General features: G+C 58.7%; 54 protein-coding genes (2 of these 54 running past the window's edge). 33 read left to right on the plus strand and 21 right to left on the minus strand.

The genetic code is table 11. The features are described from left to right. Window positions 1-797: the 5' portion of a KpsF/GutQ family sugar-phosphate isomerase gene (locus AB4O01_RS24880; protein ID WP_007912405.1), read on the minus strand. It extends 178 nt beyond the left edge of the window; 797 of the gene's 975 nt are visible here — the first part of the coding sequence; it begins with the start codon at window positions 795-797; its stop codon lies beyond the left edge, outside the window. Window positions 798-1072: 275 nt separating this feature from the next. Between AB4O01_RS24880 and AB4O01_RS24885 the strand changes: the two genes are divergently transcribed. From AB4O01_RS24885 to hisC, 10 genes are all read left to right on the plus strand, one after another. Next, window positions 1073-1882: an ATP-binding cassette domain-containing protein gene (locus AB4O01_RS24885; RefSeq protein WP_007912403.1), complete on the plus strand. Its 810-nt coding sequence runs from the start codon at window positions 1073-1075 to the stop codon at window positions 1880-1882. Continuing rightward, complete coding sequence (gene mlaE, locus AB4O01_RS24890) at window positions 1882-2679, plus strand: lipid asymmetry maintenance ABC transporter permease subunit MlaE (protein WP_003221704.1); 798 nt, start codon at window positions 1882-1884, stop codon at window positions 2677-2679. The genes AB4O01_RS24885 and mlaE overlap by 1 nt, the downstream gene beginning before the upstream one ends. Beyond that, the gene (gene mlaD / locus AB4O01_RS24895) at window positions 2679-3146 is read left to right on the plus strand and encodes an outer membrane lipid asymmetry maintenance protein MlaD (RefSeq protein WP_007912400.1); all 468 of its coding nucleotides are present in this window, start codon (window positions 2679-2681) and stop codon (window positions 3144-3146) included. Before mlaE ends, mlaD begins: the two co-directional genes overlap by 1 nt. A gap of 11 nt (window positions 3147-3157) precedes the next feature. After that, window positions 3158-3805 (plus strand): MlaC/ttg2D family ABC transporter substrate-binding protein, encoded by a 648-nt coding sequence (locus AB4O01_RS24900; protein WP_007912390.1) that lies wholly within the window; start codon window positions 3158-3160, stop codon window positions 3803-3805. After that, on the plus strand, window positions 3802-4107 hold the full coding sequence (locus AB4O01_RS24905; RefSeq protein ID WP_034154488.1) for an STAS domain-containing protein: 306 nt from the start codon (window positions 3802-3804) through the stop codon (window positions 4105-4107). The genes AB4O01_RS24900 and AB4O01_RS24905 overlap by 4 nt, the downstream gene beginning before the upstream one ends. A gap of 114 nt (window positions 4108-4221) precedes the next feature. Next, window positions 4222-4461 (plus strand): BolA family protein, encoded by a 240-nt coding sequence (locus AB4O01_RS24910; protein WP_460089882.1) that lies wholly within the window; start codon window positions 4222-4224, stop codon window positions 4459-4461. A gap of 22 nt (window positions 4462-4483) precedes the next feature. Beyond that, complete coding sequence (gene murA, locus AB4O01_RS24915; protein ID WP_007912385.1) at window positions 4484-5749, plus strand: UDP-N-acetylglucosamine 1-carboxyvinyltransferase; 1266 nt, start codon at window positions 4484-4486, stop codon at window positions 5747-5749. Window positions 5750-5873: 124 nt separating this feature from the next. Then, the gene (gene hisG / locus AB4O01_RS24920; RefSeq protein ID WP_007912384.1) at window positions 5874-6509 is read left to right on the plus strand and encodes an ATP phosphoribosyltransferase; all 636 of its coding nucleotides are present in this window, start codon (window positions 5874-5876) and stop codon (window positions 6507-6509) included. A gap of 125 nt (window positions 6510-6634) precedes the next feature. After that, on the plus strand, window positions 6635-7972 hold the full coding sequence (hisD, locus tag AB4O01_RS24925) for a histidinol dehydrogenase (protein ID WP_460089884.1): 1338 nt from the start codon (window positions 6635-6637) through the stop codon (window positions 7970-7972). A 3-nt stretch (window positions 7973-7975) separates the two neighbouring features. Then, entirely contained in the window at window positions 7976-9028 is a 1053-nt protein-coding gene (gene hisC, locus AB4O01_RS24930) for a histidinol-phosphate transaminase (RefSeq protein ID WP_460089885.1), read from the plus strand. Between the two features lie 339 nt (window positions 9029-9367). Here hisC and AB4O01_RS24935 read toward each other — a convergent pair whose 3' ends face one another. The 3 genes from AB4O01_RS24935 to algW form a co-directional block, all read right to left on the minus strand. After that, on the minus strand, window positions 9368-10087 hold the full coding sequence (locus AB4O01_RS24935) for a DUF4198 domain-containing protein (protein WP_460089887.1): 720 nt from the start codon (window positions 10085-10087) through the stop codon (window positions 9368-9370). Between the two features lie 12 nt (window positions 10088-10099). Beyond that, entirely contained in the window at window positions 10100-12205 is a 2106-nt protein-coding gene (locus tag AB4O01_RS24940; RefSeq protein WP_460089888.1) for a TonB-dependent siderophore receptor, read from the minus strand. An 88-nt stretch (window positions 12206-12293) separates the two neighbouring features. Further along, a complete protein-coding gene (gene algW / locus AB4O01_RS24945; RefSeq protein ID WP_093436001.1) occupies window positions 12294-13451 on the minus strand; it encodes a Do family serine endopeptidase AlgW in 1158 nt (385 codons plus the stop codon). A gap of 103 nt (window positions 13452-13554) precedes the next feature. On the opposite strand from algW, the gene AB4O01_RS24950 reads away from it, so the two are divergent. The 3 genes from AB4O01_RS24950 (at window position 13555) to cysN (ending at window position 17391) form a co-directional block, all read left to right on the plus strand. Beyond that, window positions 13555-14313, plus strand: coding sequence for a Nif3-like dinuclear metal center hexameric protein (locus AB4O01_RS24950; protein ID WP_460089890.1), 759 nt, complete (start codon window positions 13555-13557; stop codon window positions 14311-14313). A gap of 252 nt (window positions 14314-14565) precedes the next feature. Then, window positions 14566-15483, plus strand: a complete 918-nt coding sequence (gene cysD / locus AB4O01_RS24955; protein ID WP_007912374.1) for a sulfate adenylyltransferase subunit CysD — start codon at window positions 14566-14568, stop codon at window positions 15481-15483. A gap of 9 nt (window positions 15484-15492) precedes the next feature. Then, window positions 15493-17391 (plus strand): sulfate adenylyltransferase subunit CysN, encoded by a 1899-nt coding sequence (gene cysN, locus AB4O01_RS24960; RefSeq protein ID WP_460089892.1) that lies wholly within the window; start codon window positions 15493-15495, stop codon window positions 17389-17391. A 183-nt stretch (window positions 17392-17574) separates the two neighbouring features. On the opposite strand, the gene AB4O01_RS24965 is transcribed toward cysN, so the two are convergent. From AB4O01_RS24965 to AB4O01_RS24975, 3 genes are read right to left on the minus strand one after another with little or no spacing between them, the layout of a single operon-like run. Continuing rightward, window positions 17575-18477 carry an acyltransferase gene (locus tag AB4O01_RS24965; protein ID WP_460089893.1) on the minus strand — a complete coding sequence of 301 codons (903 nt, stop codon included), beginning with the start codon at window positions 18475-18477 and terminating at the stop codon, window positions 17575-17577. Then, the gene (gene pta, locus AB4O01_RS24970; protein WP_099758015.1) at window positions 18478-20577 is read right to left on the minus strand and encodes a phosphate acetyltransferase; all 2100 of its coding nucleotides are present in this window, start codon (window positions 20575-20577) and stop codon (window positions 18478-18480) included. 60 nt (window positions 20578-20637) lie between these two features. Further along, window positions 20638-20964 carry a DUF3565 domain-containing protein gene (locus AB4O01_RS24975; protein ID WP_093436299.1) on the minus strand — a complete coding sequence of 109 codons (327 nt, stop codon included), beginning with the start codon at window positions 20962-20964 and terminating at the stop codon, window positions 20638-20640. Between AB4O01_RS24975 and AB4O01_RS24980 the strand changes: the two genes are divergently transcribed. The 3 genes from AB4O01_RS24980 to AB4O01_RS24990 all read left to right on the plus strand — a co-directional run bounded on the left by AB4O01_RS24980 (window position 20933) and on the right by AB4O01_RS24990 (window position 23294). After that, window positions 20933-21418 (plus strand): FKBP-type peptidyl-prolyl cis-trans isomerase, encoded by a 486-nt coding sequence (locus tag AB4O01_RS24980; protein ID WP_008085027.1) that lies wholly within the window; start codon window positions 20933-20935, stop codon window positions 21416-21418. The genes AB4O01_RS24975 and AB4O01_RS24980 overlap by 32 nt on opposite strands. 123 nt (window positions 21419-21541) lie before the next feature. Continuing rightward, window positions 21542-22024, plus strand: a complete 483-nt coding sequence (locus AB4O01_RS24985) for a glutathione peroxidase (RefSeq protein WP_095049765.1) — start codon at window positions 21542-21544, stop codon at window positions 22022-22024. A 166-nt stretch (window positions 22025-22190) separates the two neighbouring features. Next, window positions 22191-23294 (plus strand): NADH:flavin oxidoreductase, encoded by a 1104-nt coding sequence (locus AB4O01_RS24990; RefSeq protein ID WP_460089894.1) that lies wholly within the window; start codon window positions 22191-22193, stop codon window positions 23292-23294. 136 nt (window positions 23295-23430) lie between these two features. On the opposite strand, the gene AB4O01_RS24995 is transcribed toward AB4O01_RS24990, so the two are convergent. Then, window positions 23431-24630, minus strand: a complete 1200-nt coding sequence (locus AB4O01_RS24995; RefSeq protein WP_460089895.1) for a glycosyltransferase family 4 protein — start codon at window positions 24628-24630, stop codon at window positions 23431-23433. A gap of 116 nt (window positions 24631-24746) precedes the next feature. Here AB4O01_RS24995 and AB4O01_RS25000 point away from each other — a divergent pair, with 116 nt between their 5' ends. Continuing rightward, complete coding sequence (locus AB4O01_RS25000) at window positions 24747-25322, plus strand: hypothetical protein (protein WP_095049768.1); 576 nt, start codon at window positions 24747-24749, stop codon at window positions 25320-25322. Window positions 25323-25349: 27 nt separating this feature from the next. Here AB4O01_RS25000 and cysZ read toward each other — a convergent pair whose 3' ends face one another. Then, window positions 25350-26105: a sulfate transporter CysZ gene (gene cysZ, locus AB4O01_RS25005; protein ID WP_460089896.1), complete on the minus strand. Its 756-nt coding sequence runs from the start codon at window positions 26103-26105 to the stop codon at window positions 25350-25352. A gap of 311 nt (window positions 26106-26416) precedes the next feature. Here cysZ and trxB point away from each other — a divergent pair, with 311 nt between their 5' ends. Further along, window positions 26417-27379 (plus strand): thioredoxin-disulfide reductase, encoded by a 963-nt coding sequence (gene trxB, locus AB4O01_RS25010; RefSeq protein ID WP_007912350.1) that lies wholly within the window; start codon window positions 26417-26419, stop codon window positions 27377-27379. Window positions 27380-27566: 187 nt separating this feature from the next. Here the strand turns inward: trxB and AB4O01_RS25015 are convergent, their stop codons facing one another. From AB4O01_RS25015 to AB4O01_RS25040, 6 genes are all read right to left on the minus strand, one after another. Next, a complete protein-coding gene (locus tag AB4O01_RS25015; RefSeq protein WP_093436028.1) occupies window positions 27567-27905 on the minus strand; it encodes a HopJ type III effector protein in 339 nt (112 codons plus the stop codon). After that, window positions 27898-28194, minus strand: a complete 297-nt coding sequence (locus AB4O01_RS25020; protein WP_093436032.1) for a DUF1244 domain-containing protein — start codon at window positions 28192-28194, stop codon at window positions 27898-27900. The genes AB4O01_RS25015 and AB4O01_RS25020 overlap by 8 nt, the downstream gene beginning before the upstream one ends. A gap of 96 nt (window positions 28195-28290) precedes the next feature. Then, window positions 28291-28662 carry a dihydroneopterin triphosphate 2'-epimerase gene (gene folX / locus AB4O01_RS25025; RefSeq protein ID WP_093436035.1) on the minus strand — a complete coding sequence of 124 codons (372 nt, stop codon included), beginning with the start codon at window positions 28660-28662 and terminating at the stop codon, window positions 28291-28293. Beyond that, entirely contained in the window at window positions 28663-29223 is a 561-nt protein-coding gene (gene folE / locus AB4O01_RS25030) for a GTP cyclohydrolase I FolE (protein ID WP_093436038.1), read from the minus strand. Window positions 29224-29244: 21 nt separating this feature from the next. After that, on the minus strand, window positions 29245-29955 hold the full coding sequence (gene folM / locus AB4O01_RS25035) for a dihydromonapterin reductase (protein ID WP_093436042.1): 711 nt from the start codon (window positions 29953-29955) through the stop codon (window positions 29245-29247). A 133-nt stretch (window positions 29956-30088) separates the two neighbouring features. Further along, a complete protein-coding gene (locus AB4O01_RS25040; RefSeq protein ID WP_460089898.1) occupies window positions 30089-30655 on the minus strand; it encodes an antibiotic biosynthesis monooxygenase in 567 nt (188 codons plus the stop codon). Window positions 30656-30869: 214 nt separating this feature from the next. On the opposite strand from AB4O01_RS25040, the gene AB4O01_RS25045 reads away from it, so the two are divergent. Continuing rightward, complete coding sequence (locus tag AB4O01_RS25045; RefSeq protein WP_186625401.1) at window positions 30870-31829, plus strand: MerR family transcriptional regulator; 960 nt, start codon at window positions 30870-30872, stop codon at window positions 31827-31829. 3 nt (window positions 31830-31832) lie between these two features. On the opposite strand, the gene AB4O01_RS25050 is transcribed toward AB4O01_RS25045, so the two are convergent. Together AB4O01_RS25050 and AB4O01_RS25055 are read right to left on the minus strand one after the other, a co-directional pair. Further along, window positions 31833-32438 (minus strand): hypothetical protein, encoded by a 606-nt coding sequence (locus AB4O01_RS25050; protein WP_016987019.1) that lies wholly within the window; start codon window positions 32436-32438, stop codon window positions 31833-31835. 54 nt (window positions 32439-32492) lie between these two features. After that, complete coding sequence (locus AB4O01_RS25055; protein WP_116254655.1) at window positions 32493-32969, minus strand: PAS domain-containing protein; 477 nt, start codon at window positions 32967-32969, stop codon at window positions 32493-32495. 153 nt (window positions 32970-33122) lie between these two features. Between AB4O01_RS25055 and AB4O01_RS25060 the strand changes: the two genes are divergently transcribed. Next, window positions 33123-33578 (plus strand): flavodoxin, encoded by a 456-nt coding sequence (locus AB4O01_RS25060; RefSeq protein ID WP_095049775.1) that lies wholly within the window; start codon window positions 33123-33125, stop codon window positions 33576-33578. Here the strand turns inward: AB4O01_RS25060 and AB4O01_RS25065 are convergent. Beyond that, window positions 33568-34455 (minus strand): LysR family transcriptional regulator, encoded by an 888-nt coding sequence (locus AB4O01_RS25065; protein ID WP_460089899.1) that lies wholly within the window; start codon window positions 34453-34455, stop codon window positions 33568-33570. The two genes, AB4O01_RS25060 and AB4O01_RS25065, sit on opposite strands and share 11 nt — an antisense overlap. Window positions 34456-34550: 95 nt before the next feature. On the opposite strand from AB4O01_RS25065, the gene AB4O01_RS25070 reads away from it, so the two are divergent. The 5 genes from AB4O01_RS25070 to AB4O01_RS25090 all read left to right on the plus strand — a co-directional run bounded on the left by AB4O01_RS25070 (window position 34551) and on the right by AB4O01_RS25090 (window position 38542). Next, window positions 34551-34937 carry a CidA/LrgA family protein gene (locus AB4O01_RS25070; protein WP_095049777.1) on the plus strand — a complete coding sequence of 129 codons (387 nt, stop codon included), beginning with the start codon at window positions 34551-34553 and terminating at the stop codon, window positions 34935-34937. Further along, on the plus strand, window positions 34927-35613 hold the full coding sequence (locus AB4O01_RS25075; protein WP_093436067.1) for an LrgB family protein: 687 nt from the start codon (window positions 34927-34929) through the stop codon (window positions 35611-35613). The genes AB4O01_RS25070 and AB4O01_RS25075 overlap by 11 nt, the downstream gene beginning before the upstream one ends. 131 nt (window positions 35614-35744) lie before the next feature. Continuing rightward, on the plus strand, window positions 35745-36527 hold the full coding sequence (locus tag AB4O01_RS25080; RefSeq protein WP_093436071.1) for a class II aldolase/adducin family protein: 783 nt from the start codon (window positions 35745-35747) through the stop codon (window positions 36525-36527). Next, on the plus strand, window positions 36527-37429 hold the full coding sequence (locus AB4O01_RS25085) for an alpha/beta fold hydrolase (RefSeq protein WP_257357021.1): 903 nt from the start codon (window positions 36527-36529) through the stop codon (window positions 37427-37429). Before AB4O01_RS25080 ends, AB4O01_RS25085 begins: the two co-directional genes overlap by 1 nt. A 201-nt stretch (window positions 37430-37630) precedes the next feature. After that, a complete protein-coding gene (locus AB4O01_RS25090; protein WP_093436080.1) occupies window positions 37631-38542 on the plus strand; it encodes an SDR family oxidoreductase in 912 nt (303 codons plus the stop codon). A gap of 48 nt (window positions 38543-38590) precedes the next feature. On the opposite strand, the gene AB4O01_RS25095 is transcribed toward AB4O01_RS25090, so the two are convergent. Then, window positions 38591-39214 carry a hypothetical protein gene (locus AB4O01_RS25095; RefSeq protein WP_225919964.1) on the minus strand — a complete coding sequence of 208 codons (624 nt, stop codon included), beginning with the start codon at window positions 39212-39214 and terminating at the stop codon, window positions 38591-38593. Between the two features lie 669 nt (window positions 39215-39883). On the opposite strand from AB4O01_RS25095, the gene AB4O01_RS25100 reads away from it, so the two are divergent. The 4 genes from AB4O01_RS25100 (at window position 39884) to AB4O01_RS25115 (ending at window position 49451) form a co-directional block, all read left to right on the plus strand. Further along, entirely contained in the window at window positions 39884-41677 is a 1794-nt protein-coding gene (locus AB4O01_RS25100) for a DUF1302 domain-containing protein (protein ID WP_460089900.1), read from the plus strand. A gap of 23 nt (window positions 41678-41700) precedes the next feature. Further along, window positions 41701-43068, plus strand: coding sequence for a DUF1329 domain-containing protein (locus tag AB4O01_RS25105; protein WP_093436089.1), 1368 nt, complete (start codon window positions 41701-41703; stop codon window positions 43066-43068). A gap of 139 nt (window positions 43069-43207) precedes the next feature. Further along, window positions 43208-45760: a LuxR C-terminal-related transcriptional regulator gene (locus AB4O01_RS25110; protein ID WP_460089901.1), complete on the plus strand. Its 2553-nt coding sequence runs from the start codon at window positions 43208-43210 to the stop codon at window positions 45758-45760. A 175-nt stretch (window positions 45761-45935) separates the two neighbouring features. Next, window positions 45936-49451 (plus strand): dermonecrotic toxin domain-containing protein, encoded by a 3516-nt coding sequence (locus AB4O01_RS25115; protein ID WP_460089902.1) that lies wholly within the window; start codon window positions 45936-45938, stop codon window positions 49449-49451. 52 nt (window positions 49452-49503) lie between these two features. Here AB4O01_RS25115 and AB4O01_RS25120 read toward each other — a convergent pair whose 3' ends face one another. Then, window positions 49504-50292: an IclR family transcriptional regulator gene (locus AB4O01_RS25120; RefSeq protein WP_095125413.1), complete on the minus strand. Its 789-nt coding sequence runs from the start codon at window positions 50290-50292 to the stop codon at window positions 49504-49506. Window positions 50293-50456: 164 nt separating this feature from the next. Here AB4O01_RS25120 and hmgA point away from each other — a divergent pair, with 164 nt between their 5' ends. The 4 genes from hmgA (at window position 50457) to AB4O01_RS25140 (ending at window position 55236) form a co-directional block, all read left to right on the plus strand. Beyond that, on the plus strand, window positions 50457-51761 hold the full coding sequence (gene hmgA / locus AB4O01_RS25125) for a homogentisate 1,2-dioxygenase (protein WP_460089904.1): 1305 nt from the start codon (window positions 50457-50459) through the stop codon (window positions 51759-51761). A gap of 3 nt (window positions 51762-51764) precedes the next feature. Next, entirely contained in the window at window positions 51765-53069 is a 1305-nt protein-coding gene (fahA, locus tag AB4O01_RS25130; protein WP_116254644.1) for a fumarylacetoacetase, read from the plus strand. A gap of 12 nt (window positions 53070-53081) precedes the next feature. Then, window positions 53082-53717: a maleylacetoacetate isomerase gene (gene maiA / locus AB4O01_RS25135; RefSeq protein ID WP_093436118.1), complete on the plus strand. Its 636-nt coding sequence runs from the start codon at window positions 53082-53084 to the stop codon at window positions 53715-53717. 148 nt (window positions 53718-53865) lie between these two features. Next, on the plus strand, window positions 53866-55236 hold the full coding sequence (locus AB4O01_RS25140; RefSeq protein ID WP_099758031.1) for an MFS transporter: 1371 nt from the start codon (window positions 53866-53868) through the stop codon (window positions 55234-55236). Between the two features lie 165 nt (window positions 55237-55401). On the opposite strand, the gene AB4O01_RS25145 is transcribed toward AB4O01_RS25140, so the two are convergent. Next, window positions 55402-55832, minus strand: partial view of a SirB1 family protein gene (locus AB4O01_RS25145; protein ID WP_460089905.1) — the 3' portion only. The gene runs 373 nt beyond the window's last position; only the last 431 of its 804 coding nucleotides appear in the window; the start codon falls outside the window, past its right edge; the stop codon is at window positions 55402-55404.

A 55832-nucleotide genomic window follows, 5' to 3' on the forward strand; every position in this document is an offset into this window, starting at 1 on the left:
GCGCTGCGGATGTCGATGCTGCGATCCAGCGTGCGGCGCAAGTCGCCGTCGGTGAAGATCCCGGCGAGTTTACCGTCGGTTTCAAGGATGACGGTCATGCCCAGACCTTTACGGGTCATTTCCATCAGTGCGTCCTTGAGCAGCGTGCCGCGTTGGACTTGCGGCAACTCTTGTCCGGCGTGCATGACGTTTTCCACTTTCAGCAGCAGGCGACGGCCGAGGGCGCCACCCGGGTGCGAGAAAGCGAAATCTTCGGCGGTGAAGCCGCGTGCTTCCAGCAGTGCCACGGCCAGCGCATCGCCCATGACCAGTGCTGCGGTCGTCGACGAGGTCGGTGCCAGGTTCAGCGGGCAGGCTTCATGCTCGACATGAACATTGAGATTGACCTCGGCAGCCTTGGCCAGCGGCGATTGCGGGTTGCCGGTGACGCTGATCAGCTGGATGCCCAGACGTTTGATCAACGGCAGCAGGGTTACGATTTCATTGGTCGAGCCGGAGTTCGACAGGGCCAGAATCACATCGTCACGAGTGATCATGCCCATGTCGCCATGACTGGCTTCGGCCGGGTGGACAAAAAAGGCCGGGGTGCCGGTGCTGGCCAGGGTGGCTGCAATCTTGTTGCCGATGTGCCCGGACTTGCCCATGCCAACCACGACTACACGGCCTTTACTGGCCAGAATCATCTCGCAAGCGCGTACGAAATCGGCGTCGATATGGGGCAACAAGCCTTGTACGGCTTCCACTTCGAGTTGGATGGTGCGTTGTGCCGATTGAATCAGGTCGCTGGATTGGCTCATGTCAGAAATCGTATAGCCCGATGAAAAGGCGGCGATTATAGCGGTTATGTTGCAAAGCCTCACGCAAGTTCGTCGTGCTTTGTCATTACTCGTTACCAAAACCCGGGAAAAGAGCCTGCGCACCTGTCATATCGCCGAACACAGGCTGGTACAAGCCTTGGGCGCGTAGCCTTTGCAGTGATATAGTTCGCCGCCAGTTCGGCCTGCCCGGGATGTACGTACTTTTTAAGTGAAGACAGGCGTCCGAGTGAGAGGCTGCATCGCAAGGAGTTTAGATGAGTGCCGATAACGCCTACGCGGTCGAGCTGAAGGGAGTCTCCTTCAAGCGCGGTGCGCGCAGCATTTTCAATAACGTCGATATTCGCATCCCGCGCGGCAAGGTCACCGGCATCATGGGACCTTCCGGGTGTGGCAAGACCACGCTGCTGCGATTGATGGGGGCACAACTGCGCCCTGCCAGCGGCGAAGTCTGGGTCAACGGCCAGAACCTGCCTGCGCTTTCGCGCAGCGATCTGTTCGATGCGCGAAAGCACATGGGTGTGCTGTTTCAAAGCGGCGCACTGTTCACCGATCTCGATGTTTTCGAGAACGTGGCTTTCCCCCTGCGTGTTCATACTGATTTGCCGGAAGAAATGATCCGCGACATCGTCCTGCTCAAATTGCAGGCGGTCGGTCTGCGCGGTGCCATCGAGCTGATGCCGGACGAACTGTCCGGTGGCATGAAGCGCCGCGTCGCACTGGCGCGAGCGATTGCGCTCGATCCGCAGATCCTCATGTACGACGAACCGTTCGTCGGGCAGGACCCGATCGCCATGGGCGTGCTGGTCCGCCTGATCCGCCTGCTCAACGATGCCCTGGGGATAACCAGTATCGTGGTGTCCCACGATCTGGCCGAAACCGCGAGCATTGCCGACTACATCTATGTCGTCGGTGATGGTCAGGTGCTGGGGCAGGGTACGCCGGACGAGTTGATGAACTCGGACGAGCCGCGTATCCGTCAGTTCATGACCGGCGATCCCGATGGCCCGGTGCCGTACCATTTTCCAGCGACGGATTACCGCGCAGATCTTCTGGGGAAGCGCTGATGCGCAGAATTTCATTAATAGAACGCGTACGCCGGTTCGGCGAGGCGGCGATCGATGCCGTCGCGGTGTTCGGTCGTGCGACGCTGTTTCTGTTTCACGCGTTGTTGGGTCGCGGTGGCATCAGTGGTGGCTTCGGCCTGCTGGTCAAGCAACTGCATTCGGTCGGCGTAATGTCGCTGGTGATCATTGTTGTTTCCGGGATCTTCATCGGCATGGTGCTGGCGCTGCAGGGTTTCAGCATTCTGTCGAGCTACGGTTCGGAGCAGGCGGTGGGGCAGATGGTTGCGCTGACCCTGCTGCGTGAACTCGGCCCGGTGGTGACGGCGCTGTTGTTCGCCGGTCGTGCCGGTTCGGCACTGACCGCCGAGATCGGCAACATGAAGTCCACCGAACAGCTGTCCAGCCTGGAAATGATCGGTGTCGATCCGCTCAAGTACATCATTGCTCCGCGCCTGTGGGCCGGCTTCATTTCTCTGCCGGTGCTGGCGATGATTTTCAGCGTGGTAGGCATCTGGGGCGGCTCGTGGGTGGCTGTCGACTGGCTGGGTGTGTATGAAGGCTCTTATTGGGCGAACATGCAGAACAGCGTGAATTTCACCAGTGATGTGCTCAATGGCGTGATCAAAAGTATTGTTTTCGCCTTTGTAGTGACCTGGATTGCCGTATTCCAAGGCTATGACTGTGAGCCCACTTCCGAGGGTATCAGTCGTGCTACCACCAAGACCGTGGTGTTTGCCTCGCTGGCAGTGCTCGGCCTGGACTTTATTCTGACCGCTTTGATGTTTGGAGATTTCTGATGCAAAACCGCACCCTGGAAATCGGTGTCGGCCTGTTCCTGCTGGCAGGGATCCTGGCCTTGTTGCTGCTTGCTTTGCGGGTCAGTGGTCTGTCTCCGACGTCGACCACCGACACCTATAAACTTTATGCCTACTTTGACAATATCGCCGGTTTGACGGTCAGAGCCAAAGTGACCATGGCCGGTGTGACCATCGGCAAGGTCACGGCGATCGATCTGGATCGCGACAGCTTCACCGGTCGGGTCACCCTGCAAGTGGATAAAAAGGTCGACAACCTGCCGACCGACTCCACAGCGTCTATCCTGACCGCTGGTCTGCTGGGCGAGAAGTACATCGGTATCAGCGTAGGCGGAGAAGACAAACCGCTGAAGGATGGTGGAACCATCCATGACACGCAGTCGTCACTGGTACTGGAAGACCTTATCGGTAAATTCCTGCTCAATACCGTTAGCAAAGACGCCAAATGAGGAGCTTTTGAATGATCTCTATCTTGCGACGCAGCCTGTTGGTGCTGTTGGCGGCCTTGCCGTTGATGGGTAACGCCGTGGCTGCTGCGACTTCGGCACATGATCTGGTGCAGGACACCACCACCCGGTTGCTGGCCGACCTGGCTGCCAACAAAGAGAAATACAAGCAGGACCCGACGGATTTCTACACGGCGCTCAACAACATCGTCGGGCCAGTGGTGGATGCCGAAGGCATTTCCAAGAGCATCATGACGGTCAAGTACTCGCGCAAGGCCACGCCGGCGCAGATGCAGACCTTCCAGGAAAACTTCAAGAAAGGCCTATTCCAGTTCTACGGCAACGCTCTGCTTGAGTACAACAACCAGGGCATCACCGTTGACCCTGCCAAGGACGAATCGGGCGATCGCACCAGCGTAAACATGACCGTCAAGGGCAGCAGCGGCGCAATCTATCCTGTGCAGTACACGCTGGAGAAGATCAACGGCGAGTGGAAACTGCGCAACGTGATCATCAACGGCATCAACATCGGCAAACTGTTCCGCGATCAGTTCGCCGACGCGATGCAGCGCAATGGCAACGATCTGGACAAGACCATCAATGGTTGGGCCGGGGAAGTGGCCAAGGCCAAAGAAGCCACCGAAAAGAACCCCGCGCAATGAATGAGGCCGCAGTTCGTATGAGTGATGTCGACGAGCTTCTGCTTAGCGGAGTGCTGGACTATCGCACCGGCGCTGACCTGCGCAAGCAAGGCCAGGCGCTGATCAAGTCCAGCAAGGCCTCTTCGCTGGTGATCGATTGCTCGGCGGTGAAGAAGTCCAGCAGCGTCGGTTTATCGTTGCTGCTGTGCTTCATGCGCGATGCGAATGCGGCCGGCAAGGCTGTCAGCATCCGTGCGATGCCCGAAGACATGCGCGAAATTGCTCAGGTCAGTGAACTGACCGAACTGTTGGCGCACCCCTGAACCCACATCTATAAAGAAGCCCCCGTCAGAGTCCTGCCATGCGGGGTTCGCAGGCGCGGGGCTTTTTTGTATGATGTCCGACCCGTGCGCACAGGGCGCCGATTGAGGTTGAGCATGCAGGCCGTAGAAGTGAAGAGCTTCCTTGAAGGAAAGCTGCCCGGAACGTTGGTAGAAGTTGAGGGCGAAGGCTGCAATTTCCTGCTGAACGTGATTAGCGATGAACTGGCGGCGTTGAGCCCGGTGAAGCGTCAGCAGCAGGTCTATGCCCATTTGAACCCATGGATCATCGATGGCAGCATCCATGCGGTCACTATGAAATTTTTCAGCAGCGCGGCCTGGGCCGAGCGCACCTGAGCCTAAGGGCGTCGAGATTCTTATGGATAAATTGATTATTACCGGTGGCGCTCGTCTTGATGGCGAGATCCGCATTTCCGGCGCAAAAAACTCCGCCCTGCCGATCCTGGCCGCCACCCTGCTGTGCGATGGCCCGGTGACCGTTGGCAACCTGCCGCACTTGCACGACATCACCACCATGATCGAGCTGTTCGGTCGCATGGGCATCGAGCCGGTGATCGACGAAAAACTCAGCGTCGAAATCGACCCGCGCACCATCAAGACCCTGATCGCGCCGTACGAACTGGTGAAAACCATGCGTGCGTCGATCCTGGTACTGGGCCCGATGGTTGCCCGTTTCGGTGAAGCCGAAGTGGCACTGCCTGGCGGTTGCGCTATCGGTTCGCGTCCGGTTGACCTGCACATCCGTGGCCTCGAAGCCATGGGCGCGGTGATCGACGTTGAAGGCGGCTACATCAAGGCCAAGGCGCCTGAAGGTGGCCTGCGCGGTGCGCACTTCTTCTTCGATACCGTCAGCGTGACCGGTACCGAGAACATCATGATGGCCGCTGCTCTGGCCAAGGGCCGCAGCGTGTTGCAGAACGCCGCCCGTGAACCAGAAGTGGTTGACCTGGCGAACTTCCTCAACGCCATGGGTGCCAAGGTGTCCGGCGCTGGTACTGACACCATCACTATTGATGGCGTCGAGCGTCTGGGTTCGGCTTTCTATAAGGTCATGCCTGACCGTATCGAAACCGGCACCTATCTGGTCGCCGCTGCCGTGACCGGCGGTCGCGTCAAGGTCAAGGACACTGATCCGACCATCCTCGAAGCCGTTCTGGAAAAACTCCGTGAAGCCGGCGCAGAAATCACCTGCGGTGAAGACTGGATCGAGCTGAACATGCACGGCAAGCGTCCGAAAGCCGTCAACGTGCGCACCGCGCCGTACCCGGCGTTCCCGACTGACATGCAAGCGCAGTTCATCTCGCTCAACGCCATTGCCGAAGGCACCGGTGCCGTGATCGAGACGATCTTCGAAAACCGTTTCATGCACGTGTACGAACTGCACCGCATGGGCGCAAAGATCCAGGTCGAAGGCAACACCGCCATCGTCACCGGTACTGAAGTTCTGAAAGGCGCGCCAGTGATGGCGACCGACCTGCGTGCTTCGGCCAGCCTGGTAATCTCGGCACTGGTTGCCGAAGGCGATACTTTGATCGACCGCATCTACCACATCGACCGTGGTTACGAGTGCATCGAAGAAAAACTGCAGATGCTGGGCGCCAAGATCCGTCGCGTTCCGGGCTGATTGCTGCATTGGGACACAGGGACGTGTCCACTGATTTTAAGAGTCGAGCCGGTTTCCGGCTCGATGTGTGTCCGGCGCCGATTGCGACCGGACATGAGTACCTTGATAAGGACTGACGTTTCCCATGTTGACCATCGCACTGTCCAAGGGCCGCATCCTTGACGACACCCTGCCGCTTCTTGCCGAAGCGGGCATCGTGCCGACCGAGAATCCGGACAAGAGCCGCAAGCTGATCATTCCCACGACCCAGGACGACGTTCGTCTGCTGATCGTGCGCGCCACCGATGTGCCGACCTATGTCGAGCATGGCGCGGCCGACCTTGGCGTTGCCGGCAAAGACGTGTTGATGGAATACACCGGCCAGGGCCTCTACGAGCCACTGGATCTGCAGATCGCCCAGTGCAAGCTGATGACCGCCGGCAAGATCGGCGCGCCGGAGCCAAAAGGCCGTCTGCGCGTGGCGACCAAATTCGTCAATGTGGCCAAGCGTTACTACGCCGAGCAGGGCCGTCAGGTCGACATCATCAAGCTGTACGGCTCGATGGAGCTGGCGCCACTGATCGGTCTCGCTGACAAGATCATCGACGTGGTCGACACCGGCAACACCCTGCGCGCCAACGGCCTGGAACCTCAGGAACTGATCGCCACGATCAGCTCGCGCCTGGTGGTCAACAAGGCTTCGATGAAAATGCAACACGCCCGAATCCAGGCGTTGATCGATACCCTGCGCAACGCAGTGGAATCGCGACACCGCGGCTGATTCACCTGCGCGACGTTAAGTCACGCCCGTCTATCCGCCTCATAGCCAGAATCTCAGGTGCCCAAGCGGAAACGACTGCTAAGTTAGGGCGCCTGAGTTTTTGCCATTCCTATGAGGCTCTCGCTATGACCGCACCGACTGCAATTCGCCGACTCAACGCTGCTGACCCGGATTTCGCGCATCATCTGGATCATCTGCTGAGCTGGGAAAGTGTGTCTGACGACTCGGTCAATCAGCGCGTGCTGGACATCATCAAGGCTGTGCGCGAACGCGGTGACGCGGCGCTGGTCGAGTTCACCCAGAAGTTTGATGGCCTTGAAGTCGCTTCGATGGCTGAGCTGATCCTGCCGCGTGAGCGTCTGGAACTGGCTTTGACCCGCATCACCGTGCCCCAGCGCGAAGCCCTGGAAAAAGCCGCGGCCCGTGTGCGCAGCTATCACGAAAAACAGAAGCAGGATTCCTGGAGCTACACCGAAGCCGACGGTACGGTGCTGGGCCAGAAGGTCACGCCGCTGGATCGCGCAGGCCTGTATGTGCCGGGTGGCAAGGCGTCGTACCCGTCGTCGGTGCTGATGAACGCGATTCCGGCCAAGGTCGCCGGCGTGACCGAAGTGGTCATGGTCGTACCGACCCCGCGCGGTGAAATCAACGAACTGGTGCTGGCGGCCGCATGCATCGCAGGCGTCGACCGGGTGTTCACCATCGGTGGCGCACAAGCGGTTGCTGCTTTGGCCTATGGCACCGAAAGCGTGCCGCAGGTCGACAAGGTTGTTGGCCCGGGCAACATCTATGTCGCCACTGCCAAGCGCCACGTGTTCGGTCAGGTCGGCATCGACATGATCGCCGGGCCTTCGGAAATCCTCGTGGTGTGCGATGGCCAGACCGATCCGGACTGGATCGCCATGGACCTGTTCTCGCAAGCCGAGCACGACGAAGACGCCCAGGCGATTCTGGTCAGCCCGGATGCCGAATTCCTCGACAAGGTCGCCGCCAGCATCGACAAGCTGCTGCCGACCATGGATCGCGCGACCATCATCGAAACCTCGATCAATGGCCGTGGTGCATTGATTCACGTGAAGGACATGGCCCAAGCCATCGAAGTCGCCAACCGCATCGCACCGGAGCACTTGGAGCTTTCGGTCGCTGACCCGCAAGCCTGGCTGCCGCAGATCCGCCACGCCGGTGCGATCTTCATGGGCCGTCACACCTCCGAAGCCCTGGGCGATTACTGCGCAGGCCCGAACCACGTGCTGCCAACCTCGGGCACCGCGCGGTTCTCCTCGCCGCTGGGCGTGTACGACTTCCAGAAACGTTCGTCGATCATCTTTTGCTCCGAGGCCGGTGCTTCCGAGCTGGGTAAAACAGCGTCGGTATTGGCCCGTGGCGAGTCGCTGAGCGCCCACGCGCGCAGTGCTGAATACCGCATCAAAGACGAAGACTTTCTACAAGGGCAGGGGAACTGAGCGATGAGCAAATTCTGGAGCCCGTTCGTCAAGGATCTGGTGCCGTACGTACCGGGCGAACAGCCGAAGCTGACCAAACTGGTCAAGCTCAACACCAACGAAAACCCGTACGGCCCGTCGCCAAAAGCCTTGGCAGCGATGCAGGTCGAACTGAATGACAACCTGCGCCTGTACCCGGACCCGAACAGCGACCTGCTGAAAACCGCCGTCGCCCAGTATTACGGTGTGCAGAGCAATCAGGTGTTCCTTGGCAACGGTTCGGACGAAGTGCTCGCGCACATTTTCCACGGTTTGCTGCAACACGATCAGCCGCTGTTGTTCCCGGACATCAGTTACAGCTTCTATCCGGTTTACTGCGGTTTGTACGGCATCGAGTTTGATGCGGTGCCGCTGGACGCGCAGTTCCAGATCGATCCGGCCGACTACGCCAAGCCGAATGGCGGGATCATCTTCCCTAACCCGAACGCGCCAACCGGCTGCCTGCTGGCGCTGGACGCGGTTGAGCAGATCCTCAAGGCCAGCCCGGATTCGGTAGTGGTTGTGGATGAGGCGTACATCGACTTCGGCGGCGAGACGGCGATCAGTCTGGTGGACCGTTATCCGAACCTGCTGGTGACACAGACCCTGTCCAAGTCGCGCTCTTTGGCGGGTTTGCGCGTTGGTCTGGCGGTCGGCCATCCCGATCTCATCGAGGCGCTGGAGCGGATCAAGAACAGCTTCAACTCCTATCCGCTGGATCGTCTGGCGATTGTCGGGGCGGCAGCGGCGTTTGAAGATCGTGAGCACTTCGACAAGACCTGCCGTCTGGTCATCGAGAGCCGTGAGTGGGTGATTGCACAGTTGCAGGCCAAGGGGTTTGAAGTGCTGCCGTCGGCGGCTAACTTCATTTTTGCCCGGCATCCGCAGCATGATGCGGCGGGGCTGGCGGCCAAGCTGCGTGAGCAGGGCGTGATTGTGCGGCACTTCAAGCAGGAGCGGATTGCGCAGTTCCTGCGGATTTCGATTGGCACGCCGGAGCAGAATCAGGCGTTGATCGACGGGCTTGGCGACCTATAAAAGCAAAAGCCCCTCACCCTAGCCCTCCCGAAACGTCGGACCGCCCAGAGGGAGAGGGGATTGATTGGGGGATATTGCAGAGTTTCGCCGACGTGAAAGTGCTGTACCGAATCCATAATCGACTCGGATTTTCAGGTCGATGTACTTCGCAAGACAACTCGGTCGGCCCCCTCTCCCAAAGGGAGAGGGGGCTGATTGGGGGATATTGCAGAGTTTCGCCGACGTGAAAGTGCTGTACCGAATCCATAATCGACTCGGTTTTTCAGGTCGATGTACTTCGCAAGACAACGCGGTCGGCTCCCTCTCCCTCCGGGAGAGGGCTGGGGTGAGGGTCTGCTCTTATTCGTGATGCGCTTCGCCAAGGAAGGTCAGTGAGCTAAACAAGCCGCGACTGTTCACATCCGCACTGTCCTTCACCGGCACTTCAACCTGCGCCGCAATCACATTCAACCCTTCATTCCTCACCAATACCTGCGCCCGACCATCCTTGTCAGTCTCGGTGCTCAACGTGTTCGGTGCACTGCGATAATCGCCAATCAACTTCACACCCGCCGCCGGTTTGCCATCGAGCAACACCCGCACCGACAATGACTTGCCCGGCCCGACCGTCAGCGGATCAACCTCCGGCACAATCAGCAATTTGATCTGATCCAGTTTTGGCAACTTCGCTCCCGGCTGATAAATCGCCAGGCTGTATTTGAACGTCTGCGTCGCTTCGACAGCGCCCGGCACTTTGCTCCGGCCTTCGTTGACCCACTTTTTGTCGGCAGTCTGCGACCACATGCCGTTGTTCAGCGCCACGGCCAGGACGGCCGGAGCTTTCAGTGGTTTCAGTCGTGCGTGATCCGTCAGGCGCTCGACGCTCACCGGAATCATCTTGCCGCTCGCGTCGTAAGCCCACGCGCCGCTGATCTTCTGCGCCTTGAACGCGTTGTCCTCAGCGCCATGACCGTAGACCACTTCGATATTGCCGCGCCGTTGCTCAGTCCACAGGCCATGGGCCGAGACCTGACCGGCGAACAGCGCGGCGATAAGCACAAGGGATTTGCCGTATTGCATGGTGACGTCCTTTTACAGGTTGAGAGTCAGGCTGACGGTGAAGTTGCGCGGCTCACCGGGGTTGACCCAGTAGTTGCTGTAGGAGCGCTCGTAATACTTCTCGTCGAAGAGGTTGTTCAGGTTCAGGCCGACAGTGACGTTGTCGCTGGCCTTGTAATGCGCGAGCAGGTCGACGGTGTGATACGCCGGCAATTCGAAGTCGCTGCCGGATTCTCCCGAGCGATCGCCGACGTAGGTGAACGCTGCACCGACGTCCGAACCACGCAAATGGCCATCCTGAAATTCGTAAACACCGAGCAGACTGCCGCTACGCTTGGCCACGCCGAGGATGCGGCTGCCGGTGGAAATCACCGCGTCGCCCTTGGTCACTTCGGCGTCGATGTAGGCGAAGGCGCCGATGACTCGCACCGCATCGGTGACTTGCCCGGTGACCTGCCAATCGAAGCCGCGACTGCGTGCCTTGCCCATGGCGCGGCTGGTGTCGGTGGCCGGGTCGAGGGCGAGAACGTTTTCTTTGTCGATGTGGAAGAAGGCGAGGGTGCTGCTCAGGCGTTCGTCGAACAGCTCGTTCTTGATCCCGACTTCGTAGCCGACGCCTTCTTCCGGGTCGAAGGATTTGCCGGCGGCGTCGAGGCCATTGTTCGGTTTGAACGAGGTCGAGGCGTTGGCGAACAGCCCGGTTTTCGGCGTCAATTGATAGAGCAGGCCGACCCGCTGGGTGAGCGCGTCGTGGCGTTGGTTGCTGGTAGCGTTGCGGCTGTGATCGTCGATGTGCTGATCAAAATGCTCGAAGCGTGCGCCGATCATCCCGCGCAGTTTGTCGGTGAAGACGATCTGGTCCTGCAGGTTCAGTGCATGACTTTCGACCTGTTCGAAGAAGTCAGTGCCCGACCGCGCACCGCTGGGTTTCGGTTGGCCGTAGATCGGCTTGTAGATGTCGATGGCGTAGGGGCCGCCAGCAATAGTGGTGACGCGCTCGTTCTTGCGGAAGTTTTCGTACTCGGTGCCAATCAGCAATTCGTGTTGCCACGGGCCGAGATCGAACAGGCCGCGCAGTTCCAGTTGGGTGATGCTGTCGTGCCAATTGGTGTCGCGCTCGCGATAGCGGCGGTTGACGGTGTGGCCGTTGGCGTTCAATGGACGACTTTCCGAAGCATCGCCCCAGAGTTTGCCTTCCTTGTAATGACTGGCGAGACGCAGCTTCCAGCTGTCGTTGAGGTGATGTTCCAGCGTGGCCTGAAGCAGATTGTTGTGATTATCGATGTTGCCGTCGTTGGGTTCGCCAAGGAAAGTCGAGCGCGAAACACCGCTCCATTTATTGTTGGGCGCGACGATACCGCGATCAAAGGTCGAGCTGTGGCGGACGATTTCGCTTTCCACCAGCAACGACGTGTCCGGGTTCAATTGCCAACTGATCGAGGGCGCGACGAATACGCGCTGGCTGTCGACGTGATCGCGAAAACTGTGGTTGTCCTCAACCGCGAGGTTGATTCGCGACAGCACATCACCCTCATCATCCAGCGGTGTATTGACGTCCAGCGCGGTGCGATAGCGATCCCAACTGCCGGCGCTGGTTTGCAGAGTGGTGAAGGCTTCGGCCTGCGGTTTTTTGGTGACGATGTTCACCGTGCCGCCGGGATCGCCTCGACCATACAGACTGGCGGCCGGGCCTTTGAGCACTTCGATGCGCTCGATATTCGCCGCGTCCGGCGTGCTCGGATAACCCCGGTTGGCGCTGAAGCCGTCCTTGTAGAACTCCGAGGTGGTGAAGCCGCGCACGCTGTATTCGTAAAGCGTCAGGCCGCCGAAGTTGTTTTGCTTGGATACGCCGCCGGCGAAATCCAGCGCGCGCTCGACACTGCTGCTGCCCAGATCCTTGAGCACGCTGGCGGGCACTACGCTGATCGCCTGCGGGATATCACGGATCGCCGTGTCGGTTTTGGTCGCGCTGGACGAGCGTGTGGCGCGGTAGCCTTTGACCGGGCCGGTCGGCGATTCGTAGTCGGAGATGACGCTGATGGCGTCGAGTTCAAGCGGCTTGGGTTCTTCGGCGAAGGCTGGATCGACCAGCAGACCAAGGCTCAGGCCGAGCAGGGAAGCCTTTGTTCGAGACGACATGTTATGTTGTTCCAATTTTTAGAATTGAAACAATATAACATGCCTGTTGAGAATGTCTTTTATTAGCGCGTTTGGCGCGAACGAAGTTTTATTCTTCTTTTTCTTTCACTGGCGCCGGTGGCGGACGCAGGCCGATTTCCGCGGTGAGCTTCAGTTCTTTGCCGTTGCGCATCACCTGGATCGTCACTTTGTCGGTCGGCTTGATCCGCGCGACCTGGTTCATCGACTTGCGACCATCTCCGGCCGGCTCGCCATCGATGCTCAAAATAACGTCACCCAGTTGCAGGCCGGCCTTCTGCGCCGGGCCATCGCGGAAGATCCCCGCGACGACAATCCCCGGACGCCCGGACAAGCCGAACGACTCGGCCAGTTCCTGGGTCAGCGGCTGCACCTCGATGCCGAGCCAGCCACGAATTACCTGACCGTGCTCGATGATCGACTTCATCACTTCCATTGCCAGTTTCACCGGAATCGCAAAGCCGATGCCCTGCGAGCCACCGGACTTGGAAAAGATCGCCGTGTTGATGCCGGTAAGGTTGCCGTTGGCATCGACCAGCGCTCCGCCGGAGTTACCCGGGTTGATCGCCGCGTCGGTCTGGATGAAGTCTTCGTAGTTGTTCAGGCCCAACTGGTTACGCCCGGTGGCGCTGATGATGCCCATGGTCACGGTCTGGCCAACGCCGAACGGGTTGCCGATGGCCAATGCAACGTCGCCGATGCGAATGTTGTCGGAGCGGCCGACAGTGATGGCCGGCAGGGTTTTCAGATCGATTTTCAACACCGCGAGATCGGTTTCCGGGTCGCTGCCGATGACGCGCGCGAGGGTTTCGCGGCCATCTTTCAGGGCGACCACAATCTGATCCGCGCCGCTGGTCACGTGGTTGTTGGTCAGAATGTAGCCTTCCGGGCTCATGATCACGCCTGAACCGAGGCTCGATTCCATGCGTTTCTGCTTTGGCGAGTTGTCACCGAAGAAGCGCCGAAACTGCGGATCCTCAAACAGCGGATGCGCCGGTTTGTTGATGACTTTGGTGGTGTAGAGGTTGACCACCGAAGGCGCGGCAATGGTCACCGCGTCGGCATAGGACACCGGGCCCTGTTGCACGCTGGTGGTTTGCGGGGCCTGTTGCAGGTTGACGTCGAGGCTCGGAAGCCCGACCCACTGCGGGTAACGCTGAATAATCAACAGAGCGATAAGCACACCGGCCAACAACGGCCAGCCGAAAAAACGCAGCGCCTTGAGCATTAAGCACGTCCTGGAAAAGTTGCAGGCGGGGTCAGACCGCCCATAATGTCGCGCATTATACGAGGCCGCGCGTGCCTCTGAACGGGATATTTAGGAGTCTTTCATGGCCGTTGCCCTCAGCACTCTCGTCGAAGAAGCCGACCGTTACCTCAGCAGCTCGAAAATTGCCGATTATTGCCCCAACGGCTTGCAGGTCGAAGGCCGGCCGCAAGTGATGCGCATCGTCAGCGGCGTCACCGCCAGTCAGGCGTTGCTGGATGCTGCCGTCGAAGCCGAGGCGGATCTGGTGCTGGTGCACCACGGTTACTTCTGGAAGGGCGAGAACCCGTGTATCACCGGCATGAAACAGCGTCGACTGAAGACATTGCTCAAGCACGACATCAGTCTGCTCGCTTACCATTTGCCGCTGGATCTGCATCCGGATGTTGGCAATAACGTGCAGCTTGCTCGCCAACTGGACATCACCGTTGAAGGTCCGCTGGATCCGGACAATCTGAAAATTGTCGGTCTGGTCGGGTCTTTGAAGGATCCGATGACCGCGCGCGATTTCGCCCGCAAGGTGCAAGAAGTCATGGGCCGCGAGCCGTTATTGATTGAAGGCAGCCCGATGATTCGCCGAATTGGCTGGTGCACCGGTGGCGGTCAGGGCTATATCGATCAGGCCATCGCTGCCGGCGTCGACCTGTACCTGAGCGGTGAAGCGTCCGAGCAGACCTTCCACAGCGCCCGCGAAAACGACATCAGCTTCATCGCCGCCGGCCACCACGCCACCGAACGCTACGGCGTACAGGCCCTGGGCGACTATCTGGCGAAGCGCTTTGCTGTCGAACACATCTTCATCGACTGTCCAAATCCGATCTGATCATCACCACTAGATCCTGTGGGAGCGAGCCTGCTCGCGAAGGCGGCGTTCGCTTTAATACATCTGCGCCTGACGCGGCGCTTTCGCGAGCAAGCTCGCTCCCACATTGATCCCCATCGGCCGAACTGGTGGGCATATTCATATGCCCTTTCGTTCTAGCTAGCGTCCTGATTAGAAGAAGGTCGCTGTGCTAGGATTCCCCGCTCGAACACGGCCCGCTGGCCGTTCATAAGAAAGTTTTCGTGAGTAGCCATGGTCGACAAACTGACGCATCTGAAACAGCTGGAGGCGGAAAGCATCCACATCATCCGCGAGGTGGCCGCCGAGTTCGATAACCCGGTGATGCTGTACTCCATCGGTAAAGACTCCGCCGTGATGCTGCACCTGGCACGCAAGGCGTTCTTCCCGGGCAAACTGCCGTTTCCGGTGATGCACGTCGACACCCGCTGGAAATTCCAGGAAATGTACAAGTTCCGCGACAAGATGGTCGAAGAACTGGGCCTGGACCTGATCACCCATATCAACCCCGATGGCGTGGCGCAGAACATCAACCCGTTCACCCACGGCAGCGCCAAGCACACCGACATCATGAAAACCGAAGGCCTGAAACAGGCGCTCGACAAACATGGTTTCGACGCAGCGTTCGGCGGCGCCCGTCGCGATGAAGAGAAATCCCGCGCCAAAGAGCGCGTGTACTCGTTCCGCGACAGCAAGCACCGCTGGGACCCGAAAAACCAGCGCCCGGAGCTGTGGAACGTCTACAACGGCAAGGTCAACAAGGGTGAATCCATTCGCGTATTCCCTCTGTCGAACTGGACCGAACTGGACATCTGGCAGTACATCTACCTCGAAGGCATCCCGATTGTGCCGCTGTACTTCGCCGCCGAACGCGAAGTGATCGAGAAGAACGGCACGCTGATCATGATCGACGACGAGCGCATCCTCGAGCACCTGTCCGATGAGGACAAGGCTCGCATCGTCAAAAAGAAAGTGCGTTTCCGTACCCTTGGCTGCTACCCGTTGACGGGCGCGGTGGAGTCCGAGGCCGAAAGCCTCACGGACATCATTCAGGAAATGCTCCTGACGCGAACTTCCGAGCGCCAGGGCCGTGTCATCGACCACGATGGCGCCGGCTCGATGGAAGACAAAAAACGTCAAGGCTATTTCTAAGGGGCTGTCATGTCGCACGCATCTGATTTGATCAGCGAGGACATCCTCGCCTACCTGGGCCAGCACGAACGTAAAGAACTGCTGCGCTTTTTGACCTGCGGTAACGTCGATGACGGCAAGAGCACCCTGATCGGGCGCCTGCTGCACGACTCGAAGATGATCTACGAAGATCACCTCGAAGCGATCACCCGCGACTCGAAGAAAGTCGGCACCACCGGTGACGACATCGATCTGGCATTGCTGGTCGACGGTCTGCAGGCCGAGCGTGAGCAGGGCATCACCATCGATGTCGCCTACCGCTATTTCTCCACCGCCAAACGCAAATTCATCATCGCCGACACCCCCGGCCATGAGCAGTACACCCGCAACATGGCCACCGGTGCGTCCACCTGTGACCTGGCGATCATTCTGGTCGACGCGCGTTACGGCGTGCAGACCCAGACCCGTCGCCACAGCTTCATTGCGTCCTTGCTGGGGATCAAACACATCGTCGTCGCCATCAACAAGATGGACTTGAAGGACTTCGATGAGGGCGTATTCGAGTCGATCAAGGCTGACTACCTGAAGTTCGCCGAAGGCTTGAAGATGAAGCCGACCAGCATGCACTTCGTGCCGATGTCTGCCCTCAAGGGCGACAACGTGGTGAACAAGTCCGAGCGCTCGCCGTGGTACACCGGCCAGTCGCTGATGGAAATCCTCGAGACCGTGGAAGTCGCGGGCGATCGCAACTTCACCGATCTGCGTTTCCCGGTGCAGTACGTCAACCGTCCGAACCTGAACTTCCGTGGTTTCGCCGGCACCCTGGCCAGCGGCATCGTGCACAAGGGTGACGAAGTCGTGGTGCTGCCGTCGGGCAAAAGCAGCCGGGTGAAATCCATCGTCACCTTCGAAGGTGAGCTGGAGCACGCCGGTCCAGGTCAAGCGGTGACGCTGACCATGGAAGACGAAATCGACATCTCCCGTGGCGACCTGTTGGTGCATGCCGACAACGTGCCGCCGGTCACCGACAGCTTCGAAGCGATGCTGGTGTGGATGGCTGAAGAGCCGATGCTGCCGGGCAAGAAATACGACATCAAACGCGCCACCAGTTACGTGCCGGGTTCGATTGCCAGCATCGTCAACAAGGTCGACGTGAACACGTTGGAAGAAGGCCCGGCGAGCGCGTTGCAGCTCAACGAAATCGGCAAGGTGAAGATTGCGCTCGACGCGCCGATCGCCCTCGACGGTTACGAAAGCAACCGCACCACCGGCGCGTTCATCGTCATTGATCGCTTGACCAACGGCACCGTCGGCGCCGGCATGATCGTCGCGCAACCGGTGACGCATGGCACTGTCACGCATCACGGCAAACTGGCGCACGTGGCCACTGAAGAACGTGCCCAGCGCTTCGGCCAGCAACCGGCGACCGTGCTGTTCAGCGGCCTGTCGGGCGCGGGCAAGAGCACGCTGGCTTACGCCGTCGAGCGCAAGTTGTTCGACATGGGTCGTGCGGTGTTTGTACTGGATGGTCAGAACCTGCGCCATGACTTGAACAAAGGTCTGCCACAGGATCGCGCCGGCCGTACCGAAAACTGGCGTCGTGCCGCGCACGTCGCGCGTCAGTTCAACGAAGCCGGTTTGCTGACGTTGGCCGCGTTCGTCGCGCCAAGCGCTGAAGGTCGCGAGCAGGCCAAGGACCTGATCGGCAAGGATCGTCTATTGACGGTCTACGTACAGGCCTCGCCGGCTGTCTGCGCCGAGCGTGATCCGCAAGGTCTGTATGCCGCCGCTGGCGACAACATCCCGGGCGAATCCTTCCCGTACGACGTGCCGCTGAATGCCGATCTGGTGATCGACACGCAAACGCTGAGTCTGGAAGACAGCGTCAAGCAAGTGCTGGATCTGCTGCGCAAGCGTGGCGCGATCTAAGCGTTAGCGACAAACAAAAAGCCCGCCGATGAGCAATCATCGGCGGGCTTTTTTATTCGGGCATACGGCGATTCGTGATCGTTCCCACGCTCTGCGTGGGAATGCAGCCGGGACGCTCCGCGTCCCATCTAAAGCGGACGCAGAGCGTCCAGTGAGGCATTCCCACGCGGAGCATGGGAACGATCATACGGAAGGGTATTCGCGGTGCATCTGTTCGAGCAACGCATCCTTGTCCAGCCACAGCTGATTGATCCAGCCCTGGAACTGCAGGCGATACTCGCCGTCCTGATCGTAATTCTTGCCAATGAACTGCTGGGGAATCTTCAGCTCTTCAAAGTGCACCACCACATCGCGCACATTGCCGCAGAGCAAAACCCAGAACCCCGGACGCCCGGCCGGGTAGTGGATGGTCACGTTGACGATCGACTCCAGTTGCTCGCCCATTGCATCCAGCACAAAGGCGATCCCGCCAGCCTTGGGCTTGAGCAGATACTTGAACGGCGACTGCTGCTGCGCATGCTTGCCTTCGGTGAAGCGTGTGCCTTCGACGAAGTTGAAAATCCCCACCGGGTTATCGCGAAATTTCGCACACGTCTTGCGGGTGGTTTCGAGGTCTTTGCCTTTCTTCTCCGGATGCTTGGCCAGGTAGGCCTTGGAGTAGCGTTTCATGAACGGAAAGCCCAGTGCCCACCAGGCCAGACCGATCACCGGCACCCAGATCAGCTCCTGCTTGAGGAAGAACTTCAGCGGCTGGATCTTTCGGTTGAGCACGTATTGCAGCACCAGAATATCCACCCAGCTCTGGTGATTGCTGGTGATCAGGTATGAGTGCTGGTAGTCGAGACCTTGCAGGCCGCTGATGTGCCAGCGGGTGCGGCGCACCAGGTTCATCCAGCCCTTGTTATTGCTGATCCACGCCTCATGGGTGTGGCTCATCAGCCACAGTGAGGCACGCCGGGCAAAGTCGAACGGCAGCACTTTGATCAACGCTACGCAGAACAGAAACGAGCACAGCAGGATCGTATTGAGTGCCAACAGCAGCGAAGCGATCACGCCGCGCACGGGTGCAGGTAGAAAATCCAGCATTTACACATCCATAGGTCGGTTGGCGGCTTGAATCGCGGTGAGGGCGATGGTGTAGACGATGTCATCGACTTGTGCGCCGCGTGGCAAGTCATTCACCGGTTTGCGCAAGCCTTGCAGCATCGGCCCGAGGCTGACGCAATCGGCGCTGCGTTGTACGGCTTTGTGCGTGGTGTTGCCGGTGTTTAGATCGGGGAAGACGAACACCGTGGCGCGACCGGCCACCTGACTGTTTGGTGCCAGTTGCCGGGCGACTTCTGCGTTGGCGGCGGCGTCGTATTGCAGCGGGCCGTCGATCAGCAGCGAGTGCTGTTGTTCGTGGGCGAGGAGGGTGGCCTCGCGGACTTTCTCGACCTCTTCGCCAGTGGCCGATTCGCCGCTGGAGTAACTGATCATCGCCACGCGCGGAATGATGCCGAATGCAGCCGCCGAGTCGGCGCTTTGCAGGGCGATCTCGGCCAGTTCGCTGGCGCTCGGGTGTGGGTTCATCACGCAGTCGCCGTAAACCAGCACTTCCTCTGGGAAGAGCATGAAGAACACCGACGACACCAGCGTGCAGCCCGGCGCAGTCTTGATCAACTGAAGGGCCGGGCGAATGGTGTTGGCAGTGGTGTTGATCACGCCCGAGACCAGGCCGTCGACCTCGTCCAGCGCCAGCATCATGGTGCCGATCACTACGGTGTCTTCCAGTTGCTGTTCGGCCATCGGCGCGTTGAGGCTTTTAGTCTTGCGCAAGGCAACCATCGGCTCGATGTAGCGCTCGCGAATCAGGTCTGGATCAAGAATCTCCAGCCCTGGCGGCAAGGCGATGCCTTGGGCGCGGGCCACGGCTTCGACATCTTCTGGTTTGGCGAGTAACACGCAACGGGCGATCCCGCGTTCCTGGCAGATCGCCGCCGCTTGCACGGTGAACGGCTCGCTGCCTTCAGGCAGGACGATGCGTTTGTTCGCCGCTTGCGCACGCTGGATCAACTGATAGCGGAACACCGCCGGCGACAGGCGCATTTCCCGAGGTGTGCCACAGCGCTGGTGCAGCCATTTGGCGTCGAGATGGCTCGCGACGAAATCGGTGATGATCTCCGCACGCTCGCGGTCGTCAATCGGGATTTCCTTGTTCAGGCCGTTGAGCAGGTTGGCGGTGTCGTAGGAGCCAGTACTCACCGATAGCACCGGCAAACCGGCCTGCAACGCGCCACGGCAGAGGTCCATGATGCGCGGATCGGGCAGGGTGTCGCTGGTCAGCAGCAGGCCTGCCAGCGGCACGCCGTTGATCGCTGCCAGACTGACGGCGAGGATGATGTCGTCGCGATCGCCCGGCGTCACCACCAGCACGCCGGGCTTGAGCAGCTCGACGGTGTTGCGCATGGTCCGCGCGCAGATGATGATTTTGGTCATCCGGCGGGTTTCGTAATCACCGGCATTAAGCACTTGTGCGCCCATCAGGTCGGCAACGTCACGGGTACGTGGTGCGTTGAGTTCCGGCTGATAGGGAATGCAGCCGAGCAGGCGGAAATCACCGCTGCGCAGCAACGGCGAATGCTCCTTCAGGCGCGCAGCGAAGGCGTCCATGCTCTCTTCGGTCTTGACCTTGTTGAGGATCACCCCGAGGACTTTCGGGTCTTTCGGGCCGCCGAACAATTGCGCCTGCAATTCGACACGGCCGGAGAGTTCGGCGAGTACTTCGTTTTCTGGCGCCGAGACCAGAATCACCTCGGCATCCAGGCTTTTGGCCAGGTGCAAGTTGACCCGCGCGGCATAACTGGCGCTGCGGGTCGGCACCATGCCTTCGACGACCAGCACGTCTTTGCCGATGGCGGCTTGCTGATACAGCGTGATGATTTCTTCGAGCAGCTCATCGAGCTGACCGTCGCCGAGCATCCGCTCGACGTGCGCCAGGCCCAACGGTTGTGGCGGTTTCAACCCGTGGGTGCGCGCCACCAGTTCGGTGGAACGCTCGGGGCCGGTGTCACCCGGATGCGGCTGGGCAATCGGTTTGAAGAAACCGACTTTCAGCCCGGCTCGCTCAAGCGTGCGCACCAGCCCGAGGCTGATGGAGGTCAGACCCACACCAAAATCGGTGGGCGCGATAAAAAAAGTTTGCATGCGAATTCTCTAAAGTTGCATGGCAATGGCGATCGCCTATAGCTGACGACCTACCGAAATTCAGTCGCCAAGGTTATCGCTAACCGAGCCTTGTGCGCACCAACCGCAGGCAAAGGGTTGGCCTATTTTTTCAATACGTTGCGCCGGGTCCAGCACCCAGGCGCGCGATTGCCAGGGCGGCTGATGGCGCAGGTGCTGGGTGTGGCCACAGGAAAGCTCGACGACCCAGTGACCGTCCTCGTCCTGATGAAAGCCTGCGATCGTCGAAACCCGTTTGTCCGGGTTGTGTTCGCTTTCGCGCGATTGCTTCGCTAAACTTGGCCTTTCTATATTCTTATGCAAAAGGTCTCGCCCCATGCTGATCGCCGCCAATAAGGCTGTCTCCATCGACTATACCCTGACCAACGACGCTGGTGAGGTCATCGACAGCTCCGCCGGCGGCGCTCCGCTGGTCTACCTGCAAGGCGCAGGCAACATCATCCCGGGCCTGGAAAAAGCTCTGGATGGCAAAGCTGTTGGTGACGAGCTGGAAGTTTCCGTTGAGCCGGAAGACGCTTACGGCGAATACGCCGCCGAGCTGGTCAGCACCCTGAGCCGCAGCATGTTCGAAGGCGTTGACGAGCTGGAAGTCGGCATGCAGTTCCACGCTTCGGCGCCGGACGGCCAGATGCAAATCGTCACCATCCGTGACCTTGACGGCGATGACGTGACCGTTGATGGCAACCACCCACTGGCCGGTCAGCGCCTGAACTTCAAAGTGAAGATCGTTGACATCCGTGATGCCAGCCAGGAAGAAATCGCTCATGGCCACGTCCATGGCGAAGGTGGCCATCACCACTGATTTTCTGCGCTAAGCTTCGAGTACTGGAGAGGCGCCTGCGGGCGCCTTTTTAGTCCGCGGCTGTCCTTGGTGACCTCGCCAAGTGGCTGTTTCGAGTAGAACACGGGAATCTTGGAGTTCGTCATGAGTGCTTTTCACGACCTTAAGTTGACAGCCCTGGATGGTCAGGAGCTACCGCTGGCGCCGTTCAAGGGCCAAGTCGTGCTGGTGGTCAACGTCGCCTCCAAATGCGGCTTGACCCCACAGTACGCGGCGCTGGAAAACCTCTATCAGCAATACAAAGGCAAAGGTTTCAGCGTGCTGGGTCTGCCGTGCAACCAGTTTGCCGGCCAGGAACCAGGTACCGAACAGGAAATTCAGGATTTCTGCAGCCTCAACTATGGCGTGACGTTTCCGTTGTCGAGCAAGCTTGAAGTCAACGGTCATGATCGTCACCAGCTCTACCGTCTGCTGGCGGGCGAGGGGGCGGAGTTTCCTGGGGACATCACCTGGAATTTCGAGAAGTTTCTGCTCGGCAAGGACGGCCGGGTGCTGGCTCGGTTCTCGCCGCGCACGGCGCCGGATGATCCGACCATTGTGCATGCGATTGAAAAAGCGCTGAGCTGAAACAGCAAGATCAAAAGATCGCAGCCTTCGGCAGCTCTTAAAGGGCCTGCCGGTGCTGCGATCTTTTCGTTTCTGATCCTTGATCATTCAAATCAATAGTGCTGTTCAAAGCCTTTGACTGTCCATATTATCGCCGTCATAAAGTCATTCCCTGTGGAGCCTTCCAATGCCGGTTCAAGCCCTGTTCAAACCGTTCCAACTCGGTGCCCTCGAACTGCCGACCCGCGTGGTCATGGCGCCGATGACTCGCTCCTTTTCCCCGGGCGGCGTGCCTAATTCGAAAGTCATTGAGTACTACCGTCGTCGCGCGGCCGCCGGCGTTGGCCTGATCATCACCGAAGGCACTACCGTCGGCCACATTGCCTCCAATGGCTATCCGAACGTACCGCAGTTCTTTGGCGACGCGCCATTGGCCGGCTGGAAGAAGGTCGTCAATGCGGTTCACGCCGAAGGGGGCAAGATCGTTCCGCAACTGTGGCATGTGGGCAGCGTGCGTCGCATCGGCACCGAGCCGGACGCCAGCGTGCCGGGTTACGGTCCGTCGGAAAAAATCAAGGACGGTCAGGTCGTGGTGCACGGCATGACTAAACAAGACATTCAGGATGTGATCGCAGCCTTCGCCCAAGCGGCCAAAGATGCACAGAGCATCGGCATGGACGGCGTGGAAATCCACGGCGCCCACGGTTACCTGATCGACCAGTTTTTCTGGGAGGGCAGCAACCAGCGCACCGACGAATACGGTGGCAGCCTGGCCAACCGTTCACGTTTCGCCATTGAATTGATTCAAGCCGTGCGTGCGGCGGTCGGTGAAGGCTTCCCGATCATCTTCCGTTTCTCGCAATGGAAACAGCAGGACTACACGGCGCGTCTGGTGCAAACCCCGCAAGCGCTGGGTGAATTCCTCAAGCCGCTGTCTGACGCTGGCGTGGATATTTTCCACTGCTCGACGCGCCGCTTCTGGGAGCCGGAATTTGATGGTTCCGAACTGAACCTGGCCGGCTGGACCCGCAAACTCACCGGCAAGCCGACCATCACCGTTGGCAGTGTTGGCCTTGATGGCGAGTTCCTGCAATTCATGGTCAACACCGACAAGGTCGCGCAACCGGCCAGTCTGGAGAATCTGCTGGAGCGTCTGAATAAAGAGGAGTTCGATCTGGTGGCGGTGGGGCGTGCGTTGCTGGTCGATCCGGATTGGGCGCAGAAAGTCCGCGAAGGGCGTGAGCAGGATATTTTGCCGTTCAGCCGTGAGGCGTTGATGACGCTGGTTTAAGCGGCGCTCTCACTGACCCCTTCGCGAGCAAGCTCGCTCCCACAGGTTTCTCTGCTGTTCACAAAATTTGTGTTCACTGGAGATCCCCTGTGGGAGCGAGCTTGCTCGCGAAGGCGGTTCTAACGTCAGCAGAGAATCAGGGCAATGTCTGCGCATTCGGCACCACTTGCTCCCCTACACAAGCCCCGCGCAAATGCTTTTCAAACTGCTCGATAACCGCCGGCCAGCCCTGGCGACTCGCATGCTGCCGCGCATTCAGGCGCACGCAGCGCAACGTTTCATCCTCTTCCAGCAACCATGCCGCCGCCTCGCAAAAGGCTGGCTCATCACCAGGCATCGCCAGCACGCCGTTGTAGCCATGGCGAATATGCTGAGCCGCCGCAGCCTGATCGTAAGCCACCACACCCAGCCCGGATGCCAGCGCCTCCAGCACCACATTACCGAAGGTTTCGGTCAGACTCGGAAATAGAAACAAATCACCAGACGCATAGTGCGCCGACAACGCTTCACCGCGCTGCGCGCCGCAGAAAATCGCCTCGGGCACATCCTTTTCCAGCGCTAGCCGCTGCGGCCCGTCGCCGACGACGATCAGTTTCAGATTGCGCTGTGGATAAGTGTCGCGCAGTTTTTCGAAGCAGCGTTTTAGCAGGCCAAGGTTCTTCTCCGGCGCGAGTCGTCCTACGTGAATCACCGCAATGTCCTGCTCGGACAGGCCCCATTGCTCACGCAAGGCATTCAGCCGTTTGCTCGGATGAAACAACTGGCTGTCCACACCACGCGACAACAGCGCCAAGCGCTCGAAATGCCGCCGTTCCAGTTCCAGGCGCTGGCTGACGCTCGGCACCAACGTCATGGCCGAGCGATTGTGAAACCAGCGCAGATAATGCGTGAGCATCCGCGTCAGCAGACCGAGCCCGTATTGGCTGGTGTATTGCTGAAAATTGGTGTGAAAACCGCTGACCACCGATATCCCCAAACGGCGCGCCGCACGCAGCGCCGACAACCCGAGCGGGCCTTCCGTGGCGATGTACAACACGTCGGGACGCTGGCGCTTCCAGCGCCGCAGCAGTTTGTGCATCGACGACTGACCCCATTGCAGCCCCGGATATCCCGGCAACGGCCAGCCCCGACACAGTAGCAGCGCGTCATCTTCACTGCGCTGCGGATCACCGGCCTGACGCGGCCGCACCAGTTCAACCTGATGCCCACGCGCGCGCAGTCCATCGCACAAGCGGCCAAGGGTATTGGCCACCCCGTTGATTTCCGGTGGGAAGGTTTCGCTGATCAGAGTGATATGTAGAGCTGTCGTCATGACCCCAGTGTCGACTGAGGCCATGTCGTCATTGTGTCGAGTTGATGATGGATTGATGACAGCCACTGGCCCCGCTGGGCTCAATATTTTCGCCAGTCGGTCGTTAGCCTTGATTGAACGTTTGAACCAAGGAAATGGCTATGGCGGAAAATGTCTACGCGTCCCCTGAGGCGAATCTGTTGAACGAAGATGTGCAGGCTGCGGGATTTTACGTGGTTGCCAGATGGAAATTCATTCTGCTGTCGGTGCTCAGTTTTGGCCTGTATTTCTATTATTGGTCGTACAAAAACTGGAGCCTGTACAAGCAGCGGACGCAGGAAGAGCTGTGGCCTGTGGCGCGCGGTATCTTCTATATATTTTTCGTGCACAGGCTGTATCGTCATGCAGACAAAACGATTCACGACAGCGGCCGAAAATCCAGCTGGGATCTTGAGCAGTGGGCAACGGTGTTTGTTGTATTGACGTTGCTTGCAGTGGTGCTCGATAAACTATCGAGCCATTTCGAAGGCTTGTTGTACCTGAGTTTGTTTGCTATGGCACTGCTGCCGCTCAGAGCTTATGTCGCCAGTGAAGGCCAGCAACTGATCAACCTGGCCGCCAACGATCCGCAAGGCTTGGGCAACAACCGCCTGAATGCCTGGAATTTTTTGATCATCGTTCCAGGCATCGGCCTGTGGGCATTGGTGCTGATCGGGACGTGGAGCTTTTTCCACTGAGGCAGCGGCAAAACCACAGCGTCTGGCTCAGGCCTTTTCCTGAGCCAGCACCTCGGCACCGCGCTCACGCACCCAGAACAACGTCGCCCCGGCCACAGCCGCCGGCATCATCAGGATGTTGACCACCGGAATCAGCAGCACCAGATAGACGATCCCGCCAAAGCTCATGCTCTGCCAGCGCTTTTGCCGCAGCCAGGCGAGCATCTCGTTCCAGCCCAGTTTGTGGTTATCCGCCGGGTAGTCGATGTACTGGATCGCCATCATCCACACGCCGAACAACAGCCACAGCGGTGCAGCAATGATATTCACCACCGGGATGAACGAGAGAATGAACAGTCCGATCGCCCGTGGCAGGAAGTAGCCGAGTTTGCGCATTTCCCGGGCGAGGGTGCGCGGGACCATCGCGATCAGTTCGCCCCAGCTGAACGCCGGGAAGTCATCAGTGCCGCCTACCACCACTTCGACTTTTTCCGCGAGGAAGCCGTTGAACGGTGCGGCGATTACGTTGGCCAGCATAGTGAAAGTAAAGAACACCATCAGCGCCACTAGCACTACAAACAGTGGCCAGAGGATGTAACTGAGGAAGCTCAGCCATTCGGGCAGCGATGGCATCAGCGTATCGACCCATAGACTGAACTGGTGGCCGGCCAGATAAATCAATCCGACGAACAGCACCAGGTTGATCGCCAGCGGCAACAACACGAACAGGCGCAGGCCGGGGCTGAGAACCAGTTTGAGGCCTTCGCGCAGGTATTGCGGGCCGGACAGAACAGGGGCGGGCATAAGGTGCTCCGAGCAAGGGAAAACGCGCCGACCTTACCGACTTTGCAACGACGGCGAAAGCACGGTAGAGCGATCGACATTCACTGTAACAAAGACGTCCATCTCGTCAGTGTGTCGGCATAGAGACCACCTATGAGCTGGATTGTTAAACCGTATTTCCTTAATCTTGCCCCCCTCGATACGCTGCACCCAACTTTTTACAGGACTGTCGAGCTCAAGCCTTCCCCAAGGTTTTCCACGGTCCTTTTTTATTCCCGCCGGCAGTCCGGCGATCCGTGCCAGTTTTTCGGCCCGGTCAACAGGAGCAGGTCATGTCTGAAGTCCGTCATTCGCGAGTGATTATTCTCGGTTCCGGCCCAGCCGGTTACAGCGCTGCGGTATACGCGGCCCGCGCCAACCTCAAGCCACTGCTGATCACCGGCATGCAGGCTGGCGGTCAACTGACCACCACTACTGAAGTCGACAACTGGCCGGGCGATGTGCACGGTCTGACCGGTCCAGCCCTGATGGAGCGGATGCGCGAGCACGCCGAGCGTTTTGAAACCGAGATCGTTTTCGATCACATCAACGCCGTGGACTTTGCTGCCAAGCCGTACACCCTGACCGGCGACAGCGCGACCTACACCTGCGACGCCCTGATCATCGCCACCGGCGCCAGCGCGCGCTATCTGGGCCTGCCGTCGGAAGAAGCGTTCATGGGCAAAGGCGTTTCGGCCTGCGCGACCTGCGACGGTTTCTTCTACCGCAACAAGCCTGTTGCAGTGGTCGGCGGCGGCAACACCGCTGTTGAAGAAGCACTGTACCTGGCCAACATCGCCAGCACCGTGACCCTGATCCACCGTCGCGAAACCTTCCGCGCCGAGAAGATCCTGATCGACAAGCTCAACGCTCGCGTGGCTGAAGGCAAGATCATCCTCAAGTTGAACGCCAACCTCGACGAAGTGCTGGGCGACAACATGGGCGTGACCGGTGCGCGTCTGAAGAACAACGATGGCAGCTTCGACGAAATCACCGTCGACGGCGTGTTCATCGCCATCGGCCACACCCCGAACACCTCGTTGTTCGAAGGCCAGTTGACCCTCAAAGACGGTTATCTGGTGGTGCACGGCGGCCGTGAAGGCAATGCTACGGCGACCAGCGTCGAAGGCATCTTCGCTGCCGGTGACGTGGCTGACCACGTTTACCGCCAGGCGATCACCTCGGCCGGCGCTGGCTGCATGGCGGCACTGGACACCGAGCGTTACCTGGACGGTCTGCAGAACGCTTCGTTCTAAATCGCAGACATAAAAAAACCGGCCAGATTGGCCGGTTTTTTTGTGCCCGAGAATCACAGTCACCACAGATCAAATGTGGGAGCGAGCCTGCTCGCGAATGCGGTGTATCCGTCGACATCAATGTTGAATGTCAGTCCGTATTCGCGAGCAGGCTCGCTCCCACAGGGATTTTGTGTGGATAGAGGAATCAGCGGCGGGTCAGGGGTTGAGCGGTGAATTTGACGCCGGCCAGACCGTGCTGGATCAACGCACGGATATTGCCGTGATCACTGCCCTCAGGCGTCGCCACTACCGAGCGGTAATGCTCGCCGAACGCCAGCAGCGCGTCTTCATCGCTCAGGCCTTCCAGCAGTGCCAGACCCAGGGTCTTGCAAGAACCTTCGTTCTGCCCGGCGGCGTTTTCCACGCCACCGTTGTTGAACGCCTGCGGCTGATAGTCGTAACCGGCGGCGATGAAGGCCAGCGTGTCGGCGAAAGCGTGTTCGCCGCTCTTGAGGCTGGCGCGCAGGGTGTTCAGATCACTCATGGGTTTTTCCTTTGGCGAACGCGGCTTGTTGCTCGGCGTTGGCTTCTTGCTGAAATTGGGCTTTCCACTCGGCGTACGGCATGCCGTAAACCACTTCGCGGGCGTCGTCGAGGCTGATCTCGATCTGGCGCTCGTCGGCTTCGGCCTTGTACCACTTCGACAGGCAGTTGCGGCAGAACCCGGCAAGGTTCATCAGATCGATGTTCTGCACGTCCTTGCGGCTGTCCAGGTGGGCGACCAGCCGGCGGAAGGCGGCAGCTTCGAGTTCGAGGCGTTGTTGCTCGTTCATGGGAGTCTCTGCGAGACAGCTTCAAGCGACGAGCTTCAAGCTGCAAAATGGGTGGCGGTGATACGAAGTTTACAGCTTGCCGCTTGAAGCTTGAAGCTAGCGGTTCGCTGCAAGCGTGATTGACACCGACTCGGCAAAACGCAGCGCGTGCGGCTTGTCGACTTCGACTTCGGCATACAGCACTGAACCGTTGCTCATCACCAGGTCGAGCAATTCCTGCGTCAGGCGTTCGAGCAGCGCAAAGCGGTTGCCCTCGACGTGGGCGATGATCGCTTTGGTGATCGTGCGGTAATTCAGCGCGTGGTCGATATCATTGTCACGCACCGCTTCCTGCGCGGCGTACAGAATGGTCAGGTTGATCAGCACATCCTGCTTGTTGAGGATTTCGTCCTCGTTGATCCCGATAAAGGTGCGCAAGCGCAGATCCTTGACCCGGATGCGCGCCATTCCCGGCTGAAGTTGTGGCATTTACTTGCTCCGTCCAATCAATTGCAGGAACTCCTGGCGGGTGTTGCTCGACTCGCGGAACGCGCCGAGCATGACCGAGGTGTTCATGGTCGAATTCTGTTTCTCGACACCGCGCATCATCATGCACATGTGTCTGGCCTCAATGACGACCGCGACGCCGGCGGCATCGGTGACCTGTTGCACCGCATCGGCAATTTGCCGGGTGAGGTTTTCCTGAATCTGCAGGCGTCGGGCGAACATGTCCACCAGTCGCGCGATTTTCGACAGACCCAGCACCTTGCCCGTCGGAATATAAGCCACATGGGCCTTGCCGATGAAGGGCAGCAGGTGATGTTCGCACAAAGAGTACAACTCGATGTCGGCGACGATGATCATCTCGTCACTGTCCGAGGCAAACAGCGCGCCGTTGACGATCTCATCGACGCTTTGCTCGTAACCGTGACACAGGTATTGCATGGCCTTGGCCGCGCGCACCGGGGTGTCTTGCAGTCCTTCGCGGTCGGGATCTTCACCGAGGCCAATGAGGATTTCGCGGTAATTCTCGGGCAGTGAGCGGGTCATGGGCAGCCTCGCAGGCAGGTGTTATTTGACGTGCCTTCCGCCGTTGACGGTCAGGGTCGTACCGGTGACATAAGGGTTGTCGAGCAGATAGCGCAGGCTCTGGTAGATCACTTCGCTGCCGGGTTCGATGCCCAGCGCGGACTTGGCCAGTGCCTTGGCGCGGTACGCCGCGTCGTCGTCGGGATTGAACAATAGCAGGGCCGGGGCGATGCCGTTGACCTTGATGGTCGGCGCATAGCGGGCGGCGAAGGACAGGGTCAGGCTGTCGAGCCCGGCTTTGCTGGCGCAATAGCCAATGTGCTTGCTGCTGCCCTTGCGGGTGACATCGTCGCTGATATGAATGATGTCGGCGGGCGTCGAGTGTTTTAGCAGTTCACCGCAGTGCAGGTTGATCAGGTACGGTGCGAGCATGTGCAGATTGAACATGCGCGTGAAGGCTTCGGCTTCGCTGCCCGGGGTTTCGGCCAGCCACTCGGAGGCGTTGTGCACGATGGCGCGCAAGCTGTCGGTGTGGGTTTTCAGTTCGGCGATGAAAGCGAGAATCGCGGCTTCGCTGGAAAAGTCGGCGAACAGGCCGAGGGCGCCCAGATCGCGCAGCGTTTGCACGCCGGGGCGTTCGCTGCGGTAAGTGAAGATGACGCGATAGCCATCCTCGAGCAGCCGCTGCGCACAATGCAGGCCGACACGCTGGCCGGCACCGGTGATGAGGATCGGGGCTGAGGAATCAGGCATGAACGGCTCGCATCGCGGTTGGAGCAAAAACTATAACAGCGACGAGCCCGAAAAGATCGCAGCCTGCGGCAGCTCCTGCCCTGGTCTGTGTTCAGTCCTGCAGGAGCTGTCGAGTGCAACGAGGCTGCGATCTTTAATGTTTCTGAGGTGTCGCCGATACAGGCAGTCGTACCGGCGTACTGTTCAGCCAGTTCGCCAGCAATCGGGTCGACAGCGGAATAAAGAAGTAAACCATCAGCGGCGTCAGGCACGCCGTGCTGATCAACATACGCGGCAACAGGCTCAGTTCTGCGAGCAACGGGCCGAGGACAAAGTTGAACAGCAGTGACACCGGAAAGAACGCCAGCCAGATCGCGACGGCCTGTTTCCACCGTGGAGGACGTTGCCCGGCAGCGCCGAACCAGCCTTCGATGCCACTGACTCGATGTTCTTTCGGGTGGGCAAACAGGTCGCTGCCACGGCTCAGCCACGCGGTACGTGAAACCGAATGTTCCCACGCATGCAACGTCTGCTCATCGGCAAAGCGGAAGATGATCTGGAATTCATTATCGCCGGGCGGCGGAGCGAGCACGCCAGAGCCCAGGTAACCGGGGAAATCAGTGGCCAGTTGTTCGCCTTCGCGCAGCCAGGCGATCAAGTCCTGATAACGGCCATCAGCGACGCGACGGGCAACCATCAGCGTGACAGGGGAAGTAGACATTATGTATCTCCGTATTTCATTTGCGTCGCTCCGGGTAGGAGTTTCGCCTGACGCAGGGCCGGGGTAGAGGCCTGCGTTTTTCAACAAGCAAGGATTATTCCGGTTTTTCCCGATTAAACCAGCGACTTTCGTCGCATTTCTGCACTTGATCGCAATCGGGGCATAAGCGTTAGAATGGGATCCAAATCTCTCCGACATGGAAGTTGAACAGCCTATGCCTGTCATCACGGACGCAAAGCCTGCTTCGCAGACATCTTCTGCGCTCGAGCGCGAGGATCTGTTCCCTATCCGTGAGGTCGCACGCCTGACAGGTGTAAACCCGGTGACCTTGCGCGCGTGGGAGCGGCGCTATGGTCTGATTCAGCCCACGCGCACCGAAAGTGGGCATCGGCTCTATTCGATGACCGATATCGAGCGCGTGCGCAGCATCGTCGACTGGATTGATCGCGGGGTCGCCGTGAGCAAGGTCGGCAAGATCCTCGCCAAGACCGAACCGATGAAAGTATTGGCGCACATCATCCCGGATGACTTGGTGCAGGCGGATTACCTGCAATGGCAGGAGCAGATCCAGCAGGCGGTCAGTGCGTTCGACGACCAGCAACTGGACCGCGTCTATGGGCAGATTTTCTCTTCATACTCATTGCCGGTGGTGTTTCAGGACATCCTCATGCCTTTGTGGCTGCAATTGTTGCAGCGCCAGGAGGCTTTCGGGCAAACCAGCGAGTGGTTGTTCTTCGATGGATTCCTGCGGGCGCGGGTATTGCAGCGGATCGTCATGCTGCGTGGTACGCAACCGCGCCGAGTGATCGTCAGCGCGCTGGCCGGGCAATGTCGAGAGCTGGAGTTGTTGGTGGCGGCGCTGTTTCTCAGCGACAGCAATTCCGGTGTTCGGGTGCTGACCACAGGTCAGCCATTCGATGAGCTGACGTTGGTTTGCGAAAAGATCAAACCTGATGCACTCGTGCTGTTTTCCAATCACGCGCCCAGCGCCGAATTGCCTCGGCGTTTGAACCGCTTGGCATTGAGTCTCGATTGTCAGTTGATGCTGGCGGGCGACGCTTCAGATCTGGCACAGGACAGCTTGGCCGGATCCTCTGTTGCTTGCCTGGGCAATGAAGGCGCGAACATGCGTCAGCGCATGCTGCAGTTTCTGGCCGGCAATCTGGATACCTGAAACTCAGGTGTGAAGGGCAGGATGCGTCAGGCGATGTTGCTGCAGGATGAACTGGCGCAGACGCTCGGTTTCATCGGTGTCGGTCTGGCTCAGTTCGTAGGCGTAGAAACCGCTCTCGGTTTCCCGTTCGAAATTGCCGCGCAATGAAATCCGCTCGTAACCCGAAGGGCTGAACCACAGCGCGAAATGCTTGGGCGGTTTGGTCTTGTTGCGCACTTCCAGCAGCACACCTTTGTGCGAAACCTCGTGGACCCACAACGTGCCCGGCTGACCTTTGGCGTTTTCCAGAGCTACCGGCTCTTCGAGAGTCAAACGCCATGGCCGCACCATCGGGCCGTCTTCGTAAATACTCGGTACGCCGAGACGCAGGTGCAACGCGTGAAACTCGTCTTCGACCAGATGCAACGGGAAGGTCATCTGCTGATTTTCGAAGTTGGCCTGAATGGTCACTTGCTCGTGAGCGGCCAGGCGCGTGAGCAAATCACGGATTTGCGAACCGCCGTTAACCAGCAGACTCGACGTCGCATCCCGCACGTTCAGTTGCGGGTTGTGCTGCATGGTCTGGATGAAATCCAGCTCATCCTGAGTGAGGAGGGCGTCGCGCTGCATGGCTAACTCGAAAGATATAGTTACAAAGTCATTGGTGATTGTAGTTAATGACACTTAGTTCGCGATTTTGTTTTGACCGTTTGTCGCTTTAACTGCAGCGAGTTCTGCTTTGAGGGCAGCGACTTCGGCTTCTAGTTGAATCACGCGCTGTTGTGCCTTGACCTGAACGGTGACGTCCTTCTGCACGCCAACGAAATACGTCTGCCCGTCTTCGACGTTTTTCACCGTTGAAATCGACAGTTCATTCCAGAACGGCGTACCGTCCTTGCGATAGTTACGCAGGATTTCCCGGCACGAGCCGCCGTTATCCAGCGTCTCGCGAATCAGTTTCAGGCTGTCCTGATCGCGGTCTCCAGACTGCAGAAAGCGGCAGTCCTGATAGAGGATTTCCTCACTGGTGTAGCCGGTCAGTCGTTCAAAGGCCGGGTTCACATAGATCAGGATATCGTTCTGTTCACCTTCTTTCTCCGCGACCACTATCCCGTCATTCGACGCATTGATCACCATTTGCAGCAGGCTGGCGTTGATCATCTTTGAATCCTTTCAGAGTTGTCAGTGGCAGGCATTCTAGAAGAACCGCACGGCCTGTCTACTGGCCATTACCGCCAATTGAGATCCAGTCGCAGCTTTGCGCTTGAGACTGTTACTATCGCGGCTCTTTTTTTCAGTTTCAGGATCAGATTGATGAAAGTCGCCATCCTCTCCGGTTCGGTCTACGGCACCGCCGAAGAAGTCGCCCGTCACGCCGAGAACCTGTTGAAAGCCGCTGGCTTTGAAACCTTCCACAACTCGCGCGCCAGCCTGGCCGACATCCAGGCGTTCGGCCCTGAAGCATTGCTTGCGGTGACCTCGACCACCGGCATGGGCGAATTGCCCGACAACCTGCAACCGCTGTACTCAGCGATTCGCGACCAGTTGCCCGCCGCACTGCTCGGTTTGCCGGGCGCAGTGATTGCCTTGGGCGACGCCAGTTACGGCGACACTTTCTGCGGCGGTGGCGAGCAAATGCGTGAACTGTTCGGCGAGCTCGGTGTGCGCGAAGTGCAAGAGATGCTGCGCATCGACGCCAGCGAAAGCGTCACCCCGGAAACCGACGCCGAGCCTTGGCTGGCGCAGTTGATCGACACGCTCAAGGGCTGATTCCACGCTCGCGCAACAGCGCCAGCCATGCCTGCGCCGCTTTTGACAGATACGCGCCGCGCCGCCAGATAAACGCGATATCCCAACGCAGATAATCCGGCGCGCGTAAGGTCAGGCGCACCACGCCTGGCCGCACCAGACCGCGTGCAACCACGCTGGGCAGCAGCACCACGCCTTGCCCGGCGGCCACCAGCGCCGCAAGGAAATCCGCTTGACCGCTGCGCCCGCCTTCCTTCGGCGTAAAGCCCAGTTGCTGGCACGCCTGCAGCAAGCGGTCGTTGAGCACGAAGCTGCGCTGATAGAGCAGAAAGGGCGTCTCGGCCAATTCCTCCAGACCGATTTCACCTCGATCGGCCAGTGGATGATCCACCGGTAGCAGGGCGTCGAGTTGCTCATCGCAAAACGGCTGACAGTCGAATTGCGGATCCTTGGGCAACAGACTGCCGCCCAACTCCAGTTCACCGCTCAGCACAGCCTGCTCGATATTGCGGCTACCGCCCTCGAGCAACTGGATGCTGATATTCGGATAGCGCCGCCGGTATTCCGCAAACAGTTCGGCGAATAGCGCGTCGCTGCCGAGTAATGGCAGGCCGAGGCGCAACTCTCCGCGTGCCAAATGACTCAGGTCGTCCAGTTCCGCGAGCAGTTCGTGGCGCAAGCGCAGCATGCCTTCGGCCCGTTGCAGCACCACGCTGCCAGCGGCCGTCAGGCGCAATTGCGAACCCAGCCGCTCCAGCAAAGGCGTGCCGAGACTTTGTTCCAGTTGCGCGATCTGTTTGCTCACCGCTGACTGGCTGATGTGCAGGGTTTTTGCGGCTTGGGTAAAACCGCCTTGATGCATCACTTCGACAAAGCTGCGCAGTTGTTTGAATTCCATTGTCCGATTCCATTTTGGAATGGTATTGAGTCTAACAATTCGCTTCGGGGATGGCAGGTGGCTTCGTAAAATAAGCGCCTGTCTGGAGCAAAATCATGAACGCCGTCCCGCTCAAACATCTGTCTCGTCTTCTCGCTGAACTCGCTGTATTGCTCGGCCTCTACTTGCTCGGCTGCCAACTCGCGGTCTGGCTGGCGTGGCCGATTCCTGGCGGTGTGATCGGTATGGCGCTGTTGCTGCTGGCCTTTGCCTTTGGCTGGATTAAACCCGCCGCCCTGCAATTGGGCGCAGGGTTGCTGATGGCCGAGATGTTGTTGTTCTTCATTCCGGCGCTGATGAGCCTGCTCGACTATGGCGCACTGTTGCGCAATGACGGCTGGCGAATCCTGTTGGTGATCGCCGCCAGTACATTGATGGTCATGCTGGTGACGGCTTTCACCGTAGAACTTGCCGTGCGCATGAGGCGTTCCCATGAAGCTTGAATGGATGCCGATGTTCTGGCTGGCCTTCACCCTGTTGGCGTATCTGTTCAGCCGCTGGTTGTATCGGCGCACCGGGCGCTACGTCTTGTCACCACTGATTCTGGTGCCGGCGTTGCTGCTGGCGCTCGCCGTGCCCCTGCACACTGCCTATGCCGAATATTCCAGCAACACCCACTGGCTGATGCTGGTGCTCGGTCCCGTCACCGTGGCTTTTGCCGTGCCGATCTGGCAGCAACGCCGTTTGTTGATGCGGCATTGGTCGGCGCTGTTGTTGGGCATGGTTGCCGGCAGTGCGGCGTCGATCGGCACTTCATTCGGGCTGGCCAGGGCGCTGGCGCTCGACAGCTCGGTGACGCTGTCACTGGTGCCGCGTTCGATCACCACACCGTTCGCCATGCCGCTGGCGCAGGACCTCGGCGGCGTGCCGGAGTTGACCGCGGTATTCGTGATGTTCACCGGTGTGTTCGGGGCGATGCTCGGTGGCGTGTTGTTGAAGTGGTTGCCGTTGCGCAGTGCTCTGGCGCGCGGTGCGCTTTTCGGGGTTGGCGCGCATGGTGCCGGTGTCAGTCGGGCCCATGAAGTGGGCGGCGAAGAAGGCTCTGTCGCCGGGCTGGTGATGGTCTTGACCGGGTTGCTCAATCTGTTTGCCGCGCCTTTGTTGGCGTCGTGGCTTTGACATGGATCCAAGGAGTTTGCCTGGCTGACCCGCTCAGTCATCAAGCTGGCTGGCAATGCAACTACGCAATGCTCTGCGCCTGACTAGACTGCTCGTACGTGCAGAACAATAAGAACGCAGAGGTGCATACAGTGAGCGTAGCCCCCGTCCAATCGTCCCTTAATGTCAAAGACCAGGTCAGTGCCGCAGAGTGGCAGACCCGTGTCGATCTCGCCGCTTGTTATCGTCTGGTCGCGCTGCATGGCTGGGATGATCTGATCTTCACCCATATTTCCGCCAAGGTGCCTGGCACCGAAGATTTCCTGATCAACCCGTTTGGTCTGATGTTTCATGAGATCACTGCGTCGAGCCTGGTGAAAGTCGATCAGGCCGGCAACAAACTCATGGACAGCCCTTACGAAATCAACCCCGCCGGCTACACCATCCACAGCGCCGTGCACGAAGTGCGGCACGATGTGGTTTGCGTGCTGCATACCCACACCGCCTCCGGTGTCGCGGTGTCGGCGCAAAAGCAGGGTGTGTTGCCGATCAGCCAGCAGTCGCTGTTCGTGCTTTCGAGCCTGGCTTATCACGGCTACGAAGGCGTGGCGCTGAACCATGAAGAGAAGGCGCGCCTGCAAGCCGATCTTGGCGAAAACAATTTCCTGATGCTGCACAACCACGGTCTGCTGACCTGTGGCGGCACCATCGCCGACACTTTTCTGATGATGTTCACCTTCCAGCGCGCCTGCGACATTCAGGTCATGGCGCAAACCGGTGGCGCTGAACTCATCGCCATCGAACCGCAAATCCTGGCAGGCGCCAAAGCGATGATCGCCGGTGTCACCAAAAGTGCTCAAGGCATGGGTGGCGCGCTGGCATGGCCAGCGTTGCTGCGCAAACTCGATAAACAAGACCCCGGATATAAACTCTAATGCCTCTTGCCGAGATTCCTCTGTGTGTCTGGCGTAAACGCAGCCAGACGTTTGTCTTTCGTGGCCAGCCGATTCGCTACTGGACGGCCGGGCAGGGTGACCCGCTGCTGCTGATCCACGGTTTTCCGACCGCCAGTTGGGATTGGCATTATCTGTGGCAGCCGCTGGCCCAGCGATATCGGGTGATTGCCTGCGACATGCTCGGCTTTGGCGATTCGGCCAAACCGCTCAATCACACCTACAGCCTTTTGGAGCAGGCTGACCTGCAGCAGGCATTGCTCGCGCATCTGCAGGTCGGACAACCGGTTCACTTGCTTGCTCACGACTACGGCGACAGTGTTGCCCAGGAACTGCTCGCCAGGCACTACGAAGACAAGATCGAGATCGCCAGTTGTGTGTTCCTCAACGGCGGGTTGTTTCCGGAAACCCATCGTCCGGTGCTGATGCAGAAACTGCTGCTCAGCCCGTTGGGCTGGATGATCGGTCGGGCGTTTACCCGTGATGCTCTGGTGAAAAGCTTCCGGCAGATCTTCGGTCCGCAAACCCGGCCGAGCGAAAGCGAACTGGACGACTTCTGGAGCCTGGTCGACAGCAATCGCGGGCCACGGATCATGCACAAATTGATCAGCTACATTCCCGAGCGTCGAGTGCAGCGTGATCGTTGGGTGAGCGCGATGCAGCGTGGCGAGATTCCGTTACGGGTGATTGATGGCGAAGTCGATCCGATTTCCGGGGCGCACATGGTCGAGCGTTACCGTGAATTGATCCCCGACGCCGACACGGTGTTGCTGCCAGGCATCGGCCACTATCCACAGACCGAGGCGCCGGTGCAGGTGCTCAAGCATTATCTGGAGTTTCGCGATCGTTTTGTGCTGCCACCGCGCAAAGTCGCCTGCTCCTGAAAGATCAAAAGATCGCAGCCTGCGGCAGCGCCTACACAAATTCAATGTAGGCGCTGCCGCAGGCTGCGATCTTTTGATCTTTTGACGCCTTCATCATCCCCCAACCTTATCGCGCACCATTCAGCCTCAGCCGTATTCGTTGTGACCCAAAGCCCTGTGCCTGACACTCGGACTCAATACTGGCCTGCTGGAGTTGCTGCGATGAATGAGTCTGTGCGTTTCGAAGATAAAGTTGTCATCGTCACCGGAGCCGGTGGTGGCCTCGGACGCGCCCACGCATTGTTGTTTGCCAAACAGGGCGCCAAAGTGCTGGTCAACGACCTCGGCGGCTCGACCCAGGGCGAGGGGGCTAATGCTTCCGCTGCCGACCGCGTCGTCGCCGAAATCCGCGAGGCTGGCGGCATTGCCGAAGCCAACCACGACTCGGTCACCGACGGCGACAAACTGGTGCAAAACGCCCTTGATGTCTTCGGTCGCGTCGACGTCGTGGTGAACAACGCCGGGATCCTGCGCGACAAGACCTTCCACAAAATGGACGACGCCGACTGGGATCTGGTTTACCGCGTCCACGTCGAAGGCGCCTACAAAGTCACCCGCGCCGCGTGGCCACATATGCGCGAGCAAAACTACGGCCGGGTAATCTTCACCGCCTCGACCTCAGGCATCTACGGCAACTTCGGCCAGTCCAACTACGGCATGGCCAAACTGGGCCTCTACGGTTTGACCCGTACGCTGGCCATCGAAGGTCGCAAGAACAACATCCTCGTCAACGCGATCGCGCCTACCGGCGGCACGCGCATGACCGAAGGCTTGATCCCGCCGCAAGTATTCGAGCAATTGAAACCAGAACTGGTCAGCCCGCTGGTGGTGTATCTGGCCAGTGAACAATGCCAGGAAACCTCCGGACTGTTCGAAGTCGGTGGCGGCTGGATGGGCAAGGTGCGCTGGGAACGCAGCCTCGGTGCCGGCTTCGACCCTCGCGAAGGGTTCTCGCCGGAAGATGTCGCGGCGCACTGGCAGCAGATTTGTGATTTCGAAGGGGCGGCGCATCCGAAGGACAATATTGAGGCGTTGAAGGAAATGATGGCGAATTTGCAGAAGTATTCGCTTTAAGAAACGTTTGAGCCTCGCTGCGTTCTGGATGCGGCGAGGCTCCTTCTATTACTCCTCGTACCGCTTATCAATCATGAATTCCGGGATTTCCCAGTTTGGACCCGGAATGGCAACAGCCGCATTACCCTCAGCCAGTACACCCTCACGAAATAATTCCTCGTATGTTCTCCACAATTCACCGCGCGCGATAACTTCAAAACGATAACGTCCGAACAGTGTGTCGATGGAGGGAAATGCCAAACCGATAGCCAAAACTGATAACAAATCTCTGAGATTTTCTTGCCTGACAGCTTGTTCGAGTTTGGCAGTCGAACTCTTGGATCTGCTGACGCATTCAAATGCTTCCAACTCTTGTTTTTTCGCCGCGTCGATGGCCTCTTCCGTATAGCGTAATGACTCATCGTCGCTCAGTTTGAAGTCTTCAAGTGTGGCCGTATGGAGGTTATTCCAAAGGGACGGATTACTTTTGGGAATGTAGTCGTCGGCGAATCCCATCGCTCTGAATCGCTCCATCATTCGAAGTGAATAGGCATAGAACCGTCGATCGGTATCGGTTATCTCGAGCTTGCGCTCCAGTATGGCGTCAAGACGCTTGATCATGATGAGGTTGGCTGCAGACCCTTTTCCTTCAATTTTTGTTTCGGCGCCCTCAACAAAACTTTGCTCCAACATTCGTTTTACTCACTGCGAATTTTTCGGTTTGCGGAGCAATTAACCTACATCAGCTTTCGAACGGAAATATCTGCATCAATCGTCAGTAATGACCTGCCTGGTTGTATGAATAATGTGGAAAGCGGTTTGATAGCTTGGCATTAAAAGACCAAAAGGATATTTCCTACAGCAATGGGGGGATCTTCCCGCTGATGCAGGTGATGTGAGTAAAACGGCGCCCATAAAAAAGGCCGCTGCAAACGCAGCGGCCAAGGTAAGACGTTGGATCAAGGAGCTACAAATCAACGTCAGTGAACACCGGGGCGATAAACCGAAGTCTTCGATTCATCTGAAATCTGTCAGCAATGGCCTGAGTCGCTCAAAGGCCAGTGCTGCGCGCTTTGCGGAGTGTCCCGTGAAAGCGCGTTCAGAATAAGGTATTAACCACGTAGGAAAAATACCGATTCCGGACATGCACTGTTGCGGGGCACGTAACAGTCCCATGTGCTGATGTGCACCATGCGCGGCACTGATGATCTTCCATCCAGCCGATCCATGAACGGCGCAAAGCCCCGTCGTTAAAGGCCATTCATCCTTTCGAGCGACAACACGAATACCTCCTTGGTGCGCTTATCGACGCGGTTGCCCGGCAGTAGGGTGGGGCCTTCTGTCACTCACCGGGGAAGACGCATGACAAAAACAACAATGCGCGCCATCTTCACACCGCAGGCGCTGGCCGCCGCGGTGGCTTTGGGTTGCTGCGCCCAGGCGCACGCGGTTGCGTTCAACATTGGCGAGATCGAGGGCACCTTCGACTCGTCGCTGTCGATCGGTGCGAGCTGGGGCATGCGCGATGCCGACAAGTCGCTGGTCGGCACGGTCAATGGCGGGACCGGGCAATCCTCGACCGGTGATGACGGGCGTTTGAATTTCAAGAAGGGCGAGACCTTCTCGAAAATCTTCAAAGGTATTCACGATCTTGAACTCAAGTACGGCGACACCGGTGTCTTCGTGCGTGGCAAGTACTGGTATGACTTCGAGCTGAAGGACGAAGACCGCGAGTTCAAGCCGATCAGCGACAGCGGTCGCAAGGAAGGCGCGAAATCTTCCGGCGCGCAGATCCTTGATGCATTCGTCTATCACAACTATTCCATCGCCGATCTGCCGGGCACCGTGCGCGCGGGCAAGCAGGTGGTGAGCTGGGGCGAAAGTACCTTCATCGGTAACTCGATCAACAGCATCAACCCGATCGACGTTTCGGCGTTTCGTCGCCCCGGAGCGGAGATCAAGGAAGGCCTGATTCCGGTCAACATGCTGTTTGGCTCCCAAGGCCTGACCGATCAACTGACCGTCGAAGGGTTCTATCAACTGGAATGGGACCAGACCGTTCTCGACAACTGCGGCACCTTCTTCGGTGTCGATGTGGCGGCGGACGGTTGCAACAACGGCTACACCGTTGGCAACCCGGCAATCGCACCGTTTGTCCCGCTGACCCAGGCTTTTGGCCAAGGCATTCAGGTGACTCGCGAAGGCGTGGTGATCCCCCGTGGCGGCGACCGCGATGCGCGGGATTCCGGGCAGTGGGGCACGGCATTGCGCTGGCTCGGTGACGACACCGAATATGGCCTGTATTTCATGAACTACCACAGCCGCACGCCAACGGTTGGCACTACCACGGCTGGCCTGTCGACGCTGGCGGCATTGCCGGGCATGGTCGGGATCGCCAATGGCCTGGCACCCGGCAGCGGTTCCGGCCTGGCGCAGAGCGTGATGCTCGGGCGCGGTGGTTACTACCTTGAGTACCCGGAAGACGTTCGCCTCTACGGCGCGAGTTTCTCCACCACGCTACCCACCGGCACCGCATGGACCGGTGAGATCAGCTATCGGCCCAACGCTCCGGTTCAGGTCAACACCAACGACCTGACGCTAGCGCTGCTCAACCCGATTGCCGGTGGTGCTGCTTCGCCGATCGCTACCACTGCGGGAGCCGACAACAAAGGCTATCGGCGCAAGGAAGTCACGCAGATCCAGAGCACCCTCACGCACTTTTTCGATCAGGTGTTGGGCGCGGAACGCCTGACCGTGGTCGGCGAAGCTGCGGTGGTGCATGTCGGTGGCCTGGAGTCGCGCAGCGAGCTGCGTTATGGCCGCGACTCGGTATACGGCCAATACGGTTTCGGTGGTGATACCGACGGTTTCGTCACCTCGACCTCGTGGGGCTACCGTGCCCGGGCGATCCTCGATTACGCCAACGTGATCGGCGGGGTCAACTTCAAACCCAACCTGTCGTGGTCGCATGACGTCGCCGGTTATGGCCCCAACGGCCTGTTCAACGAAGGTGCGAAAGCGATCAGCGTCGGCGTCGATGCCGACTACCGCAACACCTATACCGCGAGCCTCAGTTACACCGACTTTTTCGGTGGCGACTACAACGTCCTCGAAGACCGTGACTTCGTCGCCCTGAGCTTCGGCGTGAACTTCTGATCTGCCCGAGAAGGATGAATGCAATGCACAAAATGATTCTGCAATGTGGTGTGCTGGCCCTGAGTCTGCTGGCGGCCAACGTGATGGCTGCGGTGTCGCCGGAGGAGGCCAATAAACTCGGCACCAGCCTGACGCCGCTCGGCGCCGAGAAGGCCGGCAATGCTGACGGTTCGATACCGGCATGGACCGGCGGCATCCCGAAAAACGCCGGGGCGGTGGACAGCAAAGGCTTCCTCGCCGACCCGTTTGCCAATGAAAAACCGCTGTTCACCATCACTGCTTCCAACGTCGACAAGTACAAGGACAAGCTCTCGGACGGGCAGGTGGCGATGTTCAAACGCTACCCGGAGACCTACAAGATCCCGGTCTATCCGACCCACCGCACGGTCGCCGTACCAGCGGAAATCTATGAGTCGGCCAAACGCAGCGCGCTCAATGTCACCAGCATTAACGATGGTAATGGCCTGGCCAATTTCACTGGCAACCGCTACTACGCCTTCCCGATTCCGAAGACTGGCGTGGAGGTGTTGTGGAACCACATCACCCGATATCACGGCGGTAACCTGCGGCGCATCATCACCCAGGTGACCCCGCAGACCAACGGCAGCTACACGCCGATCCGCTTCGAAGAAGAGATCGCCGTGCCGCAACTGATGAAGGATCTCGATCCGGAAAAAGCCGCCAACGTGCTGACTTTCTTCAAACAGTCGGTAACGGCGCCGGCACGTCTGGCCGGTAACGTGCTGCTGGTCCACGAAACGCTCGATCAGGTGAAGGAACCGCGTCTGGCGTGGATCTACAATGCCGGCCAACGCCGCGTGCGTCGGGCGCCGCAAGTGGCCTATGACGGCCCGGGCACCGCCGCCGATGGCCTGCGCACGTCGGACAACTTCGACATGTTCTCCGGCGCTCCGGATCGCTACGACTGGAAACTGGTCGGCAAGAAGGAAATGTACATCCCGTACAACAGCTACAAACTCGATTCGCCGAAGCTCAAGTACGACGACATCGTCAAGGCCGGGCATATCAATCAGGACCTGACCCGCTACGAACTGCACCGCGTCTGGGAAGTGATCGGCACGGTCAAGCCGAGCGAGCGGCACATCTATGCCAAGCGTCACATGTACATCGATGAAGACAGCTGGCAAGTGGCGCTGGCGGACCACTACGACGGTCGCGGGCAACTGTGGCGTGTCGCCGAAGGTCACGCTCAGTATTACTACGATCACCAGGCGCAGGCCTACACACTGGAAGCGCTCTACGACATCATTGCCGGTCGCTACATTGCCCTTGGAATGAAGAACGAAGAGAAGCACAGTTTCGAGTTCGGCTTCGAAGCCAAGGCTGCCGACTACACGCCAGCGGCCTTGCGCGCAGAGGGCGTGCGGTAACGGTTGTGATACACAGGCGAGGCAAAAGGCGACCGCTCGGTCGCCTTTTTTATGGACACCAATCAGCGCGCTGAATACTCGTCAACAAGTGCAGGGGAGAGGGCTAGGGTGAGGGCACAACGATAAAAAGGCTCACCCGATGACCGCTATGACTGCCTGTCTGGATCGCCCCGGATTCTTGCCCAGACTATCTTCCCATCATCAACTTCGCCCTCGACTGAGTGAGCCGCTACTGACATCGGTGGCGCGGATCAGGTTGATCTGCGCCCCGCCCGGCAGTGGCAAAAGCGCGTTGCTCTCCGAATGCTTGTCACAGGCACCGGCACACTGTGTGGTGCACTGGCTGCCACTGATGGGCGTGTCGTTGAGTACGGAGGAGTTCTGTCAGCGGCTGAGTCTGGCATTGGGGCTGGCAGCAATGGATGAGGCGCAATTGGCGGCGGCACTGGCACGCTGGTCAGCGCCCACCTGGCTGTTTATCGACGACTATTGTCGGCTCCCCGACCCGGCTCTCGATGCATTGTTGGACCGCTTGCTGGCGCTCAGCAGCCCGGCATTGATCTGGTGGATCGGCGCGCGTCGACGCCCCCAGTGCAATTGGCCACGGTTGCTGCTGGACGACGAATTGTTTGAATGCGAAAGCGCGACGCTGGCGCTGACCCCGGAAGAAATCGCCCAGGCGTTAAAACACCTGTCAGCGGAGCAGGCTGCCAGTGTGGCCGCGCGGATTGTTCATCGAACCGGTGGCTGGTGCGCCGGGGTGCGCATGGCGCTGCTGCAAAAATGCGACTGGTCGCAAACCCTTCAGCCGCAGCAAAGGGTGGAAACGCTGCTGGATTATCTGCAGCACGAACTGTTCAGCGGTCTGACGCCGGAGTTGGCCGAGGTCTGGCGGGTACTGGCGAATCTGCCGCGCTTCAATGCTGAGTTGTGTGAGCACTTGTTCGGTGCCGGAGAAGGCGCGGACTACCTGCGCACCCTGCAAACGCTGGGTTGCTTCATCGAACCATGGAATGACTCGTCCCAGTGGTTGCAGATCTTTGCACCTTTGGCTCAAGTGATGCGCGATGAGCGCTGGCCTGCGGCCCGCTCATGGCATCGTCGGGCATGCCAATGGTTCGCCGCTGCCGGGGATTGGCGCTCGGCTTTCGAGCAGGCGCTGCTTGCCGAAGAAGTCGAAACGGCAGTGAGTCTGTTGCAGCACTTCAACTTCGAGCATCTTTTTGAAGAGCAAACGGTGGTGCTGTTGTTGCGCCTGCATGAATCTCAGGGCGAAGGAGTGACCTTGGGATCACCGCAGTTGGTTGGGCTGATTACCGCAGCTCTTTTGTTTGCCGGCCGTTTTGAACAGGCCACGCAGTGCATCGCGCACCTGGCGAGGTTCATGCCGCAACCTTCGGCGGCACTGGAACGACAACTGATTGCACGCTGGCAAGCACAACAAGGCTGGCTGATGCATTTGCAGGGGCGTATGACGCCTGCGCGCGAACTCTTTCAGCAAGCTCTGGAAGCGCTCGATGGCGATGCCTGGGCCACAAGGCTGCTGTGCCTGTCAGGGCTGACTCAACAAGCCTTGCTCTGCGATGAACTCGAACAAGCGCACACCATCAGTCGCGAAGCGTTGTGTCTGGCGCGGGCACAAGGCTCCTTGCTGTTTGAAGGCTTGCTGGAACTTGATCACGCGCAGTTGCTTGAGCAGCGTGGTGCTCCAGCCCGCGCTGACAACCTGCTACTGAGCATTGAGCAGTTACTTGGCCAGCGCGCTGAGCGGCCATCGCCGCTGCTCGGTCGTATCGCCCTGCGTCGTGGTCGATTGGCGTTGGTCATGGGGCTGGAGGAGCAAGCCGCCGTTCTGTTCAAACGTGGCCTGGAGGATTGTCTGCGCAGTCACGATAAACGGGTGTTGTTCGGCTATCTGGGGCTGGCGCAGATAGCGGCCAACCACTGTGAATACACGCAAGCATTCGAGCGCTTGCACGAGGCCGAGCGGTTGATGCAGCAGCGCAGGATTCCAGACACGGTTTACCGTGGTGTGTTGTTACAGGTCAGTAGCCAGATCTGGCTGCAGCAGGGGCGGGCGCAGTTGGCACATGAGGCGTTGAGCCGGGTGCTGCGCCACTATCAACCGCCGAACGCGTTGCAGGCGCCTCCGGCGACGGTTCAACTGATAGCGCGTATCCAGTATTTGCTGATATTGGCCACGGCATCTTTGCAACGCGGTAGTGATCTCCCGGAGCAACTTCAGATGTTGCTGGATAAAGCCCGCAAGTGCGGGGCGCAGACACTTGAGGCGGAGTTGCATTTTGCCCTCGCCGAAGTGGCATTGCTGCACAGCGAGTCGTTACGGGTGGTTGAGCATGTGGAATGCGCGTTGAAGATCGTCCGGCGCTCGGAGGCGCAATTGCTGATACGCCAGGTCACCCTGCGCTCGCCGAACATATTTGATCGGACAAATGTGCTGGAGGAAAAGCAGCAAGTTGTAGCCGAATCTGAAGCTGAAAGTTCACTGAGTCAGCGAGAGTTACAAGTCTTGGTGTTGATTGCGGCAGGTGATTCCAATCAACAAATCGCAGAAAAACTTTTCCTTTCATTGCATACCGTTAAAACTCATGTCCGAAGGATCTATATAAAATTGGGGGTGATGCGTAGAACGCATGCGGTGGCCAGGGCCAGAACATTGGGTTTGATGTAGGTGTGAGGTTGTTAGATGTTTGTAGTTGTGACTTAGGGGGTTGTTGGTGTTGTAATTAAACACTGTTGGAAACAGTGTGGTGGGTATCTTTCTGCTCTGAATCTGAATTAGCTTGATTTGGCGAGGCAAGTTGTAATTGGCCACTTGTCATTATCAAGCTGATAGAGATTCCATTATGGAAATTAATAAAGAAGCCGAAAGCCAAAGTCTGCGTGAAGTGGGGAAAGCCCTGGAAAGTATCTCGCAGGAATTGAAGCGTGTTCCGTCATTTTCAGTGGTGGTGCAGGACACTTTGCGTGAGGCGTTATGGAAGGTATCCGAAGGTGTGCGGCTGAGCAGCCTGTTCGTCAATGTCGTGGCGGGCGCCAAACCGAAAAATAAACAGCCGGTCGGGCGGTTGCTGGATATCGCGCTTGAGTGCCTGCAAAGTGGTCGGCCGCCAAACTATGATGTCAATGATTATGGTGTATTCGATCACCCGAATTTTACCAGCCGTGAAGACATTCTTACGCAAGTCCCGATCTCGGCTATTGAAAAATCAGTAGCAGATTTGCTGAAGAAACTGGCGGTTGATTACACGGCAACTGTGCGGCAGTACTGGGAAAACCCGACCGTTCAAAAAGCAGCTGGGGCTTATCCTCAGTTGTCGCGAAAGTCTGCTTTAGGTGTGCTCGAGGCTAGCCTTTTCGCTCGTGAGTTGGAGGCGCTGACGATTCAAGGGGTCATTACTCAGCAACAAAGCGCGCTGATCAGTACGACCGTACAACCCAGTCTGACCGGTACTTGTTACGGGGTTTTCATTGAAGGTCAGAATGGCAAATACATCGAGCAGAACGCGATGTTTGTATTGCCCCTTACAACCCCTGTCTATGAGCAGTTGATTCCCGGTGAGCAGGGCGCTGTCGTACTCTACTGCGCGAATCGTGGTCTCGAATTGTTTTCTTCCATTTGGAAGCTTGAACAAGCGTTGTTGAGCCGACTGGGCTCCGCGGAAACTCAGGAAGAGTTTCTGCAAACGCTGTCGCTCAGTGAACGCGTTGGGTTCGCCTACGTCCCTGCTATTCGTTTTTTGAAAGTTCGTGCGAATTTGTTTGAGAGATTCGTTGATAAGCGGATTCAGACGATGTACAGCGACATCACTGGGTATCTAGAATCCGTCGGCAAGCCAGACGCGGAGTTTGATAAAATTGTTGTCGCCGTAGAGGCCGCACAATCGTTGCCCGATTTGAATCGTCAGGCCAGAAAACGCCAGGTACAACTGATTAAGCATGTCGAGCGGAATGCTTGGCCGCAATGGTTGAAAAGCACTTCCGATGTCAATCAGGAAGTGTATGTTTCCCTGCAAAAAGAACTGCTTGAAGCCGAAGTCAAACTTCATGAGGTCACTCACGGAGTTGCTTCGCTGAAAGACTACGCGCGGTTGGCCGTAGAGGACTTCATATCGCCGGGTAAAGATGAGCGTATCGACCCGGACACTGTATTCGTGAAAGTCACCCATACCGTGCCTCTGGCGGATGGAAAAAAGGTGGAACTCACCGAGCGCAAAACGCTGACTCAGGCCTTTATGCAAGGTGCTCATGATCTGGCAGGTCAATATCAGATTGTTCCGGAGGTCCCCTCCAGTCTGCCAAAGTTGAGTCCATCGAACATCCTGCGTGCCATCAAGTCGTTGGACGTTCGTGTTGCCTATACCACGGCTCAACGTCTTCTGTATTCGCAAGCCGAAGTTACCGAGTCGCTGCGATTGGTCCTTAGCCGTAAAACAGCGCTGACCCTGTTCGCGGCGATTCTGCAGAAACACGTGGGACCTTCAGCTCATAAATTGGTGATGGGTTATAACCTCGGCGATACGTCCATTGAAACGCTGGGCGTGGCGCTCAAACACTGGTTCAAGCCTTTCAATGGTTTGCTGGTTTATCGCAGGAAAGGTGTGGCAGCCGATCGCAGCGCGCATGTCCTGCATATACCGGGTTCGCCAGCCGGGCAGGAGTGGTTTGAGTTCACCGACCTGAAAAGCCTGCAGCAAAAGTTGGCGCAATGGGCGGCCAAGGCTGAAACCTGGGCGTACTTGCTGAGTCAGGCACATGCCAGCGACAGTGCGCAGATGCAAAGTGATTATCTGAGTCTAAAACCATTTGCGGTACTGAATGAATGGTGGTGGTCGAAGATTAAGTTGGTCGATTTACCCGAAGCGGAGCCTTTGTTCGGAGCCGTTCAAAATCACATCTTGTGGAGTATCGATCAAACCGAGGCTGCCACCCCTCAATGGTACAGAAAGGCCAGCTCGAGCGATCAGCACCTACTCAATCGTCTGAACGCTGATTTCAAGGCTATTCATCATCATTCCCGGGAAATGCTGGCGGTCGAGCCGTTCAAACAGTTTGCCTGCCATTTGGTGAAGAAGGAGCTGAAGCAGTATTTTGCCCGGACAGGTTTATCTGTGGACATTAACCCTGACGAGGTATGGGTCAAATTTCACGCAGACTCGAAGATCAGCCTGACCGATCTGTTTATTCAGTGGCAAAAGTGGCGCAGTGACGTAAGTGCGTTCGAGAAATTTTTCACCTGGGTGAACCCTCAATTGGCCGGTATTGAAAATTTGCGAGAGCAACTCAGACAGGCCACCTTCTGGACGTTTACCGGACAGCCCATTGCCCAACTGAATGCCAGAGTTATCAATGATCTGATCGATCTGAGGCCCGGTGAAAAGTATCTTCAATATCTGAAAGATAAATTCCTCAATGCGTCCGACATTGACTTGAAAGCAAGTCTGTATCGAAAAACAAAACAAAATGAAATGCTCCGGACCGCGTTGATTCAGAAAATCAAAGGCGAGCTCTCCCTCGACCAATTCAGCTGGTTGCAGGGACTCATTAACGGATTTGATCGCGATCTGCCTCGTCAGGGCATCATCACCACGGGTGGGAAGCCGGGCATTGGCGTTTACGAGTTCACTCTCAGGGGACGCGCCCTTGTCGGGGCTTACGTTTTTGGGCGCAAAGTCAGCGGGCGTGATGAGTTTTTTGTCTATATTCCCGATACGCCTGATGGCAAGGATTTCTTCCCTGTCCAGGAACTTGCAGGTCGATTGAAAAGCGTGACCTTCAACAAAAAGGTCTTGAGCCTCGCTCGTCTGGAACATCAGCAGGCGGTGGAAAACCTCCTGGACACCTACTGGGACTCGAACCCGGTAGCGACCAGCACTCCGGAATTGACCAACAGTTATCCAGTACTGGCTTTCAAACAGGAGTACCTGGCTAAAATCGGGCAACTCGTCGCTGATGTGGATTTTCAGACGAGCAGTTATCTGGAAGCGCTGTGGAAGGATGTGAGGGTACTGGCCGAATTTGCCCTGGATGTAGCTTCGATGTTTATTGCGCCACTTGGCCTGGCACTGACCGTACTGCGCATTACTCAGTCGGTTGTGCTGGGCATTGTGGCTTCCAGTCAGGGCTCCGATGAGGCTGCGAACGCACACTTTGCATCGGCGTGGCGAGGGGCGATTCTGTTGTACGTTGGCAAAGTGGCGGCGATCGGCACGCCCGTGAACCCGATTGCTCTGCTATCGAGCGTCAGGGATTTCGCCGATGTGATGGCAGGCGTCACCGGTGTTGAAGTCAGCATCAACTATGTGACAGCAATCACCGCACCTCCTGCGGTCGTGAACAGCACCACTCGTCTGCTCAACTGACAGATGAAACTGCGCGAGTAACGGCCCTCGTTACTCGCTCGATTGGCGCCGTTCAGGCCTGCAGAGGTTCATAACCCATCCGCCAACTCACGGCCCGCGTCGCCGCCAGCAACCGCTGCGCCGCCGGGCCGTTTTCGTCGGCGTGGAACAATGAAGTGGGGCCAACGATGGTCAACACGGCGGCGACCTGGCCGACGGCGTTGAACACCGGGGCGGACAACGCATCCACACCCGGCATCAGCAGGCCATGCACATGATGCAGACCGCGTTCGCGGATCTGTTCGCACAGGGTTGCGTAGGTTTTTTCATCCTTCAATGGATGATCCACAGCGGCAATTTCCTGCTCGCGCAACTCATCGGTTTCCCGATGGGGCAAGTAGGCGCTGAACACCAGTCCAGTCGATGAACTGAGCAGTGGCAACACTGAACCCAGTTGCGTCACCACCGTCACCGCGCGCACCGCCGGTTCGATATGCACCACGGTCGCGCCCTGATTGCCCCACACCGCCAGAAAGCAGGTTTCGTTGAGTTCGTCGCGCAGTTCGGCCAACGGCAGGGCGGCGACTTTCAGCACGTCCATACTGTTGAGTGCGGCCAGGCCTACACGCAAGGCTTCGCGGCCGAGCCCGTAATGGTTGGTTGCGGTGTTCTGCTCGGCGAATCCTGAAGCAATCAACGCTTGCAGATAGCGATGAACCTTGCTCGCTGGCATCTGCACATGTTCGGCCAGACGCGACAACGAAGTGGACGGCGACAGCTCGGCCAGAGCCTTGAGGATGTCGGTGCCGACTTCGGCGGAGCGGACTTTCTGTTTGCCGTTGCTGTCGCTGGTTTTTTCCATGGTGCGGCCGGGTTCCGAAACGAATGGGCGTCTTTATAGCTTGACGCTGGATAGCGAGCAAATTACGTTATGCGTAATCGAATTACGATAATAACAACCCCGGCGTGCCGAAACCTCTGAGCCAGAGCGATGGGCCACTGCCGACTCCCTGTTCAGGAGGCTCCATGAACCTCGATTCAACCGCCCTGGCGCTGGCGTATCAGTCCGGTTTCGGCAACGAATTCAGCTCTGAAGCGTTGCCCGGTGCGCTGCCCGTTGGCCAGAACTCCCCGCAAAAAGCCCCCTACGGCCTCTACACCGAATTGTTTTCCGGTACAGCATTCACCATGACCCGCAGTGAAGCGCGGCGCACCTGGATGTACCGGATTCAGCCGTCGGCCAATCACCCGGCCTTCGTCAAACTGGAGCGGCAACTGGCCGGTGGCCCGTTGGGTGAAGTGACCCCCAATCGCCTGCGCTGGAACCCGCTGGAGATCCCGGCCGAGCCGACCGATTTCATCGATGGACTGGTGAGCATGGCCGCTAACGCGGGTGCAGAGAAACCGGCCGGCATCAGCATCTACAACTATGTTGCCAACCGCTCGATGGAGCGGGTGTTCTTCAACGCCGACGGCGAATTGTTGCTGGTGCCGCAACTCGGTCGTCTGCGCATCGCCACCGAATTGGGTGTGCTGGAAGTCGCGCCGCTGGAAATCGCCGTGCTGCCGCGCGGCCTGAAATTCCGTGTTGAATTGCTCGACCCACAAGCGCGTGGCTATGTCGCCGAGAACCACGGCGCGCCGCTGCGTCTACCGGATCTGGGGCCGATCGGCAGTAACGGTCTGGCCAACCCGCGCGATTTCCTGAGCCCGGTCGCCGCTTACGAAAATCTGCAGCAACCGACCACGCTGGTACAGAAGTTCCTCGGTCAGTTGTGGGCCACCGAGCTCAATCACTCGCCGCTGAACGTGGTCGCCTGGCACGGCAATAACGTGCCGTACAAATATGACCTGCGCCGTTTCAACACCATCGGCACCGTCAGCTTCGATCACCCGGACCCGTCAATCTTCACCGTGCTGACCTCGCCGACCAGCGTGCACGGTCTGGCCAACCTCGACTTCGTGATCTTCCCGCCGCGCTGGATGGTCGCCGAGAACACCTTCCGTCCGCCGTGGTTTCACCGCAACCTGATGAACGAATTCATGGGCCTGATCCAGGGCGAGTACGACGCCAAGGCCGAAGGCTTTGTGCCCGGCGGTGCCTCGCTGCACAGTTGCATGAGTGCCCACGGCCCTGATGGTGAGACTTGCACCAAAGCAATCAACGCCGAACTCAAACCGGCGAAGATCGACAACACCATGGCCTTCATGTTCGAGACCAGTCAGGTGCTGCGCCCAAGCCGCTTCGCCCTCGACTGTCCGCAACTGCAATCCACTTATGACGCCTGCTGGGCCACTTTGCCCGCCACGTTCGACCCGACCCGGAGATAACCCATGACGCAGAATTCCATCACCCGCAGCTGGGTTGCCTCGGCCAACGGCCATGCTGATTTCCCGCTGCAGAACCTGCCGCTGGGTGTGTTCAGCAGTAACGGTGCGATGCCGCGCGCTGGCGTGGCGATTGGCGACCATATCTTCGATCTGCAAGTAGCACTGGAAGCCGGGCTGTTCGACGGTGTCGCGCGCAGCGCTGTCGAAGCCATGCACGGCGGCCAGTTGAACGCATTCTTCGAACTCGGTCGTGAGGGGCGTGTGGCACTGCGCACCCGTCTGCTGGAACTGTTCAGCGAAGGCAGCACGCACCGCGGCAACATCGAAGCCCAAGGCGCGAAACTGCTGCCCCTGGCCGCCGATTGCCAGCTGCATCTGCCGGCACGCATCAGCGATTACACCGATTTCTACGTCGGCATCGAGCACGCGCAGAACGTCGGCAAACTGTTCCGCCCGGATAACCCGCTGCTGCCGAACTACAAGCATGTGCCGATCGGTTATCACGGTCGCGCCTCCACCGTGCGTGCTTCCGGTACCGACGTGCGTCGCCCTAAAGGCCAGACGCTACCGGCCGGTCAGACCGAGCCTGTGTTTGGCCCGTGCGCGCGCCTGGACTATGAGCTGGAACTGGGCATCTGGATCGGTCAAGGCAACGAGATGGGTGACTCGATCGCCATCGGTGACGCCGCTGATCATATTGCCGGTTTCTGCTTGCTGAACGACTGGTCGGCGCGCGATATCCAGGCCTGGGAATACCAGCCACTGGGGCCGTTCCTGTCGAAGAGTTTCATCACCAGCGTCTCGCCGTGGGTGGTCACCGCCGAAGCGCTGGAACCGTTCCGCACCGCGCAGCCGAAGCGTCCTGAAGGTGATCCGCAGCCGCTGCCGTACCTGTTCGATAAACGCGATCAGGACGGCGGTGCCTTCGACATCGAACTGGAAGTTTTGCTGCTCACCGAAGCCATGCGCGAGCAGAACCTGCCGGCCCATCGCCTGACCCTGAGCAACACCCGCTACATGTACTGGACCGTCGCGCAAATGGTCGCGCACCACAGCGTCAACGGTTGCCAATTGCAGGCCGGCGATCTGTTCGGTTCGGGCACGTTGTCCGGCCCGCAGAGCGGTCAGTTCGGTAGCCTGCTGGAAATCACCGAGGGCGGTAAAAAACCGATCGAGCTGGCTTCTGGAGAAGTGCGTAAGTTCCTTGAAGATGGCGACGAAATCATCCTGCGCGCACGTTGCGCTCGCGACGGTTTTGCCTCGATCGGCTTCGGCGAGTGCCGCGGCAAAGTGCTGGCGGCGCGCTGACAGGAGCGGGTTATGGATCTCTATACCTATTACCGTTCGACTTCGTCGTACCGCGTGCGAATCGCGCTGGCGCTGAAGGGCCTCGACTATCAGGCGCTGCCGGTCAATCTGATCGCGCCACCCGGCGGCGAGCATCGGCAAGCGGCGTATCTGGCGATCAATCCACAGGGGCGGGTGCCGGCCCTGCGCACTGATGAAGGCGGTTTGCTGATTCAATCGCCGGCCATCATCGAGTACCTGGAAGAACGTTATCCACAGGTGCCGTTGCTGCCGGAAGATTTGTTCGCCCGCGCGCAGGTGCGCGGTGTGGCGGCGGTGATCGGTTGCGATGTGCATCCGCTGCACAACGTCAGCGTGCTCAATCGCCTGCGCCAGTCGGGGCACGACGAGCCGCAGGTAGTGGAATGGATCAGTCACTGGATCAGCCAAGGGCTGGCGACGGTGGAGCAATTGATTGGCGACGAGGGCTTCTGTTTCGGCGAGTGGCCGTGCGTGGCCGACGTGTACCTGATTCCGCAGTTGTATGCAGCGGAGCGGTTCAATGTCTCGTTGGATGCCTACCCGAAAGTCCGCCGCGTTGCCGCACTGGCGGCTGAACATCCGGCGTTCATCAAGGCGCATCCCGCCAACCAACCCGATACCCCGTAATTCCCCTGTGGGAGCGAGCCTGCTCGCGAAGGCTGAGTGTCAGTCACCATTCATTTTGCTGACACAGCGCATTCGCGAGCAGGCTCGCTCCCACAGGGTTCGGCGTTGAACTACCCCAAAATCATAAAAACAAAACAGGTACCTTGCGATGCACAACCAGATTGCCAGCTTCCGGGCGGCACTCGACGCCCGTCCTGTGTCCCGTTATCAGTGGTTACTGTTGATCCTGCTCGCGCTGTTGCTGGTCACCGACGGCTACGACGCCCAAGTGCTCGGTTACGTGGTACCTGCTTTGGCGCAGGATTGGGGGCTGGAAAAGTCTGCATTCGGGCCTGTTTTCAGTGCCAACCTGCTCGGTCTCACCCTTGGTTCACTGGCGGTTACGCCGCTGGCTGACCGCTTTGGCGTACGACGGATTCTGCTCGCTTGCGTACTGATCTACGCCACGCTGACCGTGCTGATGGTCTTCGCAGACTCGCTCAATACGTTGATGATCGCGCGCTTTATCTGCGGCATCGGCATGGGCGGGGCGATGCCCAGTGCTATGGCGTTGATGTCGGAATACTCACCACCGCGTTTGCGCACCTTGATGGTGACGCTGGCGGCCTGTGGCTTCTCGTTCGGTGGCGCAGCCGGTGGTTTCGTCGCGGCAGGCTTCATCGACCAATTCGGTTGGCAAGCGGTGTTCCTCGCCGGTGGCGTCACGCCGTTGCTGCTGTTTCCGTTTCTCTGGTGGATGCTGCCGGAGTCGTTGCCGCGTTTGCTGCGTGATGCGCCACCGTATGCGCGACTGCGCAAAGTCACCGCGCGGATGTTGCCGGATTGGCAACCGCCCGTTGCCAGCCTCGAACAGAACGAGCGGGAGCAGGGCAGCAAACTGACGGTGGTCGAGTTGTTCCGTAATGGCTACGCGCGACCGACATTGCTGATCTGGGCAACGTTTTTCGTCAGCCTGATTCTGTTGTATTTCATGATCAGCTGGCTGCCGACGCTGCTCCTGGAAAGCGGCCTGAAACTCAACGAAGCCAATCTGGTGACGTCGATGTTCCTGTTCGCCGGCACCATGGGCGCGATCTGCATGGCCTGGTTCGCTGACCGCTTGAAACGCAAGGTTCGTTTGTTGTCAGCGGTATTGGCAGGGGCGGCGCTGTGCACGATCCTGCTGGGGCTTAATCACGACAATCCGCGATATCTGGTCGCCTGCGTGTTCGCCGCCGGGTTCTGCATCATCGGCGGGCAACTGACGCTGAATGCGTTTGCCAGCAATTTCTATCCGGCGCATGTGCGTGCGACCGGCACCGGTTGGGCATTGGGCGTGGGGCGTTTCGGTTCGATTCTCGGGCCGCTGTTCGGCAGCCTGTTGTTGGCGATGCATATTCCAGTGGCGCAGATTTTCTTCTTCTGTGCGATTCCGGCGGTCATCGCCGCGTTGCTGATTATTCAGGTGCGTTCGCCCACCGACACAGTGCAATCTCCTGTGGGAGCTAGGCTGCTAGCGAAGAACGATAACGCGGTTTAACTGAAAGACCGAGCCGCCTGCTTCGCGAGCAAGCTCGCTCCCACAGTGATGTGTGCCGAGCCGATAATTTAGGTCCACACCAAACCTGTGGGAGCGAGCTTGCTCGCGAAGGCCGTGTTTCTGTCACTACATTCGTTGCCTGACACACAGCCATCGCGAGCGTATTCAGTGGACGACGGAGTTGGGCGGCAGGTGGCTGAGGCGTTCAGTCAGGCGCAGGCGCTGAATCGGGTCGTCGCTGAGCATCAGCGCATGCTCCAGATCAAAGCGCTCGGCATTCGGGCAGTCGAGCCGCTGATAAAGACTGGCCCGTGCCAGGTAATCGACGGCGCCAGCGTCACCCAGTTCGAGCACCCGTTCGGCGTCGATCAGCGCGGCGATAAAATCATCATGAGTCAGGTGCAACTGGCGCAGGTTGCGCGACAGGCGCTGGAGCATCTGCTTGGGGCTGGCGGTCAGCAGATGCTCGGCGGTCAGCTTCATGTTCGGCCCGTACTGGCGCTGCAACAGTTCGCGACAATCGTTTGGGTACAAACGCCGGCCGCCGCACGGATCCAGCAAGTGATCAGCGCCGGGCACCCGCAACAGGAAGTGTC

This window comes from Pseudomonas sp. S2_E02 (assembly GCF_054668355.1).

What these genes read in the sequence shown, in the direction of transcription:
- AB4O01_RS24885 (WP_007912403.1), top strand. Translation starts at nt 1,073, where the DNA reads ATGAGTGCCGATAACGCCTACGCGGTCGAGCTGAAGGGAGTCTCCTTC.
- mlaE (WP_003221704.1), top strand. Translation starts at nt 1,882, where the DNA reads ATGCGCAGAATTTCATTAATAGAACGCGTACGCCGGTTCGGCGAGGCG.
- mlaD (WP_007912400.1), top strand. Translation starts at nt 2,679, where the DNA reads ATGCAAAACCGCACCCTGGAAATCGGTGTCGGCCTGTTCCTGCTGGCA.
- AB4O01_RS24900 (WP_007912390.1), top strand. Translation starts at nt 3,158, where the DNA reads ATGATCTCTATCTTGCGACGCAGCCTGTTGGTGCTGTTGGCGGCCTTG.
- AB4O01_RS24905 (WP_034154488.1), top strand. Translation starts at nt 3,802, where the DNA reads ATGAATGAGGCCGCAGTTCGTATGAGTGATGTCGACGAGCTTCTGCTT.
- AB4O01_RS24910 (WP_460089882.1), top strand. Translation starts at nt 4,222, where the DNA reads ATGCAGGCCGTAGAAGTGAAGAGCTTCCTTGAAGGAAAGCTGCCCGGA.
- murA (WP_007912385.1), top strand. Translation starts at nt 4,484, where the DNA reads ATGGATAAATTGATTATTACCGGTGGCGCTCGTCTTGATGGCGAGATC.
- hisG (WP_007912384.1), top strand. Translation starts at nt 5,874, where the DNA reads ATGTTGACCATCGCACTGTCCAAGGGCCGCATCCTTGACGACACCCTG.
- hisD (WP_460089884.1), top strand. Translation starts at nt 6,635, where the DNA reads ATGACCGCACCGACTGCAATTCGCCGACTCAACGCTGCTGACCCGGAT.
- hisC (WP_460089885.1), top strand. Translation starts at nt 7,976, where the DNA reads ATGAGCAAATTCTGGAGCCCGTTCGTCAAGGATCTGGTGCCGTACGTA.
- AB4O01_RS24935 (WP_460089887.1), bottom strand. Translation starts at nt 10,087, where the DNA reads ATGCAATACGGCAAATCCCTTGTGCTTATCGCCGCGCTGTTCGCCGGT.
- AB4O01_RS24940 (WP_460089888.1), bottom strand. Translation starts at nt 12,205, where the DNA reads ATGTCGTCTCGAACAAAGGCTTCCCTGCTCGGCCTGAGCCTTGGTCTG.
- algW (WP_093436001.1), bottom strand. Translation starts at nt 13,451, where the DNA reads ATGCTCAAGGCGCTGCGTTTTTTCGGCTGGCCGTTGTTGGCCGGTGTG.
- AB4O01_RS24950 (WP_460089890.1), top strand. Translation starts at nt 13,555, where the DNA reads ATGGCCGTTGCCCTCAGCACTCTCGTCGAAGAAGCCGACCGTTACCTC.
- cysD (WP_007912374.1), top strand. Translation starts at nt 14,566, where the DNA reads ATGGTCGACAAACTGACGCATCTGAAACAGCTGGAGGCGGAAAGCATC.
- cysN (WP_460089892.1), top strand. Translation starts at nt 15,493, where the DNA reads ATGTCGCACGCATCTGATTTGATCAGCGAGGACATCCTCGCCTACCTG.
- AB4O01_RS24965 (WP_460089893.1), bottom strand. Translation starts at nt 18,477, where the DNA reads ATGCTGGATTTTCTACCTGCACCCGTGCGCGGCGTGATCGCTTCGCTG.
- pta (WP_099758015.1), bottom strand. Translation starts at nt 20,577, where the DNA reads ATGCAAACTTTTTTTATCGCGCCCACCGATTTTGGTGTGGGTCTGACC.
- AB4O01_RS24980 (WP_008085027.1), top strand. Translation starts at nt 20,933, where the DNA reads ATGCTGATCGCCGCCAATAAGGCTGTCTCCATCGACTATACCCTGACC.
- AB4O01_RS24975 (WP_093436299.1), bottom strand. Translation starts at nt 20,964, where the DNA reads ATGGAGACAGCCTTATTGGCGGCGATCAGCATGGGGCGAGACCTTTTG.
- AB4O01_RS24985 (WP_095049765.1), top strand. Translation starts at nt 21,542, where the DNA reads ATGAGTGCTTTTCACGACCTTAAGTTGACAGCCCTGGATGGTCAGGAG.
- AB4O01_RS24990 (WP_460089894.1), top strand. Translation starts at nt 22,191, where the DNA reads ATGCCGGTTCAAGCCCTGTTCAAACCGTTCCAACTCGGTGCCCTCGAA.
- AB4O01_RS24995 (WP_460089895.1), bottom strand. Translation starts at nt 24,630, where the DNA reads ATGGCCTCAGTCGACACTGGGGTCATGACGACAGCTCTACATATCACT.
- AB4O01_RS25000 (WP_095049768.1), top strand. Translation starts at nt 24,747, where the DNA reads ATGGCGGAAAATGTCTACGCGTCCCCTGAGGCGAATCTGTTGAACGAA.
- cysZ (WP_460089896.1), bottom strand. Translation starts at nt 26,105, where the DNA reads ATGCCCGCCCCTGTTCTGTCCGGCCCGCAATACCTGCGCGAAGGCCTC.
- trxB (WP_007912350.1), top strand. Translation starts at nt 26,417, where the DNA reads ATGTCTGAAGTCCGTCATTCGCGAGTGATTATTCTCGGTTCCGGCCCA.
- AB4O01_RS25015 (WP_093436028.1), bottom strand. Translation starts at nt 27,905, where the DNA reads ATGAGTGATCTGAACACCCTGCGCGCCAGCCTCAAGAGCGGCGAACAC.
- AB4O01_RS25020 (WP_093436032.1), bottom strand. Translation starts at nt 28,194, where the DNA reads ATGAACGAGCAACAACGCCTCGAACTCGAAGCTGCCGCCTTCCGCCGG.
- folX (WP_093436035.1), bottom strand. Translation starts at nt 28,662, where the DNA reads ATGCCACAACTTCAGCCGGGAATGGCGCGCATCCGGGTCAAGGATCTG.
- folE (WP_093436038.1), bottom strand. Translation starts at nt 29,223, where the DNA reads ATGACCCGCTCACTGCCCGAGAATTACCGCGAAATCCTCATTGGCCTC.
- folM (WP_093436042.1), bottom strand. Translation starts at nt 29,955, where the DNA reads ATGCCTGATTCCTCAGCCCCGATCCTCATCACCGGTGCCGGCCAGCGT.
- AB4O01_RS25040 (WP_460089898.1), bottom strand. Translation starts at nt 30,655, where the DNA reads ATGTCTACTTCCCCTGTCACGCTGATGGTTGCCCGTCGCGTCGCTGAT.
- AB4O01_RS25045 (WP_186625401.1), top strand. Translation starts at nt 30,870, where the DNA reads ATGCCTGTCATCACGGACGCAAAGCCTGCTTCGCAGACATCTTCTGCG.
- AB4O01_RS25050 (WP_016987019.1), bottom strand. Translation starts at nt 32,438, where the DNA reads ATGCAGCGCGACGCCCTCCTCACTCAGGATGAGCTGGATTTCATCCAG.
- AB4O01_RS25055 (WP_116254655.1), bottom strand. Translation starts at nt 32,969, where the DNA reads ATGATCAACGCCAGCCTGCTGCAAATGGTGATCAATGCGTCGAATGAC.
- AB4O01_RS25060 (WP_095049775.1), top strand. Translation starts at nt 33,123, where the DNA reads ATGAAAGTCGCCATCCTCTCCGGTTCGGTCTACGGCACCGCCGAAGAA.
- AB4O01_RS25065 (WP_460089899.1), bottom strand. Translation starts at nt 34,455, where the DNA reads ATGGAATTCAAACAACTGCGCAGCTTTGTCGAAGTGATGCATCAAGGC.
- AB4O01_RS25070 (WP_095049777.1), top strand. Translation starts at nt 34,551, where the DNA reads ATGAACGCCGTCCCGCTCAAACATCTGTCTCGTCTTCTCGCTGAACTC.
- AB4O01_RS25075 (WP_093436067.1), top strand. Translation starts at nt 34,927, where the DNA reads ATGAAGCTTGAATGGATGCCGATGTTCTGGCTGGCCTTCACCCTGTTG.
- AB4O01_RS25085 (WP_257357021.1), top strand. Translation starts at nt 36,527, where the DNA reads ATGCCTCTTGCCGAGATTCCTCTGTGTGTCTGGCGTAAACGCAGCCAG.
- AB4O01_RS25090 (WP_093436080.1), top strand. Translation starts at nt 37,631, where the DNA reads ATGAATGAGTCTGTGCGTTTCGAAGATAAAGTTGTCATCGTCACCGGA.
- AB4O01_RS25095 (WP_225919964.1), bottom strand. Translation starts at nt 39,214, where the DNA reads ATGTTGGAGCAAAGTTTTGTTGAGGGCGCCGAAACAAAAATTGAAGGA.
- AB4O01_RS25100 (WP_460089900.1), top strand. Translation starts at nt 39,884, where the DNA reads ATGACAAAAACAACAATGCGCGCCATCTTCACACCGCAGGCGCTGGCC.
- AB4O01_RS25105 (WP_093436089.1), top strand. Translation starts at nt 41,701, where the DNA reads ATGCACAAAATGATTCTGCAATGTGGTGTGCTGGCCCTGAGTCTGCTG.
- AB4O01_RS25110 (WP_460089901.1), top strand. Translation starts at nt 43,208, where the DNA reads ATGACCGCTATGACTGCCTGTCTGGATCGCCCCGGATTCTTGCCCAGA.
- AB4O01_RS25115 (WP_460089902.1), top strand. Translation starts at nt 45,936, where the DNA reads ATGGAAATTAATAAAGAAGCCGAAAGCCAAAGTCTGCGTGAAGTGGGG.
- AB4O01_RS25120 (WP_095125413.1), bottom strand. Translation starts at nt 50,292, where the DNA reads ATGGAAAAAACCAGCGACAGCAACGGCAAACAGAAAGTCCGCTCCGCC.
- hmgA (WP_460089904.1), top strand. Translation starts at nt 50,457, where the DNA reads ATGAACCTCGATTCAACCGCCCTGGCGCTGGCGTATCAGTCCGGTTTC.
- fahA (WP_116254644.1), top strand. Translation starts at nt 51,765, where the DNA reads ATGACGCAGAATTCCATCACCCGCAGCTGGGTTGCCTCGGCCAACGGC.
- maiA (WP_093436118.1), top strand. Translation starts at nt 53,082, where the DNA reads ATGGATCTCTATACCTATTACCGTTCGACTTCGTCGTACCGCGTGCGA.
- AB4O01_RS25140 (WP_099758031.1), top strand. Translation starts at nt 53,866, where the DNA reads ATGCACAACCAGATTGCCAGCTTCCGGGCGGCACTCGACGCCCGTCCT.